Source organism: Streptomyces sp. NPDC000151, assembly GCF_040301705.1.
Classification (GTDB): Bacteria; Actinomycetota; Actinomycetes; order Streptomycetales; family Streptomycetaceae; genus Streptomyces.
Genome location: NZ_JBEPFC010000004.1, coordinates 56,910 through 114,580 on the forward strand (window position 1 = coordinate 56,910; position 57,671 = coordinate 114,580).

The following is a 57,671-nucleotide window of genomic DNA, read 5'->3' on the forward strand; positions in this document are numbered from 1 at the left end:
CCCACTCGTCGTCCTCACGCACGTCCAGCAGGAAATCCGCCGGCGTGAGCGCATCGACACCGACCGTGGGCACAGAACCAAAATGCATGGCCCCGACGCTACCCGACCGGACTCCCCGCACGCCGCCCGCGCCGCAGCTTCGCCAGCAGCCCGCTACCCCACCAGCTGGGCCAGCCGCTCCTCGCGCTCCGCCACGTCGGCCAGCAGCTTCTCGGCGATCTGCGCCAGCAGCGCGTCCGGGTCCTCCGGCGCCATCTTGAGCATTTGGCCGATCGCGCTCTCCTCCAGCTCCGCGGCGACCGCCGTCAGCATCTCCTTGCGCGTGGCCAGCCACTCCAGCCGCGCGTAGAGCTCCTCGCTCTCGCTCAGCTGCCGCTCCTGCGGCACCGGACCGGCCTCCCACTCCGCCGCCAGCTCCCGCAGCGCCGCCTCGTCACCGACCGCGTAGGCGGCGTTGACCCGCGAGATGAACGCGTCCCGGCGCTCCCGCTCCGCCTCGTCCCGCGCCAGATCCGGATGCGCCTTGCGCACCAGGTCCCGGAACACCTTGCGGGCCTCCTCGCTCGGCCGCACCTTCTGCGGCGGGCGCACCGGCTGGTCCGTGAGCATGGCCTGCGCCTCGGGCCACAGCCCCTCGGAGCCCATCCAGCCGTGGAACAGCTCCTCCACACCCGGCATCGGCAGCACGGCCGCGCGGAGCTCCTGCGCCCTGCGCGCGTCCTCCGGATCGCCCGACCGTGCCGCGACGGCCTCCGCGATCTGCGCGTCCAGCTCGTCCAGCCGCGAGTACATCGGCCCGAGCCGCTGGTGGTGCAGGCGCGAGAAGTTCTCCACCTCCACCCGGAAGGTCTCCACCGCGATCTCGAACTCGATCAGTGCCTGCTCGGCCGCCCGCACGGCCTGCGCCAGCCGGGCGGTGCCGCCCGCTGCCCGCCCTTCGGAGCCGCCGGCGGCCGGTTCCTCCGGGCCCGCGCCTCCTGCGGCTTCCTGGCCGTCCTGCCCGTTCTGCGCTTGCGAGTTCGTCACGCGGCCACCCTACGGCCCGGCTCACACTCCCGACTCTGCGGCCAGCCGCCCGTTGCGCACCGCCGCGACCAGCTCCTCGTGATCGGCCTCCGTACGGTCCGCGTACGCCACCGCGAACGAAGCGAGCGCCTCGTCCAGCTCCTCGTTCTTGCCGCAGTACCCGGCGACCAGCCGCGGGTCGGCACTGTGCGCATGGGCCCTGGCCAGCAGCGCACCGGTCATCCGCGCGTAGTCGTCCAGCTGGTCCGCCGGCAGCGCCGCCGGGTCCACGCTGCCCTTGCGGTTACGGAACTGCCGCACCTGGACGGGCAGCCCCTCGCGGCGCCCGTCCGCCGCGGCCTCCGCGCCGCACACCGTCGTCCACCCCAGCAGCATGTCGCTCACGACCTGCATCCGCTTCTGGCCCAGCACCACCCGGCGCGCCTCGTGCTCCACGGGCAGCACCTCGAACCCGGCCTTCTGCACGTACGGCGCGAGCGCGGAGGCGCGTGCCTCCTTCACCTGCAGCACCAGCGGCTCGCCCCGGTGATCCAGCAGCAGGACGACGTACGAGCGCAGGCCCACGCTGCCCGTCCCGACGACGCGGAAGGCCACGTCGTGCACCGCGTACCGGGACAGCAGCGGCAGACGGTCGTCGGGCAGCGTCCGCAGGTACCCGGCGAGCGCCGACACCACCGCGGCGGCCTCCGCGTCCGGCACCCGCCGCAGTACGGGCGGCGCGTCGACGAACCGCCGCCGGGCCCCGGCACGCCCGCCGCTCGGCGCTGTGCCGCCGGCACCGTCGTCCGGTACCGCCTCGGTCGACTTCGCGGCGAAGCGCGCGCTGGTGTTCTTGCGCGCCTTGGCCATCACGCGCTCCAGCGTGCCCACCAGGTCCCGCGCGTCGGCGTGCGAGACCAGGTCCTCGTCCACGATGGCGTTCCACGCGTCCACCGCGGGCATCCCGGCGAGCAGCCGCATCGTGCGGCGGTACGCGCCCGCCGCGTCCCGCGCCGCGTCCCGGCAGGTGTCCTCGCCGGCGCCCGCCTCGCGGCCCGCCAGGACGAGCGAGGCCGCGAGCCGTTTGAGGTCCCACTCCCACGGCCCCCGCAGCGTCTCGTCGAAGTCGTTCAGGTCGATGACGAGCCGGCCGCGGGCGTCGGCGTACAGGCCGAAGTTCGCGGCGTGCGCGTCACCGCAGATCTGGGCCGCGATGCCGGTGACGGGCGTGGTCATCAGGTCGTACGCCATCAGTCCGGCCGAGCCGCGCAGGAAGGCGAACGGCGAGGCCGCCATCCGGCCGACCCGTATCGGGACGAGCTCCGCCAGCCGGCCGGCGTTGGACTCCTCCACCGCCTCCACGGCGCCGGGGCGGCCTGCCCCGAGGGCCAGCTCGCTGTGCGCGGACCGCGGAACCGTCTCGCGCAGCGCCTTGCCGGCGGCCTTCGGCCCCGGCCCGTCGTCGCCACGCCGCGCAAAACCGCTGACATACGGAAGCCGCACTGTGTCCATCAGAGGGTTCCCTTCGGTCGGGCCGGTGCCTCTGGAGGGACCGAGGCGGGTGACCACCATCCCACTCACCCCCGCCCTCCCTGCGGAAAGCGCCACACTTAGGTTGTACTATGCAACGACCAGGAGAAAGGCAAAGACCGTGACTCAGCGAGACAACTCCGTCGGAATCATCCAGCAGGAGCTGACGGCGTTCGCGCGTCGCGCCCGCGCCACCGCGGCCCGGATGCACCCCGAGCTCTCGCTCGTCTCGTACACCCTGCTCGCCCATCTGGAGGACCAGAAGGGCTGCCGCGCCACCGATCTCGCCGCACACTACCTGCTGGACAAATCCACGGTCAGCCGGCAGATCTCCGCGCTGGAGAGGCTGGGATTCGTCGAGCGCCGCGTCGATCCGGACGACCACCGCGTACAGGTACTGCACCCCACCGAGCTCGGCGCGCAGGTGCTCGCCAGCGCCGGCGCGCAGCGCCGCCAGGCGTTCACCGAGCGGCTCGCCGACTGGGACGACGCGGACCTGGAGCGCTTCGCCTCGTACCTGCTGCGCTACAACGAAGCACAGCAGCAGCTCGGCTGACCCCAGCGGCTCACAAGGAAGCGGCTCAGCCTCAGTCCCGGAACCGCTCCGGGCACTGCCCCCCGTCCGCCAGATACGTCTCCGCCCAGCGCGCGAGCTCCTTGAGCGCCGGCTCCAGCGCGAGTCCGGCCCGGGAGAGCCGGTACGCCACGCGCAGCGGCGGGCCCGCGTCGACCTCGCGGACCACCAGGCCCGCCGAGCCCAGCTCCATGAGCCGGTCGGAGAGCATCCGCTCGCTGATGCCCGGGATCGCCCGCCGCAGGTCGGCGAAGTGCACCGGACCCGACAGCAGCGTCGCCACGATCAGCCCGGTCCAGCGCTTCCCGAGCAGGCCGAAAACGCGCGTCATGCCGCTGTCGACCTGCCTGCATGCCTCTCCGCCGTGATCCGCCATGGCACCAGAGTACTGCTTTCCCGTAGGGAGCTGCAAAAAAGTAAGCGACTGTGGTATCCATAGGTACATACGGTTTTCCACCTGCCGAGGCAGGGACGCCGGCCACCGGCCCCGCCCCTACCTGCGCACCCTTAACAGGACCAGGAGCTCACCATGGCCACGCTGCTGCTCATCGATTCGTCCGTCTCGCCCGAGGGCGTCTCCGCCTCCCGTGCCGTGACCGCCGCCTTCCGCACGACCTGGGAGGAGCAGCACCCCGGCGGCACGGTCATCCACCGCGACCTCGCGGCCGAGCCGCTGCCGCACCTCGACGGCGTCGCCGCCTCGGCCGGCTTCAGCGACCCCGCCACGCACACCCCGGAGCAGCAGGCCGCCTACGCGCTGCGCACGAAGCTCGCCGAGGAGATCGAGCAGGCGGACGCGATCGTGATCGCCGCGCCGATGTACAACTTCACGATCCCCTCGACCCTGAAGGCGTGGCTGGACCAGGCGATCATCATGGGCCGCACGGCCGGCGCGGAGCCGTCCGCCAAGGGCACCCCCGCGGTCGTCGTCGCCAGCCGCGGCGGCAGCTACGCGCCGGGCACCCCGCGCGAGGACTTCGAGTACGTGCAGAACTACCTGGAGTCCGTGCTCAACGGGGCGTTCGGCTTCGAGGTGGACTTCATCGTGCCCGAGCTGACGATGGCGCCGTCCAACCCGGCGATGGCCGAGCTGATCCCGCTCTTCGAGGCGTCCCGCGAGAAGGCCCAGCAGGAGGCGGCCACCAAGGCGAAGGAGCTGGCGGAGCGCGTGACCGCCTGAGCAGGACCGCACCTTACGGCGGCGGGTGTGAGGTACGCCTCACACCCGCCGCCGCGGTTTCGGACAACGAAAAACCCCCGGTCCGGATCTCTCCGGGACCGGGGGTCCTCTGTGCGCGAGGGGGGAGTTGAACCCCCACGCCCTTTCGGGCACTGGAACCTGAATCCAGCGCGTCTGCCTATTCCGCCACCCGCGCATGGGTGTTGTCGTTCGATTCTCTCACCGGGGATCCGGGCCCTTCGGTCCGGGTCTTCGGCGGGAGCGCCTTTCGACATGGAAAACATTAGCACGCTGCGAGGGGTGCCTTCACACCCGTTCTCCGCAGGCCACCGCCCCGGCAGGTCATGGACCCGTCAGCCGTGCCGCCCTCCGGGCCGTCACCCGCCCGGCCCCGCCGCGGACATCCAATCCTCCCCGTCGCGTCAGTACGGCGCCCGCCGCAAAGGTCCATCCGTGCACCGCGTGCCCCCTCAACGGCCCCGCCCGCCCGAGGAGGTCGGCAGTTGCGGGACACTGTCGTGCGGCCGCATCTACGATCGCAGTCAGCATCGGACGGCGAGCGTGGGCAACCTTGTGAGAGGCGACACTCGTCCTCTGGGCGGGAAAGGGGAACCAGCTGTTTTCCCGACGCGTGGATACGATCAGTAAGCAGTACAGGGACGACCCTGAAGAAGACTGAGGAAGGAGGTGCCCCGTGGGAGTACTTAAACGCTTCGAGCAGCGTCTCGAGGGCCTCGTCAACGGCACCTTCGCCAAGGTGTTCAAGTCCGAGGTGCAGCCCGTGGAGATCGCGGGCGCGCTCCAGCGTGAGTGCGACAACAACGCCACGATCTGGAACCGCGACCGGACCGTCGTCCCGAACGACTTCATCGTGGAACTGAGCGCTCCGGACTACGAGCGCCTCAGCCCCTACAGCGGGCAGCTCGGCGACGAGCTGTCCAGCATGGTGCGGGACTACGCCAAGCAGCAGCGCTACACGTTCATGGGTGCCATCAAGGTCCACCTGGAGAAGGCCGAGGACCTGGACACCGGCCTGTACCGCGTGCGCAGTCGTACCCTCGCCGCCAGCACGTCCCAGCAGGGAGGCGCCGCACCCCAGGGTGCAGGCGCGGCCCGGGCCGGCCGGCCCGGCGGCGGACACGTGGGCCCGCCCCCCATGCCCTCGTCCCCGCCGCCCGGTGCTCCGCCGGCCGCGCGCCCCACAGCGGGCCCGCAGCCGCAGGCCCAGACCCGGCGCTGGATCGAGATCAACGGCACCCGCCATCAGATCTCGCGTCCGACGCTGGTTCTCGGCCGCAGCACCGACGCCGATGTGCGCATCGACGATCCGGGGGTCTCGCGGCGGCACTGCGAGATCCGGGCCGGATCGCCTTCCTCGATCCAGGATCTCGGGTCGACGAACGGCATCGTGGTGGACGGGCAGCACACCACCCGCGCTACGCTCCGCGACGGCTCGCGGATCGTCGTGGGCAGCACCACCATCGTTTACCGGCAAGCCGAAGGGTGAAGCGGGGGCAATGTCAGAGCTGACCCTCACGGTCATGCGGTTGGGTTTCCTCGCCGTACTGTGGCTGTTCGTCATCGTGGCCGTACAGGTCATCCGCAGCGATCTGTTCGGCACGCGCGTCACGCAGCGCGGCGCCGCCCGTCGCGGGGGCCAGGAGCAGCAGCGAGGCGCACAGCGGCAGACGGCGGCACCGCCGCAGGCGCAGCGTCGCCAGGAGAGCGGACGCGGCGGCAACAACCGCCAGCGCCGCGGCGCTCCCACCAAACTGGTGGTCTCCGAAGGGACCCTGACGGGCACGACGGTCGCCCTGCAGGGCCAGACCATCAGTCTCGGCCGGGCACACGACTCCACGATCGTGCTGGACGACGATTACGCCTCCAGCCGGCATGCCAGGATCTACCCGGACCGTGACGGCCAGTGGATCGTCGAGGACCTCGGGTCCACGAACGGCACCTACCTCGAGCGGACCCGGCTGACGACTCCGACGCCGATCCCGCTGGGAGCCCCGATCCGCATCGGCAAGACCGTCATCGAGCTGCGGAAGTAGTACGACAATGAGCGAGCGGAGCGAGCGAGCCGCGGCGGTCCTCTCGGCCGGCCCGTGCGCGCTCCCGACCGGAGGGTGGGCAGTGTGGCGCGAGACCGGCTGTACCCCGAGCCGACGGGCGAGGTGCGCATGAGTCTGTCACTGCGTTTCGCCGCGGGATCCCACAAGGGCATGATCCGGGAAGGCAACGAGGACTCCGGATACGCCGGCCCCCGCCTGCTCGCCATCGCCGACGGCATGGGCGGCCAGGCCGCCGGCGAGGTCGCCTCCTCCGAGGTCATCTCCACACTCGTCCAGCTCGACGACGACGTGCCCGGCTCGGACATCCTCACCTCGCTCGGCACGGCCGTGCAGCGCGCCAACGACCAGCTGCGCGTCATGGTCGAGGAGGACCCGCAGCTGGAGGGCATGGGCACGACCCTGACCGCCCTGCTGTGGACCGGGCAGCGGCTCGGCCTCGTGCACGTCGGCGACTCGCGCGCCTACCTGCTGCGCGACGGCGTGCTGACGCAGATCACGCAGGACCACACCTGGGTGCAGCGGCTGGTCGACGAGGGCCGCATCACCGAGGAAGAGGCCACCACGCACCCGCAGCGGTCGCTGCTGATGCGCGCGCTGGGCAGCGGTGACCACGTCGAGCCCGACCTCTCCATCAGAGAAGTGCGAGCCGGGGACCGGTACCTCATCTGCTCGGACGGGCTGTCGGGGGTGGTGAGCCACCAGACGATGGAGGACACCCTCGCCAGTTACCAGGGCCCGCACGAGACCGTGCAGGAGCTGATCCAGCTCGCGCTGCGCGGCGGCGGCCCGGACAACATCACCTGCATCGTGGCCGACGTACTGAACGTCGACGACACCGACACCCTCGCCGGGCAGCTCAACGACACCCCGGTGATCGTCGGCGCGGTCGCGGAGAACCAGCACCAGTACGACGACGGCGCCATGCAGACCCCGGCGGGCCGCGCGGCCGAGCTGGGCCGCGGCGGGCGCGGCGACGTGCCCCCGCAGCCGGCCGGCGGCTTCGGCCCGCCCGGGAGCGGCGGCGCGGAGACGGTGCCGCCGCAGGGCGCGTACGGCGCGTTCGTCGACGAGGACTACGCGCAGCCGCGGCGCCGCGGCCGGTGGCTCAAGCCGACGCTGATCGTCGCGCTGTGCCTGGCCGTGGTCGGCGGCGGACTGTACGCGGGGTACCGCTGGACGCAGTCCCAGTACTTCGTGGGTGCCAAGAGCGGGCATGTGGCCCTGTACCAGGGCATCAGCCAGGACCTGGCGTGGTTCTCCATGAACAAGATCGACCAGGACCACCCCGAGATCGAACTCAAGTACCTGCCCGCCTACCAGCGCAAGCAGGTCGAGGAGACGATCGCGGTCGACAGCCGGAACCAGGCTCTGGCCAAGGTCGGCGAGCTCGGCCAGCAGGCCGGCGCGTGCAAGTCCCTGCAGCAGCGGGAGGCCGCGGAGCGCGAGGCGGCCCGCAAGAAGAGCGAACGCCAGGCCGGCGGCACCGCCGGTACGAAGCCGGGCGCGACCGCCACGCCGAGCTCCACGGCCGGACCGGGCAGCGCGACGAGCAGCGCGAGCCCCACTCCCACGCCGTCCACCAGCAACTCCCCCTCAGCGGAGCAGCAGCGGCTGGAAAAGAATTGCAGCACCCAGCAGTGAGGGCGTAGGGGGCCGTTGATCTCATGAGCAGTACCAGTAACACCACCACCATCGGGACGATCGGAGCCCCGAGCCGCCGGAACACTGAACTGGCGCTGCTCGTCTTCGCCGTGATCATCCCGGTGTTCGCCTACATCAACGTCGGGCTCGCCAAGGAGGACACGGTTCCCGCCGGCGTGCTCGGCTACGCCCTGGGCCTCGGCCTGCTGGCAGGCGTCGCGCACCTGGTCGTGCGGAAGTGGGCCCCGTACGCGGACCCGCTGATGCTGCCGATCTCCACGCTGCTGAACGGGCTGGGCCTGGTGTTCATCTGGCGCCTGGACCAGGAGCCGCAGATCACCACGCCGCAGCTGGGCGGGGCGATGGCGCCGGGACAGCTGATGTGGTCCACGCTCGGCGTGGCGCTGTTCCTGGGCGTACTGATCTTCCTCAAGGACCACCGCGTCCTGCAGCGCTACACCTACATCTCGATGGTGGCGGCGCTGGTCCTGCTGATCCTGCCGGTGTTCTTCCCGGCCCGCTTCGGTGCCCGCATCTGGATCACCATCCCGGGCGTGGGCTCGCTGCAGCCGGGCGAGTTCGCGAAGATCATCATCGCGATCTTCTTCGCCGGGTACCTGATGGTGAAGCGGGACGCGCTGGCGCTGGCCAGCCGCCGCTTCATGGGCCTGTACCTGCCGCGCGGCCGTGACCTCGGCCCGATCCTGGTCATCTGGGCGCTGAGCCTGATGATCCTGGTCTTCGAGACCGACCTCGGTACGTCGCTGCTGTTCTTCGGCCTCTTCGTGATCATGCTGTACGTCGCGACGGAGCGGACCAGCTGGATCGTCTTCGGCCTGCTGCTCAGCGGCGCCGGCGCGGTCGCGGTGGCCACCTTCGAGCACCACGTGCAGACCCGTGTGCACAACTGGCTCAACCCCCTGGAACTGCTGAACGGCGGCGTCACCGAGACCGCGCAGGCGATGTACTCCTTCGGCTCCGGCGGCATCCTCGGGTCGGGCCTCGGGCAGGGTTACTCGCGCCTCATCGGCGGTATCGCGCCGAAGAGCGACTACATCCTCGCCACTGTCGGCGAGGAGCTGGGCCTGGCCGGTCTGATGGCGATCATGCTGCTGTACGGCCTGCTGATCGAGCGCGGCATCCGTACGGCGCTGGCCGCCCGCGACCCGTTCGGCAAGCTGCTGGCCGTCGGCCTGTCCGGCGCCTTCGCGCTGCAGGTCTTCGTCGTCGCCGGCGGTGTGACCGGGCTGATCCCGCTGACCGGTATGACGATGCCGTTCCTGGCACAGGGCGGTTCCTCCGTCATCGCCAACTGGGCGCTGGTCGCCATCCTGCTCCGGATCAGCGACACCGCGCGCCGCCCGGCCCCGGCCCCCGCTCCCTCCACCGACGCCGAGATGACCCAGGTGGTCCGACCGTGAACAAGCCCCTGCGCCGGGTCGCGATCTTCTGCGGCCTGCTCGTCCTCGCCCTGCTCGTCCGCGTCAACTGGGTGCAGTTCGTCCAGGCCGACGAACTCAAGAACGATTCCCACAACCGCCGGGTGGCCATCGAGCGGTACAGCATCCCGCGCGGCAACATCATCGTCGGCGACAAGCCGGTGACGGGCTCGACCACCACGGACAGCGGCGACTTCAAGTACAAGCGGACCTACAAGGACGGCCCCATGTGGGCGCCGGTCACCGGGTACGCCTCGCAGGCGTTCGACGCGAACCAGCTGGAGAAGCTGTACGACCCGATCCTCACGGGCACCGACGACAAGCTCTTCTTCAGCCGCACGGTGGACATGTTCACCGGCGAGAAGCAGCAGGGCGGTGACGTCGTCACGACCCTGGACGCCAAGGCCCAGAAGGCCGCCTTCGACGGGCTCGGCAAGCAGAAGGGCGCGGTCGCGGCCGTCAACCCGGAGACCGGCGCGATCCTGGCGCTGGCCTCCACCCCGTCCTACGACCCGTCCAGCTTCTCCGGGATGAGCGACAAGGACGCCAAGTCGTACAACGGGCTGCTGAAGGCGAACAACCCCGACGACCCGATGCTGAACCGTGCGCTGCGCCAGACCTACCCGCCCGGCTCCACCTTCAAGGTGGTCACCGCGGCCGCGGCGCTGGAGAACGGCCTCTACACGGACATCGACGCGAAGACGGACTCGCCGCTGCCCTATTACCTGCCGGACACCGCGCACCAGCCGCTGAACAACGAAGGCAACATCCCCTGCAAGGACGCCAGCCTCCGTGAGGCGCTGCGCGTGTCCTGCAACAGCGTCTTCGGCAAGATCAGCGCCGACCTCGGCAACAAGAAGATGATCGAGGAAGCCGACAAGTTCGGCTTCAACAAGGAACACTTCACGCCGGTCCGCGCGGACGCCAGCATCTACCCCAAGGACAACCGGCCGCAGAACGCCATGGCCGGCATCGGCCAGGCGTCCAACCGCGCCACGCCGCTGCAGATGGCCATGGTCGCCTCGGCCGTCGCCAACGGCGGCACGCTGATGAAGCCGTACATGGTCGACAAGCTGGTCGCGCCGAACCTCAACGTCATCCAGCAGCAGCAGCCGGAGAAGCTCAGCGAGCCCCTGAAGCCGGAGAACGCGCAGAAGCTGCAGGAGATGATGGAGACGGTCGTGAAGACCGGTACCGGCACCACGGCGCAGATCCCGGGCGTCACGGTCGGCGGCAAGACCGGCACGGCCCAGCACGGCGAGAACAACAAGGACAACCCGTACGCCTGGTTCATCTCCTACGCCAAGACCGACAAGGGCACCCCGGTGGCCGTCGCCGTGGTCATCGAGGGCGGCGACACGCTGCGCGGCGACATCGCCGGCGGCAAGCTGGCCGCTCCCATCGCCAAGCGGGTCATGGAGGCGGTACTCGACGGCAACAAGTGACTGCGGTCACGCCCATACCGGTCGCATATCAGGTGGCGGCCGCGGCCGGGCCGCGTCAGGCGTGCCGGGTACGGTATGCCCGAACAGCACACCGCCGGACCACACACAGGTGCGGTCGGGATCGACGGAGAGGGCTGGAGTAGCTATGGAAGAGCCGCGTCGCCTCGGCGGCCGGTACGAGCTGGGCTCGGTGCTCGGCCGCGGCGGCATGGCCGAGGTCTACCTCGCCCATGACACCCGTCTGGGGCGCACCGTCGCTGTGAAGACGCTGCGCGTGGACCTCGCCCGCGATCCGTCGTTCCAGGCCCGGTTCCGCCGGGAGGCCCAGTCGGCCGCCTCGCTGAACCATCCGTCCATCGTCGCGGTCTACGACACCGGCGAGGACTACGTCGATGGCGTCTCGATCCCGTACATCGTGATGGAGTACGTCGACGGCTCCACGCTGCGTGAGCTGCTGCACTCCGGTCGCAAGCTGCTGCCCGAGCGGTCCCTGGAGATGACCATCGGCGTGCTCCAGGCGCTGGAGTACTCGCACCGGGCCGGCATCGTCCACCGCGACATCAAGCCCGCGAACGTCATGCTGACCCGCAACGGCCAGGTCAAGGTCATGGACTTCGGCATCGCCCGCGCGATGGGTGACGCCGGGATGACCATGACGCAGACCGCCGCGGTGATCGGTACCGCGCAGTACCTCTCCCCGGAGCAGGCCAAGGGCGAGACCGTCGACGCCCGCTCCGACCTGTACTCCACCGGCTGCCTGCTGTACGAGCTGCTGACCGTGCGGCCGCCGTTCATCGGTGACTCACCGGTCGCGGTCGCCTACCAGCACGTACGGGAGGAGCCGCAGAAGCCCAGCAACTTCGATGCCGAGATCACGCCCGAGATGGACGCGATCGTGCTGAAGGCGCTGGTCAAGGACCCGGACTACCGCTATCAGTCGGCGGACGAGATGCGCGCCGACATCGAGGCGGCGCTGGACGGGCAGCCGGTCGCGGCCACCGCGGGGCTCGGCGCCGTCGGCTACGACCAGGACCAGCCCACGGCGATGCTGCGGCCGCAGGACCCGGCGGGCGCCACGTCCATGCTGCCGCCGGTCAACCCGGATGACGGCGCTTACGGCTACGACGAGCGCCCGGACCGGCGCCGCGGCCAGAAGAAGAACCGCACCTCCACGATCCTGCTGATCCTGGCGGCGGTCCTGGTACTGATCGGCGCGATCTTCATCGGCAAGGCGATGTTCAGCGGCAACAAGACCAATGGGGACTTCGATGTGCCCAGCCTGGTCGGCAAGACCCTCTCGGAGGCGAAGGAAGCGGGCCGCAACGGCGACTTCGAGGTCGTCAGGGGCGGCAGCAAGACCTGCGACAACGCCAAGAAGGGGCAGGTCACCAAGCAGAACCCGAAGCCCCCGGCGACCATCGGGAAGGGCGACACGGTCACGGTCACGATGTGCACCGGGCCGGCCAAGGTCACCGTGCCGGACGTGCTCGGTTACACCTTCGACAAGGCCAAGTCGATCCTGGAGAACAAGGGCTTCACGGACATCCAGCAGACGACGGAGGAGTCCGACCAGACCCCCGGTCACGTCATCAAGCAGGACCCGGCGGGGCAGGGCGAGGCCGCCAAGGACTCGACGATCACCCTGACCGTCGCGGCCGCGAAGCCGAAGACCTCGGTGCCCGACGTCACCAACAAGCCCTTCGACCAGGCGCAGAAGCAGCTCACCGACCTGGGCTTCAAGGTGACCCGCACCGACCAGGAGTCGGACCAGCCGGCCGACACCGTGCTGTCGCAGGACCCGGCCGGCGGCAGCCAGGCCGAGAACGGCGCCACGATCACCCTGACCGTCGCCAAGGCGGCCGAGAAGGTCCAGGTCCCCGACCTGGCCAACCAGAAGCTCAAGGACGCCAAGAAGTCCCTGACCGACCTGGGCCTCGCGGTCGGCAACATCACCGGGCCGCAGGACGACGACGCGACCGTCGTGGTCTCCGACCCGGTGGCCGGCACGGAGGTCGCCAAGAACACGCCCGTCAACCTCACGACGATGCCCGGCAACAACGGGAACAGCGGCGGGGACGACGGCGGCTTCTTCGGCGGCGTCGGCGGCTGGGGCCGCAACAAGCACTGATCCAGCGGCAGCCGGCACACGAAGAGGGCCCGGGGCACAATGCCCCGGGCCCTCTCGCGTACGCCTGCGGACTAGCGCAGTTCCTTCGGCGGGGTGCGGTCGGCGTCCACCTTCTCGGTGCGGACCAGCTCGCCCCACACGATGTAGCGGTAGCTGGAGGTGTAGACCGGCGTGCAGGTCGTGAGGGTGATGTAGCGGCCCGGCTTGCTCTTGCCGGACTCCTTGGGGGTCTTCTCCAGCACGCCGACGTCGTACTTGGAGGTCTCCGGCAGCGTCGCGAAGACCTTGTAGACGTACCAGGTGTGCTGCGACTCGTAGACGACCGCGTCGCCCTTCTTCAGCTTGTCGATGTTGTGGAACTTGGCGCCGTGCCCGTCGCGGTGCGCGGCGAGCGTGAAGTTCCCCTTCTTGTCCTGCGGCAGCGCGGACTTCACGGGGTCGGTGTAGTAGCCGGCCACCCCGTCGTTGAGCACCTTGCTGCTGGTGCCCTTCTTGACCAGCACCTCGCCGTTCTTCATCGCGGGGACATGCAGGAAGCCGATGCCGTCCTTGGTGTCCAGCTCCTTGCGCTCCGGGCCCTTGGACTCGGACCAGTGCTGCCGCACCCGGTCACCCTGGTGGTGCGCCGCACGGTCGGCGAGGACGTTGGTCCACCACAGCGAGTAGGCGACGAAGAGGCCCATGACCACGCCGGCCGTGATCAGCAGCTCGCCGATGACGCTGACGACCGCGGCGATCCGGCGCCGCGCCCTCCGCGGCGGGGCCGAAGGCGGCGTGCTGGACGTCACGGACGCCTCGGTGTCCTCGACGCCGCGAGCGTCCGCGTCCTGTCCGGTGGCAGTCACCGCGTGATACCCCCTGATGATGCTCAGCTGACGAGCGCATCCGGCTTGCCCTTGCTCCGCGGCCGCTCCTCGACCATCTTGCCCCACACGATCATCCGGTAGGTACTGGTGAACTCGGGGGTGCACGTGGTCAGCGTGATGTACCGGCCGGGACCTGTGAAGCCGGAGCCGGGCGGCACCGGGCCGATCACCCCGGTATTGGAGGGCGAGGTCTGCGGGAGGATGCTCTCCATCTCGTACGTGTAGAAGCGGCTGCGCGTCTCCACGACGATCTTGTCGCCCTTCACCAGCCGGTTGATGTACCGGAACGGCTCGCCGTGGGTGTTGCGGTGGCCCGCGACCGCGAAGTTCCCCGTCTTGTCCCAGGGCATCGCCGTCTTCAGCTTGCCCTCGCCGTAGTGGCCGACCATGCCGTGGTCCAGGACGTCGGGCTTGCTGATGCCCTCGGCGATGGGAACCTTCACGTCGAGCTTCGGGATGTACATGATCGCGAAGCCCTGGCCGGGCGAGAACGCGCCCGCCGCGCGCTTGTCGTCCTCGCTGCCGTCCTTGTCCCACTGCTGCTGGAGGTTGCTGGCCGCGCCGCCCGCCTGGTTGTGCGCCAGGATGTTGGTCCACCACAGCTGGTAGGCGACGAACAGCAGCATCAGCACGCCGAGCGTGATGAACGCCTCGCCGGTCACCCGGCTGACGACGACGCCGACGCTCTCCTTGCGGGCGCGTGCGGCCCGCCGTGCGGCGACCCGCGAGGTCGGCACGGGCTCGGGGGCGGCCTCCGCGGCCGGAGCGGGCCGGCGGGCGCGCTTGCCGCCCCGTTTGGCGGCCGCCTGTGCCGCTCTGCGCCGCGCGGCGCGTCCGCCGGGGGCCGGAGGCGCTGTTTCACGTGAAACAGCGCTCTCGGGCCGTTTCACGGCCTTCGCGTCCGCCTGCCGCAGCGCCATCGTCTCGTCGTCGGCGGGCAGGGACGGCACGGCCGGGGCGATGAGTGTCTCGGCCGCCGCGAGCGCCGCCTCGCTGTACGCACCCGGGTCCTCCTGGGAGTACGCGTACGTCCCGGCCTGTTCATAGGCCGAGAACTGCGGATAGACCGCGGTCGGTTCGTACCCGGCGGCCGGATCCTCGTACCGCGGCTGATCGTAGTACCGCTGGTGCGCTTGGCCGCTGTACTGCTGGTGCGCCTGCTCGTTCCGGCCGGGCAGGGGGTCCGTCAGGGGGTCGCCGAGCTGCCCGACGGCCGCCTCGAACGCGTCGGAGTCGTCGTACGGATCATGAGGTCCGTACGACGACGTGCCTTCGCGCTCGGGGCGGAGTGCGGTCACGCGCCGGCCTTGCCGACCACGGGGGCAAGCCCCGTCGAACGCTCCACCGCTCCCTCGTCACCGCACTCGACCAGCCAGTTGGCGAGCATTCCGTGGCCCCACTCCGTCAGCACCGACTCCGGGTGGAACTGCACGCCCTCCACCCGCAGTTCGCGGTGGCGCACGCCCATCACCAGGCCGGTCTCCGTCCAGGCGGTGACCTCCAGCTCGTCCGGCAGGGTGTCCCGCTCGACCGACAGGGAGTGGTACCGGGTGGCCGTGAACGGCGTGGGCAGCCCCTGGAAGACGCCCTTGTGCTCGTGCGTGACCAGCGACGTCTTGCCGTGCAGCAGCTCGGGGGCGCGGCCCACGACACCGCCGTACGCCACCGCCATCGACTGCATGCCCAGGCACACGCCGAAGACCGGCACGTCGGTGTCCGCGCAGTGCCGCACCATGTCGATGCAGACACCGGCCTGCTCGGGCGCGCCCGGCCCCGGCGAGAGCAGGACGCCGTCGAAGCCGTCCTGTGCGTGCCCCGGCTCCACCTCGTCGTTCCGCCGCACCTCGCACTCGGCACCGAGCTGGTAGAGGTACTGGACGAGGTTGAAGACGAAGCTGTCGTAGTTGTCGACGACGAGGATCTTCGCGCTCATCGGACGGCCTCCATTCCCTGATCCACCGTGACGTCGTTGAAGGGGAGCAGCGGCTCCGCCCACGGAAAGACGTACTGGAAGAGCAGGAAGACGATCGCCAGCGCGAGCACGAGCGAGATGAGTGCCTTCACCCACACGTTGCCCGGCAGATGCCGCCAGATCCAGCCGTACATGCTGTCCCTACTTGCCGATGCCATTGGTCATTTGCCCCACCAGAGTACGGGGCGAGTCCTTGCCGTGTGGCTCAGCTGGGCAATGCCGGCGGCCGTCCCGCGGCCACGGGCGAGGTGGCGTCCAGGTGCGCCCAGGCGATCAGCCGGTGGCTGTGTCCCCACTCCGGCTCGCAGGTCGTCAGGGTGAGGTAACGGCCGGGGCCGTCGTAGCCGGATGTGCGCGGTACGGGGTCGAGGACCCCGATGTCGCTCGGGAGGGTCCGGTAGGGGCGCTTGTCGATGCGGTACGTGAACCACGTCGTGCCGTCGCTGATCACGACCGCGTCGCCGGGCCGCAGCCGCGGGAAGTCCTTGAAGGGGTCGCCGTAGGTGCGGCGGTGGCCCGCGACGGCGAAATTGCCGGTCGCGCCGAGGCGTGCGGTACGGGCGTAGTGGCCGAGGCCCTTCTGCAGGGTGCCGGTGGCGGTGCCCTCCAGGACGGGCTTGGCCCAGTCGCGGCCGAAGCGCGGGATGTACATGACGGCGAAGGACTGGCCGTCCCGGTACGCGGGCTGCGGGGGCGGCGCTTCCGGCGCCTGCTCGCCGCCTCCGGACGCAGGCGGCGCGGGCGCGGCGGCGGGCCCGGCGGACCAGCTCTCCTGGAGCTTGCCCAGCTCCCCGTCCATGGCGCTGTCGGCCCGTACGCCGGTCCAGTACAGGACGTAGACGACGAAGAGCACGATCAGCGTGCCGACGGTGACGCAGAGCTCGCTGAACGTCCTGACGATCAGCCGCACCGTCATCTCCGGGCCCGCCCTCCTGCGCGCCCCCGCGCGCTACGGCTTCACAGGCTGTGCGTAGTGGAGATCCACTGTGCCGGAGTAGCCGGGCAGAGTCATCGTCCCGTGCGGCTCGACTTTCCAGCCGAGGCCGTAGGCGTCGACGTACTGGAGGTAGTTCTGGATGGCGGGCGAGGCGTTCAGGGAGTCGGTCAGCGCCTGGCGGTCGCCCACGGCGGTGACGGTGTAGGGCGGGGAGTAGACCCGGCCCTGGAGGATCAGGGTGTTACCGACGCAGCGGACCGCGCTGGTGGAGATCAGCCGCTGGTCCATGACCTTGATGCCCTTGGCGCCGCCCTGCCACAGCGCGTTGACCACGGCCTGCAGGTCCTGCTGGTGGATGACCAGGTCGTTGGGCTGCGGCTCGGGCACGCCGGGGATCTGGGCGGTGGCGTTGGGCGGGGCGTCGGTGAGGGTGACGGCCAGGCCCTGGCCCGTCACCTTCTTCGTGCCGGCGTTCTTCTCCAGCGCCTGCACCCTGGCCTTGTCGGCGTCGGTGCTGCCGCTGTCCTTGCCGGCGAGGCGGTCGACGTCCGAGCGCAGCGAGGCGTTCCGCTCGTCCCGGACCTTGTTCTTCTGGCTGTGATCCTGGATGAGGTCCGACAGCCGCAGCATGGAGTCGTCCGAGCGCAGGTTCGTGCCGCGCGCGGTGTCGAAGCTGATCCAGAAGAGCAGGCCGGCCAGCGCGAAGACGGCGAGCGTCAACAGGCGTACGGGGCGCAGCCGCAAACGAGAGCGGCGGCCGGGGGAGTCAGCGGAATTGCTCAACGTACCCTTACTCCTTACGACGCCGCGGAAGCACTACGCTAACGGACGCCCCGGGGGGAGCACCCGATCCCCGACCCTCCCGCCGGTGCCGGCCTTTGTACATCCGCGCGGTTACGCAGCGCATCGACAGGAGAGTTCCTCGTGCCGAAGTCACGGATCCGCAAGAAGGACGACTTCACGCCGCCGCCGTCGGCGAAGCAGACCAGTTCGATCAAACTGAACTCAGGGCGGGGCTGGGTCGCGCCGCTGATGCTGGCGATGTTCCTGATCGGGCTGGCGTGGATCGTGTGCTTCTACGTGACCGAGGGTGACCTGCCCGTCAAGGCGATGGGAAACTGGAACATCGTGGCCGGCTTCGGCTTCATCGCGGTGGGCTTCGGCGTCTCCACGCAGTGGAAGTAGCGCCCCCAGCGCAGTCCTGAGCGGGCCCTGAGCGCAGCCCCGAGCGCAAGCTGTACCCAAGACCATCCACACGGTTATCCACAGCCGGGGAAAACTTCAGAAGATCTGTGGATAACCCCTGTGGGGTTGACGCCGGTCACACCGGCGGCGGATGCCGCCGGTGGCCCGCACCACCGCGTTGTACTGGGGAAACGTCCCTGCAGCGGCCCCCCTTGCCGGGATTCTGCACGGTGCGCACAGGGGCCGACACGAGCTGTGGACAAGTGAACGGCCGATCACTCCGGACGGGTGTCCGGGTGGGTCGGCCGGGAGTCCTGTGGCTCCTGTGGGTGATGAGTGGGCTCCACGGCCGGGAGACCCCGAGGGCTCGGCCGCACGAGGCCCACCGGTACGGCGGCCGTCAGCCGGTGAGCTGGAGGGTGCGGACCCCTACCACCGCGACGATCACCAGGAGTGCCAGTACGCAGGCCGCGGCCTGTACGGCGGTCCGGCGGCCGCGTGGCGCGTGCACCATGGCGTACGTCACCGCGGCGCCCACGACCAGGCCGCCCACGTGTGCCTGCCAGGCGATGTTCGGCCACAGGAACGTGAAGGCGAGGTTCAGGCCGAGCAGGATCAGTACCGGCTTCATGTCGTAGTTCAGCCGGCGCAGCAGCACCGCCGTGGCGCCCAGCAGCCCGAAGACCGCGCCGGACGCGCCCAGCGACGGCTGGTTCTGCGCGGCGAGCAGGTACGACAGGGCGCTGCCGCCGAGCCCGGCGAGGAAGTACAGCGCGAGGAACCTGACCCGGCCGAGCGCCGCCTCCAGCGGCGGCCCCAGCCACCACAGCGAGAGCATGTTGAACGCGATGTGCATGGGCTGCTGGTGCAGGAACATCGCGGTGATCAGGCGGTACCACTCGCCGTGCGCGACGCCGACCACGTGCAGCGCGCCGGGGTCGAAGGCCGATCCGACCAGGTCCAGCGCGTTGACGAACGGGTCACCGAAGCGCAGCACCGCGAGGAAGATCGCGACGTTGACACCGATGAGGATCTTGGTGAGCAGCCGCGGGTCGGCGGTGAGCGCACCGCCGGCGACCGTACGCGGGCGGCTCGCGCCCGGCGCGTGGCCGGTCCCGCTGCCGCCGCGTACGCACTCCGGGCAGTGGAAGCCGACCGAGGCGCTGACCATGCACTCCGGACAGATGGGCCGCTCACAACGGGCGCAGCTGATGCCGGTGGCCCGGTCGGGATGGCGGTAGCAGCCCGGCGAACCGTTTCCGCCCGCCGCCGGATCGTTTCCGCCGTGGGCGTCCTGCGGTCCCTGCGGATTGCCTGGCGCCTGCTCCATCGCTTCCCCTCGTCCTCAATGGCGCACGGCCCTGACACGCTGCGCGCCCCGCCTGGTCTACGACCGGGCGGGGCGTCATGGTTCCACGCCGCCCGCGACCGGTCGCGGGCAGGGGTGACCGGACGGGGCCGGCGCACCCGTACGGAGAAGCCTTCCGTACGGCGGGACTCAGCGGGTCTCGATGACGACCTGCTCGATGACCACGTCGTTCACCGGACGGTCGGTGCGCGGGTTGGTCTGGGTGGCCGCGATGGCGTCCACGACCTTCTTGCTCGCGTCGTTGGTGACCTCACCGAAGATGGTGTGCTTGCCGGTCAGCCACGCGGTCGGGGCCACGGTGATGAAGAACTGCGAGCCGTTGGTGCCCGGGCCGGCGTTGGCCATGGCCAGCAGGTACGGCCGGTCGAAGGCGAGGTCCGGGTGGAACTCGTCGGCGAACTCGTAGCCCGGACCACCGGTGCCGTTGCCCAGCGGGTCGCCGCCCTGGAGCATGAAGCCGCTGATCACCCGGTGGAAGACGGTGCCGTCGTACAGCTTGTCCGTGGACTTCTGTCCGGTCGCCGGGTTGATCCACTCCCGCTCGCCCTTGGCGAGTTCGACGAAGTTCTTGACCGTCTTCGGGGCATGGTTCGGCAGGAGCCGAAGTTCGATGTCGCCCTGGTTGGTCTTCAGGGTGGCGTAGAGCTGCTCAGCCACGATCTACCTTCCATAAGTCTTCACTGACGGTTCCCGATCCTCGCACGAACGGGCGCGCCCGTCCCCCGCCGACCACCTCATGCCCGGCGTTCGCACTGATTTCCCACCTCTGGGGGGTTTTCGCCGCCGGTCAGCGGGGACCCGTACATTCCGGTCCGGCCGGCAGCCGTGCGTCCGTGCCGGCCGGACCGACGACAACCGCAGACCGGACCGACGGCGAGCGCAGACAGGGGGCGAGAAACCGCCGAATCCCGATACCGCGGCCGGAAGCCGCCGAAGCGGCGCGCGCCGCGCCGAACCGTGGCATTGTCATCACAAGGCGCCCGAAGTCCGCATTGACCCGGATGCCCGCCAGCACATGCCTTACGTCCGCCGCGCAGGCATGATCTGCAAGCGGGCGGAGAGGCGTATTGCAGACGTGGGCAAGCGCCCCCGAGCCCGGACACGCCACCGATGAGGAGGATCCCGTGACCCGCAAGGACAGCGTGCGCGCCGCGACGGCCAAGGACAGCGTGCGGCACGCCGCGGAGGTGGTGGCTCCGTATGCCGGCACGGCCAAGGACACCGCCGTGCACTTCACGCACGAGGCGCGCACCAAACTGGCCCCCAAGGTGACCGAGGCCGCCCATCAGGCCCGTCAGCAGTACGATGCCCGGCTGCAGCCACGCCTGGAGCACGCCCGCGGCGCCCTGCCCCCGAAGGTGGACGCCGCCGCGACCAAGGCCGCCGCCCGTACGCGTAAGGCCGCCCGGCAGGCCACCGACTACACCGCGCCGCGTGTGGAGAAGGCCGTACGCAGCGCCCGTGCCGCCGCCGAGCCCGCCCGCGAGGAAGCGATGCTGCGCGGGGCCGCGGCCGTGGCGGCGCTGCGCGGCCAGGTCACCGCCGCCGAGATCGACAAGCTCGCCAGGAAGCACCGCCGCCGGGCCCGGACCGGCAAGGCCCTCAAGCGCGTCACGTTGCTCGGCATCCTCGCCGGCGGCGCCTTCGCCGCATGGAAGTGGTGGGACAAGCAGGCCAACCCCGACTGGCTGGTCGAGCCGCCCGCCGCCACCGAGGTCGGCGAGCGCACCCCGCTCAGCGCCGTGGACGGCAGCCCCGGCGCGGTCCTGGACCCCGAGGTACAGGCCAAGCAGGCGGAGTCCGAGGCGGACGAACGCGACGGCGGCCGCGCGTAGGAGCCACCGCACCACGGAACAGTCGCACCGCCGCGGCACGACCGCATCGCCGTAGAACAACCGCACAGCAGAACGCCCCCCGAGCGCTTTCCGCAGCTCGGGGGGCTTTTGCGTGCGCCCGTGGGCGAGCGCGGTGCACGGCCAACTCCCCTGAGCGGCACCGGCTTTCGTCACCGCGACCGATTGACGCCTCGGCATTCACCTGTAATGTTCCGCTGACATGTAAAAGAGTGGTGCTACGCGAGTAAGGGGCTGCAGTCGGTGAAGAAGAGACAGTCGGTCACGGTCACCGTCAAAGTGGCGAGCTGGAGCGCGGCCCACCCCTGGCGGGCCATCGTGGGGTGGTTACTTTTCGTCGTGATCTGCCTCGGCGCGTCCGCCGTCGTCGGCACCCACAGCGCCACGACCGAGGACTACCGGGTCGGCAAGGCCGGCCGGGCGGAGGCGATGGCCACCGAGGGCGGCCTGCAGCGCCGGCCGGTCGAGCAGATCGTCATCGACTCCCCGGCCGGCTCACTGGACCGCGCGGCGGCCCGCGCGGCGGCCGACGACGCCGCCGCGCGGATGCGGAAGCTGCCGCAGGTCGACCGGGTCGAGCATCCGGTCGTCGCCGAGAACGGCGAGGTCCTCATGGTCCAGGTGGTCATGAAGGGCGAGGAGCTCGCCGCGCGCAAGCACGTCGACCCGCTGATCGCGCAGACCGCGGCCGTGCAGCAGAGCCACTCCGGCGTACGGGTCCGGGAGACCGGCGGCCCCTCCATGAGCAAGGGGCTCGACCAGCAGCGCGCCGACGACCTCGCGTTCTCCGAGCTGCTCACCCTGCCGGTCACGGTCATCACCCTGTTGATCGCCTTCGGCTCGGTGATCGCGGCCGGCGTGCCCGTCCTGCTCGCGCTCTCCTCGATCGCCGCCGCGATGGGCCTCTCCGCGCTGGCGTCGCACGTGCTCCCGGACGCCGGCGTCGGCAACAACATCATCCTGCTGATCGGCATGGCCGTCGGCGTGGACTACTCGCTCTTCTACCTCAAGCGGGACCGCGAGGAGCGGGCCCGCGCGGGCGGCGCACTCGGCTCGCAGGCCGTCGTCGAGCTCGCCGCCGCGACCGCCGGCCGGGCCATCGTGGTGTCCGGCCTCGCGGTCATCGTCTCGACCGCGACCCTCTACCTCGCCACCGACGTCATCTTCTCCTCGCTGGCCACCGGCACCGTCATCGTCGTGCTCGTCGCCATGGCCAGTTCGCTGACCGTACTGCCCGCCCTGCTGGCCAAGCTCGGCGCCCGCACGGAACGCCGTACGGCCCGCCGCTCGGCGCAGGGCAGGCGGACCCGGGAGCGCGGCGGCACCGGCAGGGTGTGGCACACCCTGCTGCGGCCGGCCACCCGGCGCCCCGCGCTCACCCTGGTCGTGTCGGTGCTCCTCATGCTGGGCCTGGCGGCGCCCGCGCTCGGCCTGAAGCTGAGCGTGCTGGGCAAGGACACCTTCTCCCGCGACATCCCCGCGGTGCGGACCTATGACCGGCTGACCGCCGCCTTCCCGGAGCTGCTGGTCCGGCACCAGATCGTGGTGCGTGCCGACGCCGGCCGCTCGGCGCAGGTGACACGGGCGCTGGCGGACCTCCGGCGGCGCGCGCAGGCCGATCCGTTGTTCGCCGCGGACGCCGGATCCGGTCCGGTCACCTCCGGCGACCACCGGATCAGCAGCCTGACGCTATCCGTACCGTTCAGGCCCAGCTCCTCACAGGCGCTCGACTCGCTCGACCACATCCGTGCGGACTACCTGCCCGGGACCGTCGGCCGGGTGCCCGGCGCCGAGGCGTACGTCACCGGCGACGTCGCCCGCGACGCCGACTATCTCGACCACCAGAACTCCAAGCTGCCGCTCGTCGTGGGCTTCCTGCTGCTGGTGACGTTCGCGGTGACGGTCATGGCGTTCCGCTCGGTGGTGATCGGCCTGATCGGCATCGCGCTCAACCTGCTCTCCGCTGCCGCCGCCTTCGGCCTGCTGGTCGTGGTATTCCAGGGCGACTGGGCGCAGCACCTCCTGGACTTCCACGCGGCCGGTGCGATCGGGTCCCGGGTGCCGCTGTTCCTGTTCGTCATCCTCTTCGGGCTGTCGATGGACTACCAGGTCTTCGTCGTCAGCCGGATCCGGGAGACGGCGCTGCGCGGAGTGGACACCCGTAAGGCCGTACTGGACGGGATCGGCAGCTCCGCAGGCGTCGTGACCAGCGCCGCGATCGTCATGGTCACCGTCTTCGCCGGCTTCGTCTTCCTCAACCTGGTCGAGATGAAGCAGATGGGCTTCAGCCTCGCCGTCGCGGTCCTGCTGGACGCCTTCGTCGTCCGCATCATGATCCTGCCGTCGGTGCTGACCCTGCTCGGCGGGGCGAGCTGGTGGCCGTCCCGCACGATGCGCAGGGCGCAGGCACGCTCGACCGGAGCGGCTGGTTCCCCGGTACGTGGGGGCCCTCAGCCGGCCGCCTCGCCCGTGCCGCCGTTGTAGAGGTGGAGCGGGCCGGTACGGGCGGAGGGCCGCCTGCGCAACGGGCGCGGGCGGCCCGGCGGGCGCCTGGTCACTCGATTCTGCGCAGCATGTCGTCGATCGAGCCCACCCGGACCTTCAGCTCGGCCAGCTCGGCCCGCAGGGCCTCCTGCCGGGCCACGGCTTCTTCGGCGAGCTTGCGGTACGCGGCCATGGCCACGGCGTCGGCGCGGTGGCGCTGCAGCCTGAAGTGCGCCATCACCGCCGCCGTGATCCCCCCGACGACGATCAAGACGATAGCGATGGCGACGATGGCGCCGGTCATGTGCGAGTCCCCCTCATTGACGTCCTAGCCTTCCGTGTCGGCAGGCCCTTCCGCCTCGCGTGCCTGTTCCTCGTCCGCCTGCAGGGCGTCCAGGATGGTCTGCACATTGAGGCGCAGTTCGAACGGAGCCAGCTCGAAGTACTTCAACGCCTTGCCGTCGTCGGACAGTTCGAGCTGACCGACGACCAGGCCCGCCTTCTCCAGGCGTTCGAGATGCATGTAGAGCAGGGGGCGGGACATGCCCAGCTGCCGGGCCAGTTCACTCACGTACATCCGGCCGCCGGCGAGTCCCGCGATGGCCCGGAGCCGCTGTGCGTGGCCGACCGCGGCGAGGAAGGTCAGGAGTTCTTCGCTGTTCAAGGTCCACCCCCGAAGCTCCGACCGCTCTGCATGTAAGTGAAAGCTTTCACATGGCGGGAAAGGGTGTCAATCCATGGCGGACGCGGACGCGGAAGGTGCCGCGGGGCAGCGGCGAGCACTGGTCACCCCGGCAACGAAAAAAGGCCACCCGGCCAGCGTTTCCGCAGGTCGGATGACCTTTTGAGAGTGGAGCCTAGGGGAGTCGAACCCCTGACATCTGCCATGCAAAGACAGCGCTCTACCAACTGAGCTAAGGCCCCGTCGCGCACCAGAGTACCCGGTGCCCGCTCGCTTTCCCGACCGGGTATCGCTCCGGGCGGTCGCTCTCCGTAGGATGCTTCGCGAGATTCGCGGCAGCGAAGCGAAGGGGAGACGCCATGGATGCAGCACAGCAGGAAGCCACCGCGCGCGCTCGGGAGCTGCAGCGCAGCTGGTACGGAGAGCCGCTGGGGGCGCTCTTCCGTCGTCTCATCGACGATCTCGGGCTCAATCAGGCCCGCCTCGCCGCTGTGCTCGGCCTTTCGGCGCCCATGCTGTCGCAGCTGATGAGCGGCCAGCGCGCCAAGATCGGCAACCCGGCCGTGGTCCAGCGCGTACAGGCCCTCCAGGAGCTGTCGAGCCAGGTCGCCGACGGCAGCGTGTCGGCGGCCGAGGCCACCGACCGGATGGACGAGATCAAGAAGACGGCGGGCGGTTCGGTGCTGAACAACACCACGCAGACGGCCACCACGGGCGCCACCACCGTGCGTCGCGTCGTGCGCGAGATCCAGTCGCTGCTGCGGTCGGTCGCGGCGGCCGGCGACATCATCGAGGCCGCGGACACCCTCTCCGCCACCCATCCCGAACTGGCAGAGTTCTTGCGGGTCTACGGTGCCGGCCGGACCGCCGACGCGGTGGCCCATTACGAAGCGCACCAGAACTAGATAGGCAGACAGCTTGTCGAGGGAGCGGACGCGGCGCCATGGGTGAGGTCTTCGCCGGCAGGTACGAGCTGATCGATCCGATCGGGCGGGGCGGGGTGGGCGCCGTGTGGCGCGCCTGGGACCAGCGGCGCAGGCGCTACGTCGCGGCGAAGGTGCTCCAGCAGAGCGACGCGCATACGTTGCTGCGCTTCGTACGGGAACAGGCGCTGCGCATCGATCACCCGCACGTGCTCGCGCCCGCCAGCTGGGCCGCCAACGACGACAAGGTCCTGTTCACCATGGACCTGGTCAACGGCGGTTCGCTGGCGCACCTGGTGGGCGACTACGGCCCGCTGCCGCCGCGCTATGTGTGCCTGCTGCTGGACCAGGTGCTCTCGGGGCTGGCCGCGGTGCACGCCGAGGGCGTGGTCCACCGGGACATCAAGCCCGCGAACATCCTGCTGGAGGCCACCGGCACCGGGCGGCCGCACGTGCGCGTCTCCGATTTCGGCATCTCGATGCGCAAAGGCGAGCCGCGGCTCACCGAGGCCGATTACGTGGTCGGGACGCCCGGTTACTTCGCGCCCGAGCAACTGCTGGGCGCCGAACCGGACTTCCCCGCCGACCTCTTCGCGGTCGGCCTGCTCGCCCTGTACCTGCTGACCGGCAACAAGCCGGACTCCCAGGCGCTGGTCGAACACTTCACGCAGCACGGTGTGCCCGGCGCGCCCGAGGGCGTCCCCGAGCCACTGTGGCAGGTACTGGCCGCTCTGCTGCAGCCCGATCCCGACGCCCGTTTCAAGACGGCGAACGGCGCCCGCAAGGCGGTCCTCTCGGCCGTCGAGCTGCTGCCCGAGGAGACGGTCGAGGACGAGATCGTCGAGGTCTTCGACCACATCGGGCCGCTGCCCTCCGGGTACGGGCCGGACGGGCCGGTCGGCGGCGCACAGGGCGGCGGACACGGCGACGGCGCGCTGGGCGGTGGTCCGGGCGGTGGTCCGGGCGGTGGTCCGGTGAGTGCCTCCCGGATGCCGGGTACCGGCAGCTTCCCTCCGGTGCCGCCCGTCCCGCAGGAGCCGCCCACCCCCACGCCGACGCCCCTCCCGGCGCCCGGTTCGCAGCCGTACGCGCCACCGGCGCAGCCGTACGGGCCGCAGGTACGGACGTACGAGCCGACCGCCGCGGCGCAGCAGGACCTGCCGCAGACCCGGCCGTACACCGTCGGGCAGCCACGCGTCCCCGGTCGGGCCCCGGCGCCCGCGGGGCCCGGTGCGCAGCTCCCGACGCCTGCCGCACCCCGTGCGCAGCACGCGAAGCCGGCCCGCCCCGGGCCGCCCCCCAAGGTCGCCGTGCCCGTCCTGATCGTCGCGCTGCTGTGCATCGCGGTGGGGATCTGGGCACTGAGCGCGAGCTGACGCGACGCCGCGAACACCCGTCGGAGGTCGCCTAGCCCTGTGGCGGTCGGCTTCCGAACCCCTGTCCGGCGTCCTGAGCGCCGTTCTGAGCGCCGTACGGCCGCTGTCCGGGGACCGGGGCACCCTGGCCCCCCGGCGCGCCCGCAGCGGGGCCCCTGGGCGCCATGGTGATCGCCGCCTTGCGCCGCGACCTCGCCGTCCACACCCCGAGTCCCGCCAGCAACGCCGCACCGGCGCCGATGCCCACGTACCCGACCGTCCGCAGATGGCCGCTGCGCTCCGCCTCGGACGCCGCCCGGCCCGTGCCCGCCATGTCGCGGTCCTCGGAGGTGACGGAGAAGTCGGCCGCCGGCTCCGCGTAATGGGGGCCGGGCTTCGCGGCCCCCTTGAGGCCCACCCGGAGCGTGAGGCCCGCGCCCTTCTTGAAGAACTGCGCGGCGTCCGGGTTGAGCGACACCTCCAGGTAGTACCAGCCCGCGAAGCGCATCGGGCTGACGGCGTCGTCGTCACTGAAGCGATTGCCGTAGTCCACCGGCGCGGTGAACAGCCGCACCGCCGTCTGCTTGCCCTCGTACGCCTTGAAGCTCTCGTCGCTGACCAGGCCGCGCGCCGGGTTGTACGCGGTCAGGCCGAGCGCCTCCGGGACGAACGAGGAGATCCCCGTGCCCGGCTTCCGCGCGGTGCTGGACAGTTCGGCGCTCACGTTCAGCTGCTGTCCCCAGTCCACCGGCACCCGGTAGAAGCGCGTCTCGCCCGGCCTGATGCGGTCCTGCCACTGCCCCACGCCCACCGATGCGGCGTCGTTGAAGCCGGTGCCGCCCGTGACGGACTTCCGCGCGCCCTCCGTGGGCGGCGCGGGCGTGGCACTGCTCCAACTGCCCTTACCGGGCTCGGCGGGCGGCGCACCCGTAAGGCCGGGCTCGGTCATGTAGTGCAGCTCGATCGGCCAGCTGTCGGGACCCGAGGACGCGTTCCCGGGGCGTTCGACCACCGCGTAGTACGGGCCGGGCTGCTGGCACTCCGACACGTCGCCGCCGATCCGGCGGGCGGCGTAATCGGCGATCGGGTAGGCCGTCTTGCCGCCGTGGAACCGCACGTCACCGTCCGGGCCGCAGGTCGTGCCGCTGCTGTCCTGCACGGAGACGGTCAGCCCGTCGGTATAGTCCTCCACCTTCGTGCCCGGCGCGGGCGCGGCCACCGCCGAGACGTAGGCGGTGGAACTGCCGTCCAGATCAAGGGCGTAGAGCTTCTTCTCGCCGCGCTTCAGGGAGTCGGTGTACGTACCGGGGACGATCTCCGGCGCGGCCCCGGTGCTCGCCTTTCCCTGCACGGGTTTGGCATCCGGCGCGGGCGCATACGTGGGCGGCGCGTCCGCCGTGGCCACCCCCGGCAGCACCGCCAGCACGCCGAGCGCCACCGGGCCGGCCAGTCCCCTCCTGATCGTGCGCCGCGTCACCACGTACTACCCCTCATCGTCCCGAGCCCCTACCGGTACCGGCACTGCGCCGCCTGCCGCGCGCCCTCGTGTACGCCACCGCGAGGCCGGCCAGGAGCAGCGCTCCCACGCCGATGCCGGCGGCCCCGATCACCTGACGCGCCGCCCATCCTGCCCCGCCGGCCGCGTCGCTGTCCGCCGGGGCGGCGGAATCCCGTACGGCGGCCGCGTGCGCCTGCGGGCCGCGCTTCGCCGCGCCGAGGACGGCCACGCGCAGGACCACACGGATCCGCGGATTGTCCGCGATCTCCGCGACCTTGGCACCGAGGGTGACCGCCAGATAGAAGTCACCGTCCCGGTGCACGGGGATCACGTTGGGGTTGCTCTCGTAGCGGTTGCTCCAGCTGACGGGGACGGTGCCCATGTGCACCGCGGTGAGCCGCCCGTTGTAGGGCGTCTGCGGGCTGAATTCGCCGGTGCCGCCGCCGACCGGCTGCCGGGCCGGCGTGTAGACCTGCGTCGCGCCGTACGAGGTCTGCGCGCTGTATCCGCGCACGGTGGGTTCGTCGGCGAACTCCACGTCGTAGCGCAGCTGCTGGCCCCAGCCGACCGGGACCCGGTACCAAAGGGTCTGCGACGGCAGGATCCTGTCGCGCCAGACGCCCGCCCCGATCCGGGCGGCGTCGTTGAAGCCGGTGCCGCCGGTGACGCCCTTCGGGGCCCCGGAGGGCAGGACGGCGTCCTTGCCGCCCGCGCCGTACTCCGGCTCCGGCCGGGAGGGCGTGACGCCCTCCTTGAGCGGCTGCTCGCTGCGGTATGTCAGCTCCAGGGGCCAGTGCGCCGCGTCGGACCCGTCGGCGGCCTCGCGCTCGACGACGAGCCAGTAGCGTCCGGCCGGGTCGCAGCTGCCGCTCCCGTCCGCCGCCGGAATCCTGCTGACGCCCGAAGTCAGCGGCGTGGCACCCTCGTTCTGGCCGAACAGCTCGGTGCTGGACTCGCAGGCGCTGTCGGTGCCGTACACGAGCTGGGTGCGCAGCACGGTGGTGGTGTCGACCGCCGCACCCGGGTGCGGGACGGCGGTGGCGGAGAAGTCGGCGGTGGAGCGGCCGTCCAGCCGCACGGCGTAGAAGCGCTTCTCTCCGGGGCCGATGGTGTCCCGGTACTGGCCCGGCGCGATGGCGGGTGCGCCGGAGCGTGCGGGAGTACCGCGCACCCGCTTCCCCTGAAAGCGGTAACCGTCCGCGGAGAGGCTGCCCGCGCGCTGCATCTGGCGGGCGAGGGACGTGGCGTCGGGCGCGTCGTAGTAGCGGCCGTTGCCCGCCTTCGCGACGCACTCCAGCTGCTGGCGGGCCTTGCCGCGCACTTGGAAGCCGATGGTGTCGATGCGCAGGTCGACGCCGGATTTCCCGAGCTGCTGGGCGACCTCGCAGGGCGGCGGGGACTGGCAGGTGTCCTCGCCGTCGGAGATCAGCACGATCGTGCGGCGGCCGGCCGTGCCGCCGGCGCCCCGCGGGAGGTCGGCGGCCGCCTTCTTCAGCGAGAGTCCGATGGGGGTGTCGCCCTTGGGCTCGACGCCCGCCACGGCCTTCTTCAGCCCTGCCCGGTCCAGCGGCCGTACCGGCTGGAGGAGGCGGGTGTCGTGACAGCCGCGGTTCTTGTCCGCACCGTAGACGCGTAATCCGGTGGGGAAACCGTCGGGCAGGGCGTCCGCCAGGGTGCCGACGGCCTTGCGGGCCGCGGCGATCCGGGTGTGCCCGGCGCCGTCCGGCTCCGCCATCGAACCGGAGGAGTCCAGCACCATGACCATGCCGCTGCCGGTCGAGGCCGGGGCCGGGGCCAGGGCTGCGGACGCCTGGGGCGCGCTCACCAGCGTGACCAGCAGGCCCCCGATCAGCGTGGCCGCCGTACCGCAACGTCGTCGTGCCATGCACCTGCCCCCTCGGACCACCCACCAAGTTTGCTACCGCAACCTAGCGGTGTGCTTCCGCAAACTCAAGGCGCGAAGGCGCCACAGTCCCACCACGGCGCCGGACGGATGACGCCCGGCGAACGACGCCGAACAGACGAAACCCCGGTCACCGCGGAGTGCGGCAGCCGGGGTTTCGTGCGTACGTGCTGGGGCTCACACGCCCGAACCTGCGGGCACGGAGTCGGTCGCCTCCGTCCACAGATCCTGCTCGGCGCGATCCGCCTGGATCTGGCGGTACACGAGGAGCCCGCCGATGGCGGCCAGTGCGACCAGGAGAAGCTTCTTCACCGCGCGACCTCGTCTTTCGTTGACGTAGGGGACCTTCGGGGGCCGATGATACACACCGGTCGATATCAATCGGTGACCTAGCCCGACCCCAACTCGCCGGAAGCACAAACGGATCGGCCCGGGCGGAGAAACTCCGTCCGGGCCGATCCTTGCCGGTGGGGCTAACAGGACTTGAACCTGTGGCCTCTTCCTTATCAGGGAAGCGCTCTAACCGTCTGAGCTATAGCCCCTGGCTTGGTGCCGCCTCGCTGGCTGCACCGAAAGATTAGCGCACTTCAGAGCCATGGCCCAAATCGATGACCGACCCGGGCCCGAAAGGCCGCCGACGGCCCCCCGCAGCAGGTCATTCGTCCTCGGCCAGGGTCAGCTCCACGCCGCCCACGAAGCCCGCCGAGAGGTTGTAGATGAACGCCCCGAGCGTGGCCAGCGCCGTCGCCAGCACCACGTCGATCACCGCGATGACACCGGTGAACAGCAGCACCCGCGGCAGCGAAAGGAACGTCTCCAGGTCGAAACCGGAACCGCCGTCGGAGCTGGTGGCCTCGCTGATCGTGCCGCCGACCGTGGTGAAGACGCCCATCGCGTCCATCACCATCCACAGCACCGACACCGCCACCAGCGTGCACAGCCCCAGCGCGATCGACAGCAGGAAGCTGACCTTCATCACCGACCACGGATCGGCCCTGGCCACCCGCAGCCGCGCCTTGCGCGTACGCGGGGTGGTACGGACGCCCGTGCGGGGCACGCGCATGCCCTGCTTGCCCCCGCCGGTCGCGTAGGCCGACGGCGGGCGGTACGGCTGGTCCTCGGTGCCCTGCGGGCGCGGCTCGGGCTGCGGCTGCGGCTGCGCCTCGGGCTGCGGCTGCCTGGTGTCGGTCACGGTTCCCCCCTCGGAGGCGGCCTCCTTGCGGGGGCCGCCGTCAGCATCGGAGCCACGGGCGCTGTCCGTCACGGTCGCGGGCCCGGAGGACGAGCTCCGCTCGTCGCCCGATCCGCCCGCCTGCGCACCCGTGGCTCCACTCACGACCTACTCCTCGCGCTACTCCGCCGCGGGCTCCTCGCCCCCGGCCGCCGGGGCCTGGTCCTGCGCCGCGTCATCGGCCGGCTCGCCCTCGGCCAGCGCCTCGACCTCTTCGGCCTCGCGACCGGCCTCGGCGTTCCGAGCGATACCGACGACGGCATCGCGCTTGCCCAGGTTGATCAGTTGGACGCCCATGGTGTCACGGCCCGTCTCCCTGACCTCGTCGACCCGCGTGCGGATCACCCCACCGCTGAGGGTGATGGCGAGGATCTCGTCGCTCGCCTCGACCACCAGCGCGCCGACCAGCTCACCTCGATCCTCCACGATCTTGGCGGCCTTGATACCGAGGCCGCCGCGGCCCTGGACGCGGTACTCGTCGACGTTCGTGCGCTTGGCGTACCCGCCGTCGGTGGCGGTGAAAACGAAGGTGTTCGCCCGCACCACGTTCATCGAAAGGAGCTCGTCGCCTTCGCGGAAGCTCATGCCCTTCACGCCGGAGGTGGCACGCCCCATCGGGCGCAGCGCGTCATCCGTGGCGGTGAACCGGATCGACTGCGCCTTCTTGGAGATCAGCAGCAGGTCGTCCTCGCCGGAGACCAGCTCGGCACCGATCAGCTCGTCGTCCGAGCCGTCCTCCTGCTCGCGCAGGTTGATGGCGATGACACCGCCGGAGCGCGGCGAGTCGTAGTCCTTCAGCGGCGTCTTCTTCACCAGGCCGGCCTTGGTGGCCAGGACCAGATACGGCGCCGCCTCGTAGTCGCGGATCGCCAGGATCTGCGCGATCTGCTCGTCCGGCTGGAAGGCGAGGAGGTTCGCGACGTGCTGGCCGCGCGCGTCCCGGCCCGCGTCCGGCAGCTCGTACGCCTTGGCGCGGTAGACCCGGCCCTTGTTCGTGAAGAACAGCAGCCAGTGGTGGGTGGTGGACACGAAGAAGTGGTCGACGATGTCGTCCTGCTTCAGCTTCGTGCCGCGCACGCCCTTGCCGCCGCGCTTCTGCGAGCGGTAGTCCTCGGTCTTGGTCCGCTTGATGTAGCCGCCACGGGTGATCGTGACGACGATGTCCTCCTCGGCGATCAGGTCCTCGATGGACATGTCGCCCTCGAAGGGCACCAGCTTGGAGCGCCGGTCGTCGCCGTACTTGTCGACGAGCGCGGTCAGCTCGTCGCTGACGATCCCGCGCTGCCGCTCCGGGGAGGCCAGGATCGCGTTGTACTCGCGGATCTTCGCTTCCAGCTCGTCGTGCTCGGCGGTGATCTTCTGCCGCTCCAGGGCCGCCAGGCGCCGCAGCTGCATCTCCAGGATCGCGTTCGCCTGGATCTCGTCGATCTCCAGCAGGTCCATCAGGCCGCCGCGCGCGTCCTCGACCGTCTGGCTGCGCCGGATCAGCGCGATGACCTCGTCGATGGCGTCCAGGGCCTTGAGCAGACCGCGCAGGATGTGCGCCCGCTCCTCGGCCTTGCGCAGCCGGAACTTCGTCCGGCGGACGATGACCTCGATCTGGTGCGTCACCCAGTGGCGGATGAACGCGTCCAGGGACAGCGTGCGCGGCACGCCGTCGACCAGCGCCAGCATGTTGGCGCCGAAGTTCGTCTGCAGGTCGGTGTGCTTGTACAGGTTGTTCAGGACGACCTTGGCGACGGCGTCCCGCTTGAGCACGATGACCAGGCGCTGGCCGGTCCGCGAGGAGGTCTCGTCGCGGACGTCGGCGATGCCGCCGACCCGGCCGTCCTTCACCAGGTCGGCGATCTTCTGCGCGAGGTTGTCCGGGTTGACCTGGTACGGAAGCTCCGTGACCACCAGGCACTGGCGGTTGTGGATCTCCTCGACCTCGACCACCGCGCGCATCGTGATGGAGCCGCGGCCGGTGCGGTACGCCTCCTCGATGCCCTTGCGGCCCACCACGAGCGCGCCGGTGGGGAAGTCCGGGCCCTTGATCCGCTCGATCAGGGCTTCCAGCAGCTCCTCGTTGGAGGCCTCCGGGTGCTCCAGCGCCCACTGCGCGCCGGCCGCGACCTCGCGGAGGTTGTGCGGCGGGATGTTGGTCGCCATGCCGACCGCGATGCCGGCCGAGCCGTTGATCAGCAGGTTCGGGAAGCGCGACGGCAGGACCGTCGGCTCCTGGTTACGGCCGTCGTAGTTGTCCTGGAAGTCGACGGTCTCCTCGTCGATGTCCCGGAGCATCTCCATCGACAGCGGCGCCATCTTGCACTCGGTGTACCGCATGGCCGCGGCCGGGTCGTTGCCCGGAGAACCGAAGTTGCCGTTGGAGTCCACCAGCGGCATCCGCATCGACCACGGCTGCGCGAGGCGGACCAGCGCGTCGTAGATCGAGGAGTCGCCGTGCGGGTGGTACGTACCCATGACGTCACCGACGACGCGGGCGCACTTGTAGAAGCCCTTCTCGGGGCGGTACCCGCCGTCGTACATCGCGTACAGGACGCGGCGGTGCACCGGCTTCAGGCCGTCCCGCACGTCGGGCAGCGCACGCGAGACGATGACGGACATCGCGTAGTCGAGGTACGAGCGCTGCATCTCGGTCTCGAGCCCGACGGGCTCGACACGCATGCCCACGCCTTCGATGGCGGCGGGCGCGCCCTCGGCGGTCACGCCGTCCGGGGTCACGGGGGGAATCTCGTCGGCCATTGCTGTTCAAAGTCCTTTCGAGCTGCGGCTGTTGTTCGGGCCGACGGGCTCAGATGTCGAGGAAGCGGACGTCCTTGGCGTTGCGCTGGATGAACGAGCGACGTGCTTCGACGTCCTCACCCATGAGCACGGAGAACAGGTCGTCCGCGCGGGCCGCGTCGTCCAGCGACACCTGGCCGAGCACCCGGTGGTCGATGTCCATGGTCGTCACGCGCAGCTCTTCGGCGTTCATCTCACCCAGACCCTTGAAGCGCTGGACCGAGTCGTCCTTGATGCGCTTGCCGGACCGCTTGCCCAGCTCGATCAGCGCGTCGCGCTCGCGGTCGGAGTAGGCGTACTCGAAGTCGTCCCGGCCCCACTTGATCTTGTACAGCGGCGGGCGGGAGAGGTACACGTGCCCGGCCTCCACCAGCGGCCGCATGAAGCGGAACAGGAAGGTGAGCAGCAGGGTGTTGATGTGCTGGCCGTCGACGTCGGCGTCCGCCATCAGGATGATCTTGTGGTAGCGGAGCTTCTCGATGTCGAAGTCCTCGTGGACCCCGGTGCCGAAGGCCGAGATCAGCGCCTGGACTTCCTGGTTCTGCAGGATCTTGTCGACCCTGGCCTTCTCGACGTTCAGGATCTTGCCGCGGATCGGGAGGATCGCCTGGTACTCCGGGTTACGGCCGGACTTGGCCGAGCCGCCGGCGGAGTCACCCTCGACGATGAAGATCTCGCACTTGGTCGGGTCGTTGGACTGGCAGTCGCTCAGCTTGCCCGGCAGCGACGCGGTCTCCAGCAGACCCTTGCGGCGGGTCAGGTCGCGCGCCTTGCGGGCGGCGACACGGGCCGTCGCGGCCTGGATGCCCTTGCGGATGATGTCCGCGGCCTCGTTGGGGTTCCGGTCCAGCCAGTCCGTGAGGTGCTCGTGCGCGACCTTCTGGACGAACGTCTTCGCCTCGGTGTTGCCCAGCTTCGTCTTGGTCTGGCCCTCGAACTGGGGCTCGCCGAGCTTGATGGAGATGATCGCCGTCAGACCCTCGCGGATGTCCTCACCCGTGAGGTTGTCGTCCTTCTCGCGCAGCAGCTTCTTGTCGCGCGCGTACCGGTTGATCAGGCCCGTCAGCGCCGCGCGGAAGCCCTCTTCGTGCGTACCGCCCTCGTGGGTGTGGATGGTGTTCGCGAAGCTGTAGACACCCTCGGTGTACTGGGTGTTCCACTGCATCGCGATCTCCACCGAGAGCATCCGCTCCTTGTCCTCGGCCTCGATGTCGATGACCGTGGGGTGGACCGTCTCGCCCTTGCGGGAGTTCAGGTACTTCACGAAGTCGACGAGGCCGCCTTCGTAGTGGTACTTGACGGTGAGCGGCTTGCCCTCCTCGTCGACGTGCGCCTCGCGCTCGTCGGTGAGCTGGATCGACAGACCCTTGTTGAGGAAGGCCATCTCCTGGAAGCGCCGGGACAGCGTCTCGAAGCTGTACTCGGTCGTCTCGAAGATCTCGCCGTCGGCCCAGAACGTGACCGAGGTGCCGGTCTCCTCGGTGGCCTCGTGCTTGGCGAGCGGCGCGGTCGGCACACCCGCCTTGTAGTCCTGCGTCCAGCGGTACCCGTCCGTCCTGACCTCGACGGAGACCCGCTGGGACAGGGCGTTCACGACGGAGACACCGACGCCGTGCAAACCACCGGAGACGGCGTACCCGCCGCCGCCGAACTTGCCGCCCGCGTGCAGCACGGTGAGCACGACCTCGACGGCCGGCTTCCCCTCGGAGGGGATGATGCCCACGGGGATGCCACGGCCGTTGTCGATGACGCGCACGCCGCCGTCCGCGAGGATCGTGACGTCGATGGTGTCCGCGTGGCCGGCCATCGCCTCGTCGACCGAGTTGTCCACGACCTCCTGCACGAGGTGGTGCAGACCACGCTCGCCGGTGGAGCCGATGTACATACCCGGTCGCTTGCGAACCGCGTCCAAGCCCTCAAGGACAGTGATCGCACTGGCGTCGTACGACTTCTCTTCCGAGGAGCCGCCACTGGCGACGGCAGGAACCCCCTCTTCGGTAGAAGCCGTGATGTTCTCGTTGAGGTCGCCGGAGTCGGCCACGAAGCGCCCTTTCTGGCACAGGCACGAGCCTTCTCCTGCTGCCGGCGGGAAGGCCCCGTGCCGGTCAGGAGCGGCTGCGTCGTTCGACATGTTCCGCGAGTGGGCGGGATTGCTACCAGTCTACCGGTAGCGCCGACACTCATGGGGGTTTGCGGGCGCCTGAGTCCTCACGTGCCGCCCTGAACTGGCGTCCGCCGACTCCCCATATCTGAGACGGGCCCCCAGGACGCTCACACCGGCACTCAGCGCTTCGGGCTGTCAACCTCCGACTACGGTGAGCGGAGTCTCTTCCGTCACACCAGAACATCCGAGGCATCTCGCCCGTACGGAGACCCGCCGCAGAGGCGGTTTCACGTGAAACGGAAGGCTTCGGCCGGGCGCGGTTTCATGGGAAACGGAAGGCTTCGGCCGGGCAGGCGTGCGGTTTCACGTGAAACGGCCGCTCCGCGCCCGCAGGTACGGCTCAGCCGTACGTGTCGCCCGGCCCCGTGCTCCCCGGAGCCCGCAACGAGCCGTACCGCCGGGGCGGGCCACCCGGCCCCAGCACCTTGATGACCTTCACCGACCCGTGCCCGAGGTCCTCGTTCAGCCGCGCCACCAGCGTCGGCGCCAGCAGCCGCAGCTGCGTCGCCCACGCCGTCGAGTCGCACTGCACCGTCAGCACCCGGGCGTCCTCGTCGTACTTCTGCGGCTCACAGTGCTGCGCCACCTCCGCGCCCACCAGCTGCGGCCAGCGCCCCATCACCCCGCCGACCGCGGCCGGCGTCTCCCAGCCACGCTCGGTGATCAGACGATTGATCGCCGCACCCAGCGGCAGCGGATCGCGCCCATCGGCACGCGCACCGGAACGCAGCCCACCCCCGCGGCGGGCCTGCTTCTTCTGCTGCGCGGCCGCGCCCCGCGCCCGCGCCTGCTCCTTCGCGGCCACCAGCGCCTGCCGCGCCAGATCGACCCCGGACAGCTCCGGCGGCTTCGGCTGCTCGGGTCCCGCAGGCTCCTGAGGACCGGACTGCTCACTCACTTACGACACCTTCTCCGCCGTGCCCTCGGAGACCGCGAACCGCGCCCCCGCCAGCACGCCCGGCACATCGTCGTCCACCGCCGCCGTCACCAGCACCTGCTCACCCGGCGCCACCAGCTCGGCCAGCCGCTCCCGGCGGCGCGCGTCCAGCTCGGCGAAGACGTCGTCGAGGACCAGCACCGGCTCATTGCCCTCGGCGCTCAGCAGGTCGTACGAGGCCAGCCGCAGCGCCAGCGCGTACGACCAGGACTCGCCGTGGCTCGCGTACCCCTTCGCCGGCAGCCGCCCCAGCTTGAGGACCAGGTCGTCACGGTGCGGGCCGACCAGCGTCACGCCCCGCTCGATCTCGTTCTTCCGCGCCTCGCCCAGCGCCTCCATGAGCAGCCCGTACAGCTCCTCACGGTTCGACGCCTCCGCCAGCCGCTCGCCCACCGAACCGCGGTACTCCAGCGCGACCGGCCCGCCGCCCGGCGCCAGCTGCTCGTACGCCTTGTCCGCCAGCGGCTGCAGCGTCGCGATCAGGTCCAGCCGCTGCGCCAGCAGCTCCGCACCGACGCGCGCCAGATGCTGGTCCCACACGTCCAGCGTGGACAGGTCCATCTTCCGGCCGCCGTGCCGGCGCGCCAGGGCCGCGCTCTTCAGCAGGGTGTTGCGCTGCTTCAGCACGCGGTCGTAGTCCGAGCGCACGCCCGCCATCCGCGGCGAACGCGCCGTGATCAGCTCGTCCAGGAAGCGCCGCCGCTCGCCCGGATCGCCCTTGACCAGCGCCAGATCCTCCGGCGCGAACAGCACCGTCCGCACGATGCCGAGCACGTCACGCGGCCTGACCTGCGAGGATCTGTTGATCCTGGCCCGGTTGGCCTTCCCCGGATTCAGCTCCAGCTCGATCAGCTGCTGCCGCTCGCCCTGCACCACCTGCGCCCGGACGATCGCCCGCTCCGCACCCATGCGGACCAGCGGCGCGTCGGAGGACACGCGGTGACTGCCGAGGGTGGCGAGATAGCCGACCGCCTCGACGAGATTGGTCTTCCCCTGGCCGTTGGGCCCGACGAACGCCGTGACGCCCGGGTCGAGCGGGACCTCGACCCGGGCGTACGAGCGGAAGTCGGCGAGCGACAGATGCGCGACATGCATGGGCGGCGCCGACCTCCCCCGGCGTAACACTGCTGCGGGTGCTGGGTGGCCCCAGCCCCTGGGATTACTTCTTGTTCTCGACCGCGTGGCCGCCGAACTGATTCCGCAGCGCGGCGATCATCTTCATCTGCGGCGAGTCGTCCTGACGCGAGGCGAACCGCGCGAACAGCGACGCGGTGATCGCCGGCAGCGGCACCGCGTTGTCGATCGCGGCCTCGACCGTCCAGCGGCCCTCACCGGAGTCGGCGGCGAAGCCCCGCAGCTTCTCCAGGTGCTCGTCGTCGTCCAGCGCGTTGACCGCCAGGTCCAGCAGCCAGGAGCGGATGACCGTGCCCTCCTGCCAGGAGCGGAAGACCTCGCGCACGTCCGTGACGGAGTCGACCTTCTCCAGCAGCTCCCAGCCCTCGGCGTACGCCTGCATCATGGCGTACTCGATGCCGTTGTGGACCATCTTCGCGAAGTGGCCCGCGCCGACCTTGCCGGCGTGCACCGAGCCGAAGTCGCCCTCCGGCTTGAGCGCGTCGAAGATCGGCTGGACCTTCGCCACGTCCTCGGCGGCACCGCCGTACATCAGCGCGTAGCCGTTCTCCAGGCCCCACACGCCACCGGAGACGCCGCAGTCGACGAAGCCGATGCCCTTGGCGCGCAGCTCCTCGGCGTGCTTCTCGTCATCGGTCCAGCGGCTGTTCCCGCCGTCCACGACGATGTCGCCCTCGGACAGCAGCTCACCGAGCTCATCGATCGTCGCCTGGGTGGCGGCGCCGGCCGGCACCATGACCCACACGACCCGCGGACCCTGCAGACCGTCCACCAGCTCCTTGAGGCTGGAGACGTCCGCGAGGTCGGGATTGCGGTCGTAACCGATGACCGTGTGGCCTGCGCGGCGGATGCGCTCGCGCATGTTGCCGCCCATCTTGCCGAGACCGACGAGACCGAGCTCCATCAGAGACCCTCTTTGCACATAGTCGTTGCCCTTGTACCTGACCTACGACGAGCCTACGCCCGAAGGGCTGTGCACAGCTGTGGGCTCAGCCGCTCATAAGCCGCAGGTCAACCGCGTCATCCGGGCGGCCGTACGGAGCGCGTCCGTACGGCCTTCCGGGCGTGGCACAGGGCACTGCTCGGAGCTCAGCCCGACAGGCGCACCGGCATGATCAGGTACTTGTACGCGTCGTCCGCCTCGGCGTCGGCGGCCGGCTTGCCGCTCAGCAGCGCGGGCTTGGTCGACGTCGTGAACGCCAGCTGCGCCACCGGCGAGTCGATCGCGGACAGGCCCTCCAGCAGGAAGCCGGGGTTGAAGGCGATCGAGATGTCGTCGCCCTCCAGCTGCGCGTCGACGCGCTCCACAGCCTGTGCGTCGTCGCTGGAGCCGGCCTCCAGGATCAGCACGCCCTGCTCGAAGCTGAGCCGCACCGGGGTGTTCCGCTCGGCCACCAGCGCAACACGCTTGACGGCCTCGACGAACGGAGCCGTCTCGATCACCGCGACGGAGTTGAACTCGGTCGGGAAGAGCGTGCGGTACTTCGGCAGGTCGCCCTCAAGAAGGCGGGTGGTCGTCCGCCGCCCGGCGCCCTCGAAACCGATCAGACCCTCACCGGCGCCGGAGCCGGACAGCGCCAGCGTGACCGTGTCACCGCTGCTCAGCGACTTGGCGGTGTCCAGCAGCGTCTTGGCGGGCACCAGCGCGACCGCGGAGGCGTCCGGGCTCTCCGGCTTCCACAGGAACTCGCGGACCGCGAAGCGGTAGCGGTCGGTCGAGGCGAGCGTGACGGTGTCGCCCTCGATCTCGATGCGGACACCGGTGAGCACCGGGAGGGTGTCGTCGCGGCCGGCGGCGATGGCGACCTGGGCGGCCGCGGAGGCGAAGACCTCACCGGGGACGGTGCCGGTGGCGGTGGGCATCTGGGGCAGCGCCGGGTACTCCTCCACAGGAAGGGTGTGGAGGGTGAAGCGCGAGGAGCCGCAGACGACGGTCACTCGTACACCGTCTGTGGAGATCTCCACCGGGCGGTTCGGCAGCGCACGGCAGATGTCGGCGAGCAGCCGGCCGGAGACGAGGACCGTGCCCTCCTCCTCGGTCTCCGCCTCCACCGAGACGCGTGCCGAGACCTCGTAGTCGAAGCCGGAGAGGCTCAGGGAGCCGTCCTCCGCCTTCAGCAGCAGGCCCGCGAGGACGGGCACCGGCGGACGGGCCGGGAGGCTCTTGGCCGCCCAGGCCACTGCCTCCGCGAGTACATCGCGCTCCACCCGGATCTTCACCGGAAACCGCCTCCTGCTGTTGCTGGCTCTCGCCCTGCTGGCCTTCGTCGTCGGCTGGGTTGCCGGAGACCAGTCTGACGCACACCACCGACAGTCGGTGCGGCTCGGGGTCAAGTCGGGACGAGAGCTCGGAGAGGCCCGGTCCCCAAGTTGTGCACAGCACCCGATTCGAAACGAGTTCCCCGCTACATATCCGTGGTCGTAGTAGTAGGGGCTGTGGAAACCGTGGACAACCGGCTTTTCGCAGGTCAGCGCCCGTTTTTTGTCCACCGAGGGCTGTGGGTGCAGCCGTGGATAAGCCGGCGGTTCTGTGGACCGCCCGACTTTGTGCACACCCGATGCACAGGGGAGGCCGGTTTCTCCCCAGCGCCGTCCCCAGTTTTACCCAGGTTCCCCACAGCCCAACCCGGCACTTTGGTGTGACGGCTTTCACTCGCGCCGGTGAGTGGGGGTGTTGCCTTGCCGAACAGTGGACAGCGGTGTGGACGAGGTGTGTACAACGCCGCTTTACCTGTGGGCGGCCGGTGGACAGTCGCGTGCACACCCTGTGGACGGAAACTTTGTCCACACCCTGTGGATGAAGGTTGTCCGCAATTCCACACCCTGCTGACCTGGGGCGATGTGCTGGCGGGCGGTCTGCTTGTGGATGCTGTTGGGATAACTCTCCAGTCCCCAGGGTGTGGAAGGAAGATTCTCGCCCAATCTGTGGAGGGAAGCCGTGTCCTCGTCAGAAATCGAACAGCGCTGGGGAGTTCGGCGTCGGCCCAAGGGCCGGTTCCACAGCGTGGGGACGGCTCGGGACACCCGGAGGGTCTGTCGTACGGGGTTCTTGAGGGGCACTCAACGACGAAAGGCGCCCCGGGAGTTGTCCCGGAGCGCCCTGTGCGTCCGCGGCCGGCGCCGCCCGCGTCAGCCGTTCTTGATGCGGTTCGTCAGCTCGGTCACCTGGTTGTAGATGGAGCGGCGCTCCGCCATCAGCGCGCGGATCTTCCGGTCGGCGTGCATGACGGTCGTGTGGTCGCGGCCGCCGAAGTGGCCGCCGATCTTCGGCAGCGACAGATCGGTCAGCTCGCGGCACAGGTACATCGCGATCTGCCGCGCGGTCACCAGCACGCGGCTGCGTGAGGAGCCGCACAGGTCGTCCACCGTCAGCCCGAAGTAGTCGGCGGTGGCCGCCATGATCGCGGTGGCGGTGATCTCGGGGGCCGCGTCCTCGCCGCCGGGGATCAGGTCCTTCAGAACAATCTCGGTGAGGCCGAGGTCCACCGGCTGCCGGTTGAGCGAGGCGAAGGCCGTGACCCGGATCAGCGCCCCCTCCAGCTCGCGGATGTTCCGCGAGATCCGGGAGGCGATGAACTCCAGTACCTCCGGCGGCGCGTTCAGCTGCTCCTGCACGGCCTTCTTGCGGAGGATCGCGATACGGGTCTCCAGCTCGGGCGGCTGGACGTCCGTGATCAGACCCCACTCGAAGCGGTTGCGCAGCCGGTCCTCCAGGGTCACCAGCTGCTTGGGCGGCCGGTCACTGGAGAGAACGATCTGCTTGTTCGCGTTGTGCAGCGTGTTGAACGTGTGGAAGAACTCCTCCTGCGTCGACTCCTTGCTCGCCAGGAACTGGATGTCGTCGACCAGCAGGATGTCCATGTCGCGGTAGCGCTTGCGGAACGCGTCCGCCTTGCCGTCGCGGATGGAGTTGATGAACTCGTTGGTGAACTCCTCCGAGCTCACGTATCTGACCCTGGTACCGGGGTACAGGCTGCGGGCGTAATGGCCGATCGCGTGCAGCAGGTGCGTCTTGCCGAGCCCGGACTCGCCGTAGATGAACAGCGGGTTGTACGCCTTGGCCGGGGCCTCGGCGACGGCGACCGCCGCGGCGTGCGCGAAGCGGTTCGACGCCCCGATGACGAAGGTGTCGAAGAGGTACTTCGGGTTCAGCCGCGCGGTGGGCTCACCGGGGCCCGTCGCCGGCGCGGGCTGGGCCGCGAGCGGGCCGGGGGCGCCGCTGGGCGCCGGCAGGTTGCCGCCGGGACGGGCGTGCCGTCCGGGACCGCCCGGCTGATGGCCGTCGGAGTCGCGGTGCTGCGGGGACTGTTCGTACGGGGAGCGCTGGGCGTCGGAGTGCTGCCCGGGGCCGGGGCGGTCGGTGCCCTGCCGGCGGTAGTCATCGGCGTTCTGCGAGCGGTAGTCGTCGCTCTGTGACCGGTAGTCGTCATTCTGCGACCGATAGTCGCCGGGTCCGGGCCGACCGCGCTGCTGGTGGTGCGACGGCGTGGCGTAGGGGTCGCGCTCGGGAAAGCCGCCGAGCCGCTGCTGCTGCCAGCCGTAGTCGTCGTGCCGGCCGGAGTCGTCGCCCATGCCGGAGCGGCGGTCCTCGGAGTGCTGCGGCCAGGCGCCGGGCGCGGGCCGCGGCTGCTGGTGCTGCTGCTGGTACTCGGGATAGGCGGGGCGCACGGTGGGCAGCTCGTCGCTCTGGTGGCCGCCGTGCTGGCCGCCTCCGTGTCCACCCTGGGGGCCCCCTTGAGGACCGTTTTCGTGGCCGTTCTGCCGACCGTAGCTCTGGCGGCCGTCGTAGCTTTCGTACGCGTCATGCGAGAGCTGAGGCTGCTGTGACGGGAGGTGCTGCTGCGGCGGCGCGGGGGACTGCGGCGCCTCAGCGGTGTCGTCGACGGTGATCGCGATGCGGATCGGGCGGCCGCACTCGTGGCTCAGCGCCTCGCCGATCAGCGGTGCGAGCCGGCCTTCCAGTACACCCTTCGCGAATTCGTTGGGTACGGCGAGCAGCGCGGTGTCGGCGACCAGGGCAAGCGGTTGAGTCCGCTTGAGCCAGTCCTGGTCCTTGGGCTTGAGGCTGTCGCTCTCCGCCCGGAGCAGGTGGTCGAGGACCCGCGGCCACACTGCGGCAAGATCTGCAGGGACGTCAGCCACAGAGCACGCTCTCTCACAGGTCCCACGAATGTGTGATTCTCAGGACGGGCGGGAAGGAATCGGAGTTCAGCCACGGTAGTCAGCTGACCCGCGCGTGTTCAAGTTGTTGTCCACAGCCTGTGTACAGCGTGTCCTGTCCTAGAGCCGGTTTGACCGGATGATGCAGCCGCGCGTACCGTGACCAGGTCGAGTTGTCGATGGCTGCTGCCGCCTGCCTCCGATGGGCAAAGATCGCGCCCAGCGATCGTGTAGCGGTGCACTCGGGCGTATGCGAGCTACTCGTGGGCGCACGGTGACAGCCAGTCGACGCCCCACACCTGTCTCGCAAGAGGCAACAATCCTTCCTGGAGCCCCCGAGTGAGCAAGCGCACCTTCCAGCCGAACAACCGTCGTCGCGCCAAGACCCACGGCTTCCGCCTGCGTATGCGTACGCGTGCCGGCCGCGCGATCCTGGCGACCCGCCGTGGCAAGGGTCGCGCCCGCCTGTCGGCCTGACAGCCCGGCTCTAGGTCCATGACGTGCTGCCTACCGAGAATCGGCTGAGGCGGCGCGAGGACTTCGCGGCCGCGGTACGCCAAGGACGCAGGGCTGGTCGCCCACTCCTTGTCGTCCATCTACGCAGCGGTGCAACGGACCCGCACGCAGCGGGGGAAATGGTTCCCCCGACGCGTGCGGGTTTCGTCGTGAGCAAGGCCATCGGCAACGCCGTGGTCCGGAACAAGGTCCAGCGCCGGCTCCGTCACCTCGTGCGTGACCGTCTGGACCGGTTGCCCGCCGGTAGCCTGGTGGTCGTACGTGCGCTGCCCGGCGCGGGCGATGCGGAGTACGACGCGCTCGCCCGTGATCTTGATGCCGCGCTGCAGCGCCTGCTGAGGACCCCCGGGCGGGACCCAGGAGGGGGCGCTCCGTGAAGTACCCGCTGCTGCTGTTGATCAAGTTGTACCAGTGGACCATCAGCCCTTTGCTGGGTCCGGTCTGCAAGTACTACCCGTCGTGCTCCCACTACGGCTTCACGGCCATCGACCGGCACGGCGCGGTGAAGGGAACAGCGCTGACCGCCTGGCGCATCCTGCGTTGCAATCCGTGGTCGCTCGGTGGTGTCGACCATGTACCGCCCCGGAAACATCCGGTCTGGCACCAGCGGCTGAGGAGCCGCTTGGGCGGGCCCGCCGTCCATGAGCCTGCCGCACAGCCCGAGACTCAGCCCAACGCCCAAGGAGCTTGATTCGTGGACACGATCCTGAATCCTCTCTATTACGCCGTTTCCTGGATCATCGTCCAGTTCCATTCGCTGTACAGCCTGGTCTTCGACAAGAACAGCGGCGCGGCGTGGGGTTTGTCCATCGTCTCGCTGGTGGTGCTGATCCGTATCTGCCTGATCCCGCTTTTTGTGAAGCAGATCAAGTCGACGCGGAACATGCAGGCGCTCCAGCCGAAGATGAAGGCGATCCAGGAGCGCTACAAGAGCGACAAGCAGCGTCAGTCCGAAGAGATGATGAAGCTCTACAAGGAGACGGGCACCAACCCGCTCTCGAGCTGTCTTCCGATCATCGCGCAGTCGCCGTTCTTCATCTCGCTGTACCAGGTCCTCAGCCACATCGCGAAGAACCAGACGGTCGGCTTCATCAATCCGTCGCTGCTGGCCAGCGCGCAGAAGGCGCACATCTTCGGCGCCCCGCTGTCCGTGAAGTTCATGGACTCGGCGTCCAAGGTCGAGTCGCTCGGTGCCTCGCTCACCGACGTGCGGGTCGTCACGGTCATCATGATCGTCCTGATGTCGGCGTCGCAGTTCTACACCCAGCGCCAGCTGATGACGAAGAACGTCGACCTCACGGTGAAGACGCCGTTCATGCAGCAGCAGAAGATGCTGATGTACGTCTTCCCGATCATGTTCGCCGTCTTCGGTATCAACTTCCCCGTCGGTGTCCTCGTGTACTGGCTGACCACCAACGTGTGGACGATGGCCCAGCAGATGTTCGTCATCCGCCGTAACCCCACTCCGGGCAGCCGGGCCTACACGGAGCGCCAGGAGCGGCTGCGTGCCCAGGGCAAGCTGAAGGAGGACCCGGCGGAGGTCGAGGCGAAGCAGGCCGCCGAGGAGGCGCGCCAGAACCGCCAGCAGCCCAAGCGTCAGACCAAGTCCCGGCGGCAGACCGCGGCCCCGGCCGGCGGCGGTGCGCAGGCCCGCACCCGGGCCGGTGCGCAGGGCGGGCAGTCGGACTCCACGGCCAAGGGCGGCGAGACCAAGCAGTCGCTGCAGAAGGACTCGGGCCAGAAGGCGGACTCCGCGAAGAAGTCCTCCGAGGGCGGCAAGCCCAAGGGCAGCTCGGCCTCCGGTTCCTCCCGTAACGCCAAGTCCGGACAGCGCAAGGGCCAGCAGCGGCCCAAGCACCCGTCCAAGAAGTAGAAGGAGTCTTTCGTGACGGACACGACCCCTGCCGCCGAGGGCACCGACACCATGTCCCGGCTGGAGCAGGAGGGCGAGATCGCGGCCGACTACCTCGAGGGCCTGCTGGACATCGCGGATCTCGACGGTGACATCGACATGGACGTCGAGGCCGACCGTGCCGCGGTGTCGATCATCAGCGACTCCACCAGCCGTGATCTGCAGAAGCTCGTGGGCCGGGACGGCGAGGTGCTGGAGGCGCTCCAGGAGCTGACCCGGCTGGCGGTGCACCGGGAGACCGGCGACCGCAGCCGTCTGATGCTGGACGTCGCCGGCTACCGCGCGCGCAAGCGCGAGGAGCTCGCGGAGCTGGGCGCCAAGGCGGCCCAGGAGGCGAAGACCTCGGGCGAGCCGGTGAAGCTGAAGGCGATGACGCCGTTCGAGCGCAAGGTGGTGCACGACGCCGTCGCGGCGGCCGGGCTGCGCAGCGAGTCCGAGGGCGAGGAGCCGCAGCGTCGGGTTGTCGTGCTCCCGGCCTGATTCTCCGGCACTCGCGCGTGTCTTTGGCCCCGTCTGTTCGCAGGCGGGGCCACGTCTTGTCAGCCTTCTGCGAGGCTCGGAACCGTATCCGGGCACCCGGCAGGATCAGCAGTTCAGAGGAAGGGCGGTAACCGTGACGGAGTCAGCGGCGGAGCTTCCTGCGGCGCCGGATGCGGCGCGGGAGTTTTTCGGTGAGCGCTTCCCGGAGGCCGTGCGGTACGGCGAGCTGCTCGCCGACGCGGGCGTACGGCGTGGGCTGATTGGTCCGCGTGAGGTGCCGCGGCTGTGGGAGCGGCACCTGCTGAATTGCGCGGTGCTCTCCGAGGTGGTCCCCGAGGGCGTCTCGGTGTGTGACGTGGGCTCGGGCGCCGGGCTGCCGGGCATTCCCCTGGCGCTGGTGCGGCCGGATTTGAAGATCACCCTGCTGGAGCCGCTGCTGCGGCGGACGAACTTCCTGCAGGAGGTCGTGGAGCTGCTGGGGCTGGATCACGTGACCGTGGTGCGGGGCCGGGCCGAAGAGGTGATGGGCAAGATTCCTCAGGTCCACGTGGTGACCGCGCGTGCCGTGGCGCCGCTGGACCGGCTGGCCGGCTGGGGTGTTCCGCTGCTGCGGCCGTACGGCGAGATGCTGGCGCTCAAGGGCGACACCGCGGAGGAAGAGCTCAAGGGTGCCAGGGCGGCGCTCAGCAAGCTCGGCGTGGAGTCGACGTCGGTGGTGCACGTCGGCGAGGGCGTGGTGGATCCGCTGTCCACGGTCGTGCGCGTGGAGGTGGGCGAAAGCCCCGGCGGCGTCCGCTTCGCGGCCAAGCGCGCCAAGGCGAACCGCGCCAACCGGCCGACCAGGGGTCGTCGGCGTTAGATCGCCGCGGCACCGCACCAGACGCAGACAGGAGCGCTTTCCGTCCGCCGGCGGGAAGCGCTCCTGTTCTGTCTGTACGGGGGCGTCGCTCGAACCGACGAGGGCCGTGCTCCATACAAACCACCAAAACGACATAAGCCGGAGTGTCGCGGGGGAATGGGACACGGCGCTGGCATCGTGTTTCACGTGAAACGTCGCTCCCTGCTGCATGGAATCATCAGTCGAGGTCGTGCGGCTGCCGCACCGCGTGGCCACCGACCCGGTCGGGTCACGGATGTATCCACAGAGGAGGATTCATCCACAGGAGACAGGGCCTCGCTGGTTCGCGACACCGAAACCATGGCAGGCTCTGAGCATTGCGAGCCTGAAGTCGAGGAGAGTGAATCCGTGCGGTCCGACGCCAATATCGCGGGACCGATGACCGATCCGGTCCCCGGTCCCCGTAGCGAGTCGCTCGGGGAAGACGTTTCACGTGAAACGCCGCCTCCCATGGACGACACCCCGATCGGTCGTGCTGCTCAGTTGGCAGTCCAGGCGCTGGGCCGTGCGGGAGAGGGGCTGCCCCGCCCCGAACAAACCCGGGTCATGGTGGTGGCCAACCAGAAGGGCGGGGTCGGCAAGACCACGACCACGGTGAACCTGGCTGCCTCACTCGCCCTGCACGGGGCACGAGTACTGGTGGTGGACCTGGACCCACAGGGCAATGCCTCCACGGCCCTGGGGATCGACCACCACTCCGAAGTCCCTTCCATCTATGACGTGTTGGTGGAGAGCAAGCCACTTTCCGACGTGGTTCAGCCGGTGCCGGACGTGGAGGGGCTGTTCTGTGCGCCCGCCACGATCGACCTGGCCGGCGCGGAGATCGAACTGGTCTCGCTGGTGGCCCGGGAGAGCCGGCTGGACCGGGCCATCAAGGCATACGAGCAGCCGCTGGACTACATCCTCATCGACTGCCCGCCCTCGCTCGGCCTGCTGACGGTCAACGCGCTGGTAGCCGGGGCCGAGGTGCTGATCCCGATCCAGTGCGAGTACTACGCGCTGGAGGGCCTGGGGCAGCTGCTGCGGAACGTCGATCTGGTCCGGGGCCATCTCAACCCCAAGCTTCATGTGTCGACGATCCTGCTGACCATGTACGACGGCCGGACCCGGCTCGCCTCCCAGGTCGCCGACGAGGTGCGCAGCCACTTCGGCAGCGAGGTACTGAGAACCAGCATCCCCCGCTCCGTGCGCATCTCTGAGGCGCCGAGCTACGGGCAGACGGTGCTCACCTATGATCCGGGCTCCAGCGGCTCGCTGTCCTATCTCGAAGCGGCGCGTGAGATCGCGCTGCGCGGGGTCTCCGGGACGGCCGGTCAGGGGCTCAGCGTGACCTATGAATCACAGCACAGCATGTCGGAGGGGAATCAGTGAGCGAACGACGTAGAGGACTGGGCCGCGGGCTCGGTGCGCTGATCCCCGCGGCACCGCAGGGTTCGGACAGCGCCGGCCCGGCGGTGGGACGGGGGACGACATCGCCGTCGGCGGTGCCGGTCATGACGCCGGAGCGAGGTGTCGCCGCAGCCAAGGTGGCGGCGATTCCGGACGCTGCCGTTTCACGTGAAACGGAGGCACCGGCTGAGCCGGAGGTGAAGGAAAAGGGGAGCGAGGAGGTCGCCGGGGCGCACTTCGCCGAGCTGCCGATCGACTCGATCGTCCCGAATCCACGGCAGCCGCGGGAGGTGTTCGACGAGGACGCCCTGGCGGAGCTGATCACTTCCATCCAGGAGGTGGGCCTGCTCCAGCCGGTCGTCGTACGGCGGACGGGCCCGGAGCGGTACGAGCTCATCATGGGAGAGCGCCGCTGGCGGGCATGCCGCGAGGCCGGCCTGGAGCGGATCCCGGCGATCGTCCGGGCGACGGACGACGAGAAGCTGCTTCTGGACGCGCTGCTGGAGAACCTCCACCGGGCTCAGCTGAACCCGCTGGAGGAGGCGGCGGCCTACGACCAGCTGCTGAAGGACTTCAACTGCACGCACGATGAGCTGGCGGACCGGATCGGGCGGTCGCGCCCGCAGGTCTCCAACACGCTGCGGCTGCTGAAGCTGTCGCCGTCGGTGCAGCGGCGGGTCGCCGCGGGGGTGCTCTCGGCCGGTCATGCGCGGGCGCTGCTGTCCGTGGAGGACTCCGAGGAGCAGGACCGGCTGGCGCACCGCATCGTGGCCGAGGGCCTCTCGGTGCGGGCGGTCGAGGAGATCGTGACCCTGATGGGGTCCACGCCCAAGAGCGCGTCGCGGGCGAAGGGGCCGCGGGCCGGTACCCGCGTCTCGCCCGCCCTGACCGATCTGGCCTCGCGGCTCTCGGACCGGTTCGAGACGCGGGTGAAGGTCGATCTCGGCCAGAAGAAGGGCAAGATCGTCGTGGAGTTCGCCTCGATAGACGATCTCGACCGCATCCTCGGCACGCTGGCTCCCGGAGAGGGACGGGTGCTGGACAAGCACCCGGAGGAGGACAGCGACGAGGCGTGAGCGGACGCCGCCGTCCGCCGGGAGGGCGGGCCGTGTGCCGGTGAGGTGACCGGAACACGGCCCGCCCTTTGCCTTTTCGCGGTACCCGGGTTCATGTTGTCCCGGTTACGATGCGTTCGGGTATGGCACGCATCCACTCGGAGTCACCTCACGACGAGGAGAGGCCATGCGATCGGTGAGCCGCACCGGATTGATGGCAGCGGGGTTCGGCCTGGGGGCAGTCGGCGGTTTCGTCGGCGGCCTGCTCAGCGAGCGCGGTCCGCTGACCGCATCCGGAGGTGCGGTGGGCGAGGGAAGTGAGGACCTGGCTTCATGGGGCGTCGGCTCGTACCGCTCACGCTGGACAACCTTCCGGATGTCCCCAAGCGCTGCCGCTCGTGTGTCTTCTGGGAGCTCGACCCCGTCAGCGGTGAGGCCGCGGTAAAGAGCGGCCGGCCCGAGCTGGAGAAGGAAGCGTGGATCTCCGCCGTACTGCTGGAGTGGGGCTCCTGCGGCCGGGTGGTCTATGTGGACGAGGTCCCGGTCGGCTTCGTGCTGTACGCGCCTCCGGCCTACGTGCCACGTTCCACGGCCTTCCCGACGAGCCCGGTCTCCCCCGACGCCGTGCAGCTGATGACCGCCTGGCTGATCCCCGGCTATCAGGGCCAGGGGCTGGGCAGAGTCATGGTCCAGACGGTCGCGAAGGATCTGCTGCGGCGGGGCTTCAAGGCGATCGAGGCGTTCGGCGATGCGAAGTGGAGGGAGCCGGCGTGCGTGCTGCCCGCCGATCATCTGCTCGCGGTCGGCTTCAAGACCGTACGGCCGCATCCGCGCTACCCACGACTGCGCCTGGAGCTGCGCACGACCCTGTCGTGGAAGGAAGACGTGGAACTCGCGCTGGACCGACTTCTGGGTGCGGTCCAGAAGGAACCGGTACTCCGGCCCCTGTAGCGCGGACAGCGAAACGGGCCCGCCCCGAAGGGCAGGCCCGTTTCACGTGAAACATGGTGCGGAGATCAGGCGAGGTAGTCCGACAGGTCCCGCTCGATCGCAGCCTTGGGCTTGGCGCCGACGATGGTCTTCACGACCTCGCCGCCCTGGTAGACGTTCATGGTCGGAATCGACATGACGCCGTACTTGGCGGTGGTCGCGGGGTTCTCGTCGGTGTTGAGCTTGGCGATGACGATCTCATCGTGCTCCGCGGCGATGGCCTCCAGGGAAGGGGCAACCTGACGGCACGGGCCGCACCAGGTGGCCCAGAAGTCGACGAGTACCGGCTTGTCGCTCTTGAGGACGACCTCTTCGAAGTTGGCGTCCGTCACGGTCACCGTGGCACCGGCCATGGCGTTCTCCTTACTCAGTGGGTGTGAACAGCTCTGATGTTCGCGGTCAGGCGGTGGGGGTCTGCGCGGGCTCGGCAGGGGTCTGCTCGGGCTCGGCCGGCTCGCCGTCGGTGAGCGAGGCGAGGAAGCGCTCGGCGTCCAGGGCGGCGGAGCAGCCGGTGCCGGCGGCGGTGATCGCCTGACGGTAGGTGTGGTCCACGACGTCACCGGCGGCGAAGACGCCCTGGATGTTGGTGTGGGTGCTGGGCGCGTCCACCTTGAGGTAGCCGTCGTCGTCCAGCTTCAGCTGGCCCTTGAACAGCTCGGTGCGCGGGTCGTGGCCGATGGCGATGAACAGGCCCGTGACCGGCAGCTCGGAGGTGTCGCCGGTCTTGAGGTTGCGCAGGGTCAGACCGGAGAGCTTGTTGTCGCCGTGGATCTCGGCGACCTCGCTGTCCCACACGAACTTGATCTTCGGGTCGGCGAACGCGCGCTCCTGCATCGCCTTGCTGGCGCGCAGGGTGTCGCGGCGGTGCACGATGGTGACGGACTTGGCGAAGCGGGAGAGGAAGGTGGCCTCCTCCATCGCGGTGTCGCCGCCGCCGATGACGGCGATGTCCTGGTCCTTGAAGAAGAAGCCGTCGCAGGTGGCGCACCAGGACACGCCGCGACCGGAGAGTTCGTCCTCGCGCGGCAGGCCGAGCTTGCGGTGCTGGGAGCCGGTGGTGACGATGACGGCGTGCGCGCGGTGCACGGTGCCGGCCGAGTCGGTGACCGTCTTGATGGGCTCGGAGAGGTCCACGACGGTAACGTCATCGGGGATCAGCTCGGCGCCGAAGCGCTCGGCCTGGGCCCGCATGTTGTCCATGAGGTCCGGGCCCATGATGCCGTCCCGGAAGCCGGGGAAGTTCTCCACATCGGTGGTGTTCATCAGTGCGCCACCGGCGGTGACGGCGCCCTCGAACACCAGCGGCTTCAGCGAGGCACGGGCGGTGTAGAGCGCGGCGGTATAGCCCGCAGGCCCGGAGCCGATGATGATCACGTTACGGACGTCGCTCACGGGTGTCTTCCTTGTCTCTGCCGACTGCGTTGGGTGGGCTGGAGAAACTCTCATCCCACCCAACGGATCCTACGGGGCGAGCATTCCCGCAGTGTCCCAGCGCACCCGTAGCGGCCCGGAGCCCGGGGCCGGGCTCGGCGACTCAGTGGCGGGCATAGGTCCCGCTGAGCAGGACCTTGCCGGGCACAGGCGGTGAGGCCGAGATGCAGGACGCCGAGACGACGTAGGCGGAGACCCGGGCCCTGTCGGACGGATGGGGCAGCACGACGAGGTAGGCGTCCTTGCCCTGGTAGGTGTCGCGGCTCGCGGCCAACGGCTTCTCGGGCCGGGCGAGGCCCTTGCGCACGCAGGAGGGGATCGTGTCGTCCGCACCGCGCAGCGGCGACTGGGGCGAGCTCTGGGTGCCGACATCGGGGGTCTTGCTGCGGCCGGGCTCGGCGAGCAGATCGCGCACGTGACTGCCCAGAGTCGCGGAGCTGAGCGACCCGTCCGCAGGGCTCTGCTCGGTGGCGGTCACGCCGGGATCCTGGTCGTTCCCCGGGTTCGCGGAACCATTCTGCAGAAGGATGCCGCCGATGCCGAGCACGGCTGCGGCAGCCGCTGTGCCGAGCAGCACCTTGGGCCAGCGGTGCGCCCCCGCCGTGCGGGCGCCGGGGGCCTTGCGGCCAGGCCCGGTGGCGGCGCGAGGGTAGCCGACAGGGCGGTCCGCAGAGCTGCCACCGGAGCGCACCGGCGCTGTTTCACGTGAAACAGCGCTCCTTTTCTCCTCCACGGTTTCACGTGAAACAGCGCCATCATGCGTACCGGTCGACTGTCCAACGACGCGAAAGCTGTCGCCCGAGGTGGTCGATACGAGGGCGGCGTCACCGGCGGGCGCCGTGGCATCGAGTAGGGCTTCGGCCGCCAGGGCGGCGTCGATGCGACCGACGACGTCGTCGGGCATCCGTCCGGGACCCGGCAGCGTGCCGAGCAGTGCGCGGATCTCCTCCAGCGAGCTGTGGACGTCCTCACACAGCGGGCATCCGTCGAGATGCGCGCGAAGATCCGCCGCGCGGGCGGGCGAGAGCAACCCGTCCGCGAGCGCGGAGATCTCCGCGACCTCCGGATGCCCGCCCGTGTCGGTCGTGGCTGTCACGCTCGCCCACCTCCGCCCTTCACGGCCCCTGAGTCATTCGGTCCTGCCGTCTGTGGGACGGATGTCCCCTGCGCCCGGTTCCTTCCCCCGCCTGAGGTGCCCTTATCCCCCTCTTCGGCGCGCAGATGGGTGAGCATCGGGAGGAGCCGGGCCCGGCCGCGCGCGCACCGGCTCTTCACCGTGCCGGTGGGGACGCCCAGTACCTCGGCGGCCTCGGCCACGGGATAGCCCTGCATGTCGACGAGGACGATGGCCGCGCGCTGTTCGGCGGGGAGAGTGCGGAGGGCGCTGAGCAGTTCGCGGTGCAGGTCCTGGCGCTCGGCGGGTACCGCGGCGGATTCGTGCGGCTCGATGAGCTGTTCCAGCCGCTCGGTCTCCGCGATCGGCGAGGTGCGCCGGGAGGCGGCCTTGCGGGCCCGGTCCAGGCAGGCGTTGACCGTGATGCGGTGCAGCCAGGTGGTCACGGCCGACTGGCCGCGGAAGGTGTGGGCGGCGCGGTAGGCGGACACCAGGGCGTCCTGCACGGCGTCGGCCGCCTCCTCGCGGTCGCCGAGGGTGCGCAGCGCCACCGCCCAGAGCCGGTCACGGTGGCGCCTGACGATCTCGCCGAAGGCGTCGGGGTCGCCCTCGACATGGCGGGCGAGAAGTGCCTGGTCGGAGGGGCGGACGTTATCTGCCATGGCCCGCCTCGCAGGAGCCGGCCCGGTGCGGGCCGGGGAGCGCCGGCCGCGCGGACGGCGCCGCGGTGCACGCCCTGCCCGGGGCCGCCCGGGCACGGGCTTCGGCCGGGACGGCCAGGACACCGGCCGGACCGATCTTTCCTACGACGGCGGGCATCACTGCGCCATCACGCATAACCGAACCCCTGGCGTCAAGCTGTACACGGGAGCTTACATACGGGTGCTCGGCGGTACCAGGCTGCAGGAGGACGGCCACCGCGGCCGGCCGCGGGTGCGAAAGGAGGTCCGGGGAGCACCGGCGCCTCCTGGCCGCTGTCCGCATCGACATCCTGGCGCCCCCCTGCTGCCCACCCCTAGCTGCGGACCTTGATCTCCTTGATCTGGCCCCGGTAGTTGCCATCGTCCTTCAACGGGAGGTCGCTGAGCCAGACCAATACGTACTGTGTCTTGATCGGCTCCTTCGCCCGCAGCGTGACCGTCTCCCCCGAGCCGCCGGCGATCTTCTTGAAGCCGTCGAGGGACGTGGGCGCACCACTGCTGTCCTCGGGCGCGGCACGGAAGTCGAGCGAGGTGTCCCCGACGAGGTCGACCTTGACGCTGCCGACCTGCTGGACCTTGCCGAGGTCGAGAATCAGCCCCACGCCGTCCTTGAGGCCGCCGAGATCCGAGCGGCCGTAGTAATTGCGGGTCGGCCAGGACGTGGCGGAGTCCCCGTCGAGGGCCTTGGGGGCGTCCTGCGGGTTCTCCGTGCCGTCACCGCCCGGCGGCGGATCAAAGTCCACGACCTTGTCGACGCTGACGGTCTTGCCCGACGCCGTGCCGCCGTGGCCCCCGGTCGTCTCCGAGCTGCCGGAGTCGTCCTGGTTCCGGTCCTTGAGGAGCGTGTCGGCCAGCTGCCAGCTGCCCAGTCCCAGCGCGGCGATCAGCAGCGCGGAGACGCACCACTTGGCCGCCCTGCCGGTACGGCTCTGCAGCGGAGGCGGCGGGGTGGGAACGGGACGGGTGGCCGAAGCGCCGGGCCGGCCGGCGGCGGCCGGCTGGCCGTACGTGCCCTGCTGGTAGCCGGTGCGCTGGTAGGGCGGCGGGGTGGCGAAGGAGGACTCCGGCGGGCGGATGCGCGGCATCGCGCCGACGGCCTTGGCCAGCTCCTCCGGCGTGGTGCAGGGCTGCTCCTGGCGGGACGCGGTGGCGCCGTCGTTGACGAGCGCGCGCATGGCCAGCTCCGACAGGCCGCGGTGCACGCCGGCCCGTACCTGGTCGGGGGCGATCAGGCCGACGCCCTTGGGCAGCCCGGACAGCCCGTACGCGTCGTTCTCGTACGGCCAGCGCTGGGTGAGCGCGGCGTACAGCAGCGCGCCGATGGCCTCGGTGTCCGTGCGCTGCGGGTGGTCGCTGGTGATCCCGCGGAGCGCGGCCATGATCGCCAGGCCCCGGATGCGGTACTGGCCGGAGGAGGTGCGCAGGACGGACCCGGGGGTCAGCCGGAGGTGCGCCAGGCCCTCACGGTGGGCGGCGGCCATGGCCTGGGCGATCTGCGTCACGAGCTGGTAGGCGTCGTGCGGTTCGAGCGGTCCGGAGGCGAGCACGGCGGTCAGCTCGGTGGCGTCCGGGAGCCATTCGTGGACGACGTAGACCAAGTCGTTCTCCTCGACGGCGTCGAGGACCTGGACGAAGCGCGGGTCACCGAGCAGCGCGGCGGACCGCGCGGCGGAGAGCACGGGGCGGGCACGCGGGTGATCGGCGGGCAGGATGTGTACCCCGACGGCGCGGCGCAGCTTCTCGTCCACGGCACGCCAGCTGCTGAAGCCGTCCAGTCGGGTGACGCACTCCTCCAGGCGGTAGCGCCTGGCCAGCTTGTGACCGCTGTGCAGTTCGGGCGGCTGCGCCTCGGACGCTGTGGCGTTCTTCGCGCCGTCGTCCGCGGTGTCCTGTGCCGCCTCGGTCACCTTCTCGGCCTTCGTGCCGTCGGTCGTGGCCTCGTCCGCCTTGGCGGCGAGCGGTTCTGCACCGCTCGTGTCGGCCACGTCGACGGCAGCCGTGCTCCGTTCCGCCACCGTCGTTCCTGCCTCCCCATCCGTTGCATGCTCAAAAGAGCCAAGTCAATTGTGCCCACAGTCCGCCACTGTGCACGACACACGGTGGCGGACGAAGGTTGTGCTCGCTCAGCGCCCCAGCTTGCCGCGCACCATGCCGACCAGGGCGTTGAGTTCTTCGACGCGCATCTTCTTCGCAGCCGCGTAGAAGACCACCAGCAGGACGGCACCGCCGCCGACCAGCGCGACGAGCGATCCCAGCACGCCGGTACCCAGCCCCAGAATGATCCCGTACACGGCGGCGCCGGAGAACAGGGTGGCGGGGATGCTCGCACCGGCCAGTCGGGCGTACGTACGCACGATGTGTGCGCCGTCCAAGTCGCCGCCCATCCGCTTGCGCAGCCGCCGCCACGCCACACCGACGCCGATGATGTACGCCAGGCCGTAGGAGGCCGCCATGCCCACCACGGCCCACCGGACGGGCAGGACGAGGTAGCACAGGGCCGAGGCGGCCGCGTTGACCGCGGCGACGATCAGCGTGTTGTAGAAGGGCGTGCGGGTGTCCTCGTACGCGTAGAAGGCGCGCAGCACCACGTACTGCACGGAGAAGGGGATCAGGCCGAGGCCGAAGGCCATGAGCATGTAGCCCATGGAGACACCGGCATCGGAACCGGAGCCGGCGAAGATCAGGGTGCACAGCGGGATGCCGAGGGCGAGGAAGCCGAAGGAGATCGGCACGATGGCCACAGCGGACGTGCGCAGGCCCTGGGAGATGTCGTCGCGTACGGCACCGATGTCACCGTCGTGCGCGGAGCGCGACAGGCGCGGCAGCATGGCGGCCATCACGGAAACGGTGATGATCGCCTGCGGCATGTTCCAGATCAGCTGGGCGTTGGAGTACGCCATGTAGCCGGTGCCGGGGTGCCCCTGCCCGGCGGCCTTCTCACCGGCCAGGGTGGAGAGCTTCGAGACGACCAGGACGCCGGCCTGGTTGGCGAGCACGAACAGCACGGTCCACTTGGCGAGCTTGGCGGCCTTGCCCAGGCCGTGGCCCCGCCAGTCGAACCGCAGCCGCAGCTTGAAGCCGGCGTCGCGCAGGTACGGGATCATCGCCAGCGCCTGGACGACCAGGCCGAGCAGCGTGCCGATGCCGAGCAGTCGGATGCCGGCCTCGGGGATGGTCGTGACGCCGATGTGCGACGAGCTGGCGCTGCCGTACACCCAGATGAACAGCCCGAACGTGCTGATCATGACCACGTTGTTCAGGACCGGGGTCCACATCATCGCGCCGAAGCGGCCGCGGGCGTTGAGGACCTGGCCCATGACCACATGGACGCCCATGAAGAAGATTGTGGGCACGCAGTAGCGGGTGAAGGCGACCGCGACCTCGAAGCTTGCCGAGTCGGGGGCGAATCCGGACATCGCCCGCACCAGCCATGGCGCCGCGAACACGGCCACGACGGTGAGGGCGCCGAGGATGACCATCACCAGGGTCAGCAGGCGGTTGGCGTACGCCTCGCCGCCGTCCTCGTCCTCCTTCATCGCGCGTACCAGCTGCGGCACGAACACCGAGTTGAGGCCGCCGCCGATGGTCAGGATGAAGATCATCGTGGGCAGGGTGTAGGCGACCTGCCAGGAGTCACCGAGGACGGCGGCGCCGAGCGCGGAGGCGATCAGCGCGTTGCGGACGAAGCCGGTGAGCCGGGAGACCATGGTGCCGGCGGCCATCACGGCGCT

At 70.1% G+C, this 57,671-nt stretch carries 53 protein-coding genes and 3 tRNA genes (2 of these 56 cut by a window edge); 22 read left to right on the forward strand and 34 right to left on the reverse strand.

Annotation, left to right across the window (positions count from 1 at the left end; translation table 11 throughout):
• From ABT381_RS02610 to ABT381_RS02620, 3 genes are all read right to left on the reverse strand, one after another.
• A protein-coding gene (locus tag ABT381_RS02610) for a rhodanese-like domain-containing protein (protein ID WP_351586806.1) crosses the window boundary here: on the reverse strand, positions 1-88 show its 5' portion. The gene continues 257 nt to the left of window position 1, outside the view; 88 of the gene's 345 nt are visible here — the first part of the coding sequence; its start codon is at positions 86-88; its stop codon lies off the left edge, out of view.
• A 65-nt stretch (positions 89-153) separates the two neighbouring features.
• Entirely contained in the window at positions 154-1,026 is an 873-nt protein-coding gene (locus ABT381_RS02615) for a hypothetical protein (protein ID WP_351586808.1), read from the reverse strand.
• Between the two features lie 21 nt (positions 1,027-1,047).
• Positions 1,048-2,517 carry a DUF2252 domain-containing protein gene (locus tag ABT381_RS02620; RefSeq protein ID WP_351586810.1) on the reverse strand — a complete coding sequence of 490 codons (1,470 nt, stop codon included), beginning with the start codon at positions 2,515-2,517 and terminating at the stop codon, positions 1,048-1,050.
• A 139-nt stretch (positions 2,518-2,656) separates the two neighbouring features.
• Between ABT381_RS02620 and ABT381_RS02625 the strand changes: the two genes are divergently transcribed.
• The gene (locus tag ABT381_RS02625) at positions 2,657-3,091 is read left to right on the forward strand and encodes a MarR family winged helix-turn-helix transcriptional regulator (RefSeq protein WP_351586812.1); all 435 of its coding nucleotides are present in this window, start codon (positions 2,657-2,659) and stop codon (positions 3,089-3,091) included.
• A gap of 31 nt (positions 3,092-3,122) precedes the next feature.
• Here the strand turns inward: ABT381_RS02625 and ABT381_RS02630 are convergent, their stop codons facing one another.
• Positions 3,123-3,485: a winged helix-turn-helix transcriptional regulator gene (locus tag ABT381_RS02630; protein ID WP_351586814.1), complete on the reverse strand. Its 363-nt coding sequence runs from the start codon at positions 3,483-3,485 to the stop codon at positions 3,123-3,125.
• 153 nt (positions 3,486-3,638) lie between these two features.
• Between ABT381_RS02630 and ABT381_RS02635 the strand changes: the two genes are divergently transcribed.
• A complete protein-coding gene (locus ABT381_RS02635) occupies positions 3,639-4,289 on the forward strand; it encodes an FMN-dependent NADH-azoreductase (protein ID WP_351586816.1) in 651 nt (216 codons plus the stop codon).
• Between the two features lie 112 nt (positions 4,290-4,401).
• Here ABT381_RS02635 and ABT381_RS02640 read toward each other — a convergent pair.
• A tRNA-Leu gene (locus tag ABT381_RS02640) sits at positions 4,402-4,485 on the reverse strand.
• A gap of 498 nt (positions 4,486-4,983) precedes the next feature.
• Here ABT381_RS02640 and ABT381_RS02645 point away from each other — a divergent pair.
• The 6 genes from ABT381_RS02645 (at position 4,984) to pknB (ending at position 13,017) form a co-directional block, all read left to right on the forward strand.
• Positions 4,984-5,796 (forward strand): FHA domain-containing protein, encoded by an 813-nt coding sequence (locus tag ABT381_RS02645; protein WP_351586818.1) that lies wholly within the window; start codon positions 4,984-4,986, stop codon positions 5,794-5,796.
• Positions 5,797-5,806: 10 nt separating this feature from the next.
• Positions 5,807-6,343 carry an FHA domain-containing protein FhaB/FipA gene (locus tag ABT381_RS02650; protein WP_351586820.1) on the forward strand — a complete coding sequence of 179 codons (537 nt, stop codon included), beginning with the start codon at positions 5,807-5,809 and terminating at the stop codon, positions 6,341-6,343.
• 129 nt (positions 6,344-6,472) lie between these two features.
• Positions 6,473-8,005: a PP2C family protein-serine/threonine phosphatase gene (locus tag ABT381_RS02655; protein WP_351586822.1), complete on the forward strand. Its 1,533-nt coding sequence runs from the start codon at positions 6,473-6,475 to the stop codon at positions 8,003-8,005.
• A 23-nt stretch (positions 8,006-8,028) separates the two neighbouring features.
• Positions 8,029-9,426 carry an FtsW/RodA/SpoVE family cell cycle protein gene (locus ABT381_RS02660; protein WP_351586824.1) on the forward strand — a complete coding sequence of 466 codons (1,398 nt, stop codon included), beginning with the start codon at positions 8,029-8,031 and terminating at the stop codon, positions 9,424-9,426.
• Positions 9,423-10,889 carry a peptidoglycan D,D-transpeptidase FtsI family protein gene (locus tag ABT381_RS02665; RefSeq protein ID WP_351586826.1) on the forward strand — a complete coding sequence of 489 codons (1,467 nt, stop codon included), beginning with the start codon at positions 9,423-9,425 and terminating at the stop codon, positions 10,887-10,889. Before ABT381_RS02660 ends, ABT381_RS02665 begins: the two co-directional genes overlap by 4 nt.
• A gap of 145 nt (positions 10,890-11,034) precedes the next feature.
• Positions 11,035-13,017, forward strand: a complete 1,983-nt coding sequence (pknB, locus tag ABT381_RS02670; protein WP_351586828.1) for a Stk1 family PASTA domain-containing Ser/Thr kinase — start codon at positions 11,035-11,037, stop codon at positions 13,015-13,017.
• A 71-nt stretch (positions 13,018-13,088) separates the two neighbouring features.
• Here pknB and ABT381_RS02675 read toward each other — a convergent pair whose 3' ends face one another.
• The 6 genes from ABT381_RS02675 to ABT381_RS02700 form a co-directional block, all read right to left on the reverse strand.
• Positions 13,089-13,862: a class E sortase gene (locus ABT381_RS02675; protein WP_467753981.1), complete on the reverse strand. Its 774-nt coding sequence runs from the start codon at positions 13,860-13,862 to the stop codon at positions 13,089-13,091.
• Between the two features lie 23 nt (positions 13,863-13,885).
• Positions 13,886-15,181: a class E sortase gene (locus ABT381_RS02680; RefSeq protein WP_351586830.1), complete on the reverse strand. Its 1,296-nt coding sequence runs from the start codon at positions 15,179-15,181 to the stop codon at positions 13,886-13,888.
• Positions 15,178-15,816, reverse strand: a complete 639-nt coding sequence (locus tag ABT381_RS02685) for an aminodeoxychorismate/anthranilate synthase component II (protein ID WP_351586832.1) — start codon at positions 15,814-15,816, stop codon at positions 15,178-15,180. Before ABT381_RS02685 ends, ABT381_RS02680 begins: the two co-directional genes overlap by 4 nt.
• A complete protein-coding gene (locus ABT381_RS02690; protein ID WP_351586834.1) occupies positions 15,813-15,989 on the reverse strand; it encodes a hypothetical protein in 177 nt (58 codons plus the stop codon). Before ABT381_RS02690 ends, ABT381_RS02685 begins: the two co-directional genes overlap by 4 nt.
• 71 nt (positions 15,990-16,060) lie before the next feature.
• Positions 16,061-16,771, reverse strand: coding sequence for a class E sortase (locus ABT381_RS02695; protein ID WP_351586836.1), 711 nt, complete (start codon positions 16,769-16,771; stop codon positions 16,061-16,063).
• A 33-nt stretch (positions 16,772-16,804) separates the two neighbouring features.
• Positions 16,805-17,575, reverse strand: coding sequence for a DUF881 domain-containing protein (locus ABT381_RS02700; RefSeq protein ID WP_351586838.1), 771 nt, complete (start codon positions 17,573-17,575; stop codon positions 16,805-16,807).
• 141 nt (positions 17,576-17,716) lie between these two features.
• On the opposite strand from ABT381_RS02700, the gene crgA reads away from it, so the two are divergent.
• Positions 17,717-17,977 carry a cell division protein CrgA gene (gene crgA, locus ABT381_RS02705; protein WP_351586840.1) on the forward strand — a complete coding sequence of 87 codons (261 nt, stop codon included), beginning with the start codon at positions 17,717-17,719 and terminating at the stop codon, positions 17,975-17,977.
• 400 nt (positions 17,978-18,377) lie between these two features.
• Here the strand turns inward: crgA and ABT381_RS02710 are convergent, their stop codons facing one another.
• On the reverse strand, positions 18,378-19,307 hold the full coding sequence (locus tag ABT381_RS02710) for a rhomboid family intramembrane serine protease (RefSeq protein WP_351586842.1): 930 nt from the start codon (positions 19,305-19,307) through the stop codon (positions 18,378-18,380).
• Positions 19,308-19,475: 168 nt separating this feature from the next.
• Positions 19,476-20,003: a peptidylprolyl isomerase gene (locus tag ABT381_RS02715; RefSeq protein WP_351586844.1), complete on the reverse strand. Its 528-nt coding sequence runs from the start codon at positions 20,001-20,003 to the stop codon at positions 19,476-19,478.
• A gap of 467 nt (positions 20,004-20,470) precedes the next feature.
• Here ABT381_RS02715 and ABT381_RS02720 point away from each other — a divergent pair, with 467 nt between their 5' ends.
• Together ABT381_RS02720 and ABT381_RS02725 are read left to right on the forward strand one after the other, a co-directional pair.
• Positions 20,471-21,181 carry a DUF5324 family protein gene (locus ABT381_RS02720; RefSeq protein WP_351586846.1) on the forward strand — a complete coding sequence of 237 codons (711 nt, stop codon included), beginning with the start codon at positions 20,471-20,473 and terminating at the stop codon, positions 21,179-21,181.
• A gap of 261 nt (positions 21,182-21,442) precedes the next feature.
• The gene (locus ABT381_RS02725) at positions 21,443-23,683 is read left to right on the forward strand and encodes an MMPL family transporter (protein ID WP_351586848.1); all 2,241 of its coding nucleotides are present in this window, start codon (positions 21,443-21,445) and stop codon (positions 23,681-23,683) included.
• Between the two features lie 70 nt (positions 23,684-23,753).
• On the opposite strand, the gene ABT381_RS02730 is transcribed toward ABT381_RS02725, so the two are convergent.
• From ABT381_RS02730 to ABT381_RS02740, 3 genes are all read right to left on the reverse strand, one after another.
• On the reverse strand, positions 23,754-23,987 hold the full coding sequence (locus tag ABT381_RS02730; RefSeq protein WP_351586850.1) for a hypothetical protein: 234 nt from the start codon (positions 23,985-23,987) through the stop codon (positions 23,754-23,756).
• A 24-nt stretch (positions 23,988-24,011) separates the two neighbouring features.
• Positions 24,012-24,347, reverse strand: coding sequence for an ArsR/SmtB family transcription factor (locus tag ABT381_RS02735; protein ID WP_351586852.1), 336 nt, complete (start codon positions 24,345-24,347; stop codon positions 24,012-24,014).
• A 187-nt stretch (positions 24,348-24,534) separates the two neighbouring features.
• Positions 24,535-24,607: transfer RNA gene (locus ABT381_RS02740), tRNA-Ala, on the reverse strand.
• A 117-nt stretch (positions 24,608-24,724) separates the two neighbouring features.
• On the opposite strand from ABT381_RS02740, the gene ABT381_RS02745 reads away from it, so the two are divergent.
• Complete coding sequence (locus tag ABT381_RS02745; RefSeq protein ID WP_351586854.1) at positions 24,725-25,270, forward strand: helix-turn-helix domain-containing protein; 546 nt, start codon at positions 24,725-24,727, stop codon at positions 25,268-25,270.
• 38 nt (positions 25,271-25,308) lie between these two features.
• Entirely contained in the window at positions 25,309-26,664 is a 1,356-nt protein-coding gene (locus ABT381_RS02750; RefSeq protein ID WP_351586856.1) for a serine/threonine-protein kinase, read from the forward strand.
• A 31-nt stretch (positions 26,665-26,695) separates the two neighbouring features.
• Here the strand turns inward: ABT381_RS02750 and ABT381_RS02755 are convergent, their stop codons facing one another.
• The 12 genes from ABT381_RS02755 to dnaA all read right to left on the reverse strand — a co-directional run bounded on the left by ABT381_RS02755 (position 26,696) and on the right by dnaA (position 43,436).
• Complete coding sequence (locus tag ABT381_RS02755) at positions 26,696-28,123, reverse strand: hypothetical protein (protein ID WP_351586858.1); 1,428 nt, start codon at positions 28,121-28,123, stop codon at positions 26,696-26,698.
• A gap of 10 nt (positions 28,124-28,133) precedes the next feature.
• Positions 28,134-30,026, reverse strand: a complete 1,893-nt coding sequence (locus ABT381_RS02760) for a vWA domain-containing protein (RefSeq protein WP_351586860.1) — start codon at positions 30,024-30,026, stop codon at positions 28,134-28,136.
• A gap of 195 nt (positions 30,027-30,221) precedes the next feature.
• Positions 30,222-30,356, reverse strand: a complete 135-nt coding sequence (locus tag ABT381_RS02765; RefSeq protein ID WP_003958712.1) for a DLW-39 family protein — start codon at positions 30,354-30,356, stop codon at positions 30,222-30,224.
• 156 nt (positions 30,357-30,512) lie between these two features.
• Positions 30,513-30,586: transfer RNA gene (locus tag ABT381_RS02770), tRNA-Ile, on the reverse strand.
• Between the two features lie 113 nt (positions 30,587-30,699).
• The gene (locus ABT381_RS02775) at positions 30,700-31,380 is read right to left on the reverse strand and encodes a DUF3566 domain-containing protein (protein WP_351586862.1); all 681 of its coding nucleotides are present in this window, start codon (positions 31,378-31,380) and stop codon (positions 30,700-30,702) included.
• A gap of 15 nt (positions 31,381-31,395) precedes the next feature.
• On the reverse strand, positions 31,396-34,020 hold the full coding sequence (gene gyrA / locus ABT381_RS02780) for a DNA gyrase subunit A (protein ID WP_351586864.1): 2,625 nt from the start codon (positions 34,018-34,020) through the stop codon (positions 31,396-31,398).
• Positions 34,021-34,069: 49 nt separating this feature from the next.
• Positions 34,070-36,100 (reverse strand): DNA topoisomerase (ATP-hydrolyzing) subunit B, encoded by a 2,031-nt coding sequence (gyrB, locus tag ABT381_RS02785; protein WP_351586866.1) that lies wholly within the window; start codon positions 36,098-36,100, stop codon positions 34,070-34,072.
• A gap of 463 nt (positions 36,101-36,563) precedes the next feature.
• Positions 36,564-37,121, reverse strand: coding sequence for a DciA family protein (locus tag ABT381_RS02790; RefSeq protein ID WP_351586868.1), 558 nt, complete (start codon positions 37,119-37,121; stop codon positions 36,564-36,566).
• Positions 37,122-38,255, reverse strand: coding sequence for a DNA replication/repair protein RecF (recF, locus tag ABT381_RS02795; protein ID WP_351586870.1), 1,134 nt, complete (start codon positions 38,253-38,255; stop codon positions 37,122-37,124).
• A 64-nt stretch (positions 38,256-38,319) separates the two neighbouring features.
• Complete coding sequence (gnd, locus tag ABT381_RS02800; protein WP_351586872.1) at positions 38,320-39,198, reverse strand: phosphogluconate dehydrogenase (NAD(+)-dependent, decarboxylating); 879 nt, start codon at positions 39,196-39,198, stop codon at positions 38,320-38,322.
• 185 nt (positions 39,199-39,383) lie between these two features.
• Entirely contained in the window at positions 39,384-40,514 is a 1,131-nt protein-coding gene (gene dnaN / locus ABT381_RS02805; protein WP_351586874.1) for a DNA polymerase III subunit beta, read from the reverse strand.
• Between the two features lie 909 nt (positions 40,515-41,423).
• Positions 41,424-43,436 carry a chromosomal replication initiator protein DnaA gene (dnaA, locus tag ABT381_RS02810; protein ID WP_351586876.1) on the reverse strand — a complete coding sequence of 671 codons (2,013 nt, stop codon included), beginning with the start codon at positions 43,434-43,436 and terminating at the stop codon, positions 41,424-41,426.
• A gap of 357 nt (positions 43,437-43,793) precedes the next feature.
• Between dnaA and rpmH the strand changes: the two genes are divergently transcribed.
• From rpmH to ABT381_RS02855, 9 genes are all read left to right on the forward strand, one after another.
• Entirely contained in the window at positions 43,794-43,931 is a 138-nt protein-coding gene (gene rpmH, locus ABT381_RS02815; protein WP_030354375.1) for a 50S ribosomal protein L34, read from the forward strand.
• Positions 43,932-43,954: 23 nt separating this feature from the next.
• The gene (gene rnpA / locus ABT381_RS02820; RefSeq protein WP_351586878.1) at positions 43,955-44,347 is read left to right on the forward strand and encodes a ribonuclease P protein component; all 393 of its coding nucleotides are present in this window, start codon (positions 43,955-43,957) and stop codon (positions 44,345-44,347) included.
• A complete protein-coding gene (gene yidD / locus ABT381_RS02825; RefSeq protein ID WP_351586880.1) occupies positions 44,344-44,661 on the forward strand; it encodes a membrane protein insertion efficiency factor YidD in 318 nt (105 codons plus the stop codon). The genes rnpA and yidD overlap by 4 nt, the downstream gene beginning before the upstream one ends.
• A 3-nt stretch (positions 44,662-44,664) precedes the next feature.
• Positions 44,665-45,843 carry a membrane protein insertase YidC gene (gene yidC, locus ABT381_RS02830; protein ID WP_351586882.1) on the forward strand — a complete coding sequence of 393 codons (1,179 nt, stop codon included), beginning with the start codon at positions 44,665-44,667 and terminating at the stop codon, positions 45,841-45,843.
• A 51-nt stretch (positions 45,844-45,894) separates the two neighbouring features.
• Entirely contained in the window at positions 45,895-46,362 is a 468-nt protein-coding gene (locus tag ABT381_RS02835; RefSeq protein WP_467754180.1) for a Jag family protein, read from the forward strand.
• 133 nt (positions 46,363-46,495) lie between these two features.
• Positions 46,496-47,221 (forward strand): 16S rRNA (guanine(527)-N(7))-methyltransferase RsmG, encoded by a 726-nt coding sequence (gene rsmG / locus ABT381_RS02840; protein WP_351586886.1) that lies wholly within the window; start codon positions 46,496-46,498, stop codon positions 47,219-47,221.
• 339 nt (positions 47,222-47,560) lie between these two features.
• A complete protein-coding gene (locus ABT381_RS02845) occupies positions 47,561-48,631 on the forward strand; it encodes an AAA family ATPase (RefSeq protein WP_351586888.1) in 1,071 nt (356 codons plus the stop codon).
• Positions 48,628-49,725, forward strand: coding sequence for a ParB/RepB/Spo0J family partition protein (locus tag ABT381_RS02850; RefSeq protein WP_351586890.1), 1,098 nt, complete (start codon positions 48,628-48,630; stop codon positions 49,723-49,725). The genes ABT381_RS02845 and ABT381_RS02850 overlap by 4 nt, the downstream gene beginning before the upstream one ends.
• A 312-nt stretch (positions 49,726-50,037) precedes the next feature.
• A complete protein-coding gene (locus tag ABT381_RS02855; protein ID WP_351586892.1) occupies positions 50,038-50,655 on the forward strand; it encodes a GNAT family N-acetyltransferase in 618 nt (205 codons plus the stop codon).
• Positions 50,656-50,720: 65 nt separating this feature from the next.
• Here ABT381_RS02855 and trxA read toward each other — a convergent pair whose 3' ends face one another.
• The 6 genes from trxA to murJ all read right to left on the reverse strand — a co-directional run.
• Positions 50,721-51,047, reverse strand: a complete 327-nt coding sequence (gene trxA / locus ABT381_RS02860) for a thioredoxin (RefSeq protein WP_351586894.1) — start codon at positions 51,045-51,047, stop codon at positions 50,721-50,723.
• Between the two features lie 46 nt (positions 51,048-51,093).
• Positions 51,094-52,086 carry a thioredoxin-disulfide reductase gene (trxB, locus tag ABT381_RS02865; RefSeq protein WP_351586896.1) on the reverse strand — a complete coding sequence of 331 codons (993 nt, stop codon included), beginning with the start codon at positions 52,084-52,086 and terminating at the stop codon, positions 51,094-51,096.
• Between the two features lie 142 nt (positions 52,087-52,228).
• Positions 52,229-53,221 (reverse strand): anti-sigma factor family protein, encoded by a 993-nt coding sequence (locus ABT381_RS02870; protein ID WP_351586898.1) that lies wholly within the window; start codon positions 53,219-53,221, stop codon positions 52,229-52,231.
• Positions 53,218-53,901, reverse strand: a complete 684-nt coding sequence (gene sigM, locus ABT381_RS02875) for an RNA polymerase sigma factor SigM (RefSeq protein ID WP_351586900.1) — start codon at positions 53,899-53,901, stop codon at positions 53,218-53,220. Before sigM ends, ABT381_RS02870 begins: the two co-directional genes overlap by 4 nt.
• Positions 53,902-54,254: 353 nt before the next feature.
• Positions 54,255-55,955 carry a protein kinase family protein gene (locus tag ABT381_RS02880; protein ID WP_351586902.1) on the reverse strand — a complete coding sequence of 567 codons (1,701 nt, stop codon included), beginning with the start codon at positions 55,953-55,955 and terminating at the stop codon, positions 54,255-54,257.
• A gap of 108 nt (positions 55,956-56,063) precedes the next feature.
• Positions 56,064-57,671, reverse strand: partial view of a murein biosynthesis integral membrane protein MurJ gene (murJ, locus tag ABT381_RS02885; RefSeq protein ID WP_351586905.1) — the 3' portion only. 660 nt of this gene lie beyond the right edge of the window; the window shows 1,608 of its 2,268 coding nt (coding positions 661-2,268); the start codon falls outside the window, past its right edge; the stop codon is at positions 56,064-56,066.

What these genes read in the sequence shown, in the direction of transcription:
- trxA (WP_351586894.1), bottom strand. Translation starts at nt 51,047, where the DNA reads ATGGCCGGTGCCACGGTGACCGTGACGGACGCCAACTTCGAAGAGGTC.
- ABT381_RS02650 (WP_351586820.1), top strand. Translation starts at nt 5,807, where the DNA reads ATGTCAGAGCTGACCCTCACGGTCATGCGGTTGGGTTTCCTCGCCGTA.
- ABT381_RS02660 (WP_351586824.1), top strand. Translation starts at nt 8,029, where the DNA reads ATGAGCAGTACCAGTAACACCACCACCATCGGGACGATCGGAGCCCCG.
- ABT381_RS02835 (WP_467754180.1), top strand. Translation starts at nt 45,895, where the DNA reads ATGTCCCGGCTGGAGCAGGAGGGCGAGATCGCGGCCGACTACCTCGAG.
- ABT381_RS02855 (WP_351586892.1), top strand. Translation starts at nt 50,038, where the DNA reads ATGGGGCGTCGGCTCGTACCGCTCACGCTGGACAACCTTCCGGATGTC.
- recF (WP_351586870.1), bottom strand. Translation starts at nt 38,255, where the DNA reads ATGCATGTCGCGCATCTGTCGCTCGCCGACTTCCGCTCGTACGCCCGG.
- gyrA (WP_351586864.1), bottom strand. Translation starts at nt 34,020, where the DNA reads ATGGCCGACGAGATTCCCCCCGTGACCCCGGACGGCGTGACCGCCGAG.
- gnd (WP_351586872.1), bottom strand. Translation starts at nt 39,198, where the DNA reads ATGGAGCTCGGTCTCGTCGGTCTCGGCAAGATGGGCGGCAACATGCGC.
- sigM (WP_351586900.1), bottom strand. Translation starts at nt 53,901, where the DNA reads ATGGCAGATAACGTCCGCCCCTCCGACCAGGCACTTCTCGCCCGCCAT.
- ABT381_RS02710 (WP_351586842.1), bottom strand. Translation starts at nt 19,307, where the DNA reads ATGGAGCAGGCGCCAGGCAATCCGCAGGGACCGCAGGACGCCCACGGC.
- ABT381_RS02690 (WP_351586834.1), bottom strand. Translation starts at nt 15,989, where the DNA reads ATGTACGGCTGGATCTGGCGGCATCTGCCGGGCAACGTGTGGGTGAAG.
- ABT381_RS02695 (WP_351586836.1), bottom strand. Translation starts at nt 16,771, where the DNA reads ATGACGGTGCGGCTGATCGTCAGGACGTTCAGCGAGCTCTGCGTCACC.
- ABT381_RS02635 (WP_351586816.1), top strand. Translation starts at nt 3,639, where the DNA reads ATGGCCACGCTGCTGCTCATCGATTCGTCCGTCTCGCCCGAGGGCGTC.
- pknB (WP_351586828.1), top strand. Translation starts at nt 11,035, where the DNA reads ATGGAAGAGCCGCGTCGCCTCGGCGGCCGGTACGAGCTGGGCTCGGTG.
- ABT381_RS02760 (WP_351586860.1), bottom strand. Translation starts at nt 30,026, where the DNA reads ATGGCACGACGACGTTGCGGTACGGCGGCCACGCTGATCGGGGGCCTG.
- ABT381_RS02685 (WP_351586832.1), bottom strand. Translation starts at nt 15,816, where the DNA reads ATGAGCGCGAAGATCCTCGTCGTCGACAACTACGACAGCTTCGTCTTC.
- ABT381_RS02620 (WP_351586810.1), bottom strand. Translation starts at nt 2,517, where the DNA reads ATGGACACAGTGCGGCTTCCGTATGTCAGCGGTTTTGCGCGGCGTGGC.
- ABT381_RS02630 (WP_351586814.1), bottom strand. Translation starts at nt 3,485, where the DNA reads ATGGCGGATCACGGCGGAGAGGCATGCAGGCAGGTCGACAGCGGCATG.
- ABT381_RS02745 (WP_351586854.1), top strand. Translation starts at nt 24,725, where the DNA reads ATGGATGCAGCACAGCAGGAAGCCACCGCGCGCGCTCGGGAGCTGCAG.
- ABT381_RS02655 (WP_351586822.1), top strand. Translation starts at nt 6,473, where the DNA reads ATGAGTCTGTCACTGCGTTTCGCCGCGGGATCCCACAAGGGCATGATC.
- ABT381_RS02750 (WP_351586856.1), top strand. Translation starts at nt 25,309, where the DNA reads ATGGGTGAGGTCTTCGCCGGCAGGTACGAGCTGATCGATCCGATCGGG.
- ABT381_RS02730 (WP_351586850.1), bottom strand. Translation starts at nt 23,987, where the DNA reads ATGACCGGCGCCATCGTCGCCATCGCTATCGTCTTGATCGTCGTCGGG.
- ABT381_RS02845 (WP_351586888.1), top strand. Translation starts at nt 47,561, where the DNA reads ATGGCAGGCTCTGAGCATTGCGAGCCTGAAGTCGAGGAGAGTGAATCC.